The sequence below is a fragment of the Brevundimonas sp. BAL450 genome, from assembly GCF_015767455.1.
GTDB lineage: Bacteria > Pseudomonadota > Alphaproteobacteria > Caulobacterales > Caulobacteraceae > Brevundimonas > Brevundimonas abyssalis.
In genome coordinates this window covers 109,545-164,511 of the sequence record NZ_JADWOW010000055.1, presented here as the reverse complement: position 1 = coordinate 164,511, position 54,967 = coordinate 109,545, and the positions used below count along the sequence as shown (strand labels likewise).

Genomic DNA, 54,967 nt, shown 5'->3' with positions numbered 1-54,967 from the left:
TCCAGGCCTCGCTGGGTACGCCCTTGGCGGCGGCCAGGCAGGCGGCCTTGAGCGCGTCCCAGGTCTCCCAGGCGCGGGCCAAAACCAGCGAGGTCTGTTCCCCGATATCGCGAATGCCGAGGCCGAAGAGGAAACGGTCCAGGGCGATGATGCGGCGGGCGTCGATGCCGGAGACCAGATTGGCCACGCTGGTTTCACCGTAGCCGTCTTCCTCGCGCAGGGCGTCCAGCTTTTCGGCGTCGCGGGCGAGGCGGAAGATGTCGGCGGGTTCGTTGATCCAGCCGCGGCCGTGGAAGGCAGTAAGCTGTTTTTCACCAAGACCTTCAATGTCGAAGGCGCGACGGCTGACAAAATGCTTGAGGCGTTCGATAATCTGGGCCTCGCACACCAGACCACCGGTGCAGCGCCGCTTGACCTCGTCGCCCTCCCGCACGGCCTCAGAGCCGCAGACGGGGCAGTGGTCTGGAAAATCGAAGTTTTTCGACGCCTTGGGGCGTTTTTCTAAGACCACGCCGAGGATCTGCGGGATCACGTCGCCGGCGCGCTGAAGGATCACCGTGTCACCGATGCGGACGTCCAGCCGGGCGATCTCGTCTTCATTGTGCAGGGTGGCGTTGCGCACCACCACGCCGCCGACCGTGACCGGGTGGAGGCGGGCGACGGGGGTGAGGGAGCCGGTGCGGCCCACCTGGATGTCGATGGCCTCCAGCACTGTGGTGGCCTGCTGCGCCGGAAACTTGTGGGCCACGGCCCAGCGCGGGCTTCGGGCCACGAAGCCGAGGCGCTTCTGCCAGTCCAGCCGGTCGACCTTGTAGACCACGCCGTCGATGTCATAGCCCAGCGTGGCGCGGTCGGTCTCCAGCCCCCGATACAACGCCATCAGCGCCTCGGCGCCCTCGACGCGCGTCGAGCGGTCGTTGACGCGGAATCCCCAGGCCTTGAGCCGTTGCAGGGCGTCCCACTGGGTCTCGGCGAAATCGTCGGAAAACTCGCCCCATGCATAGGCGAAGAAGTGCAGCGGGCGCTGGGCGGTGATGGCCGGGTCTTTCTGGCGCAGCGAGCCTGCGGCGAAATTGCGCGGGTTGGCGTAGGTGCGCTTTCCGTCGGCCTCGGCGGCGGCGTTGAAGGCGTCGAAGGCCTCGGTGGGGGCATAGACCTCGCCCCGAATCTCGATGCGGTCGGGCCAGCCGGCGCCGGACAGACGGTGCGGAATCTCCGCGATGGTGCGCAGATTGGCGGTGACGTCCTCGCCGGTCCTGCCGTCGCCGCGGGTGGCGCCGGTGGTCAGCTCGCCGTCCACATAAAGCAGACTGGCGGAGAGACCGTCGATCTTGGGCTCGGCGGTGAAGGCGACGGCTTCATCGGCGGGCAGCTTCAGGAACCGGGCCACACGGGCGGCGAAGTCGCGCACCTCGCCCTCATCGAAGGCGTTGTCCAGGGACAGCATGGGCACGCCGTGGCGCACCGGCGCGAACTGGGTCGAGGCCGCGGCGCCCACGCGCAGGGACGGCGAATCAGGACTGACCAGATGGGGGAAACGCGCCTCAATGGCGGCGTTGCGAACCTTAAGCGCGTCATAGTCCGCGTCGCTGATCTCGGGCGCATCCTGGCCGTGATAGAGCAGGTCGTGGTGCGCAAGGGCCTCGGCCAGACGCTGCAGCTCGTCCGCCGCTTCGGCTTCGGTCAGGTTCTCGACGGGGGTGTCAGGCATCGGGGATTCGTCCGCTGATTGTGCCGCAATCTAGGACCCTTGCCAGGCGGCGTCATCGGCCGAGGCGCAATGACAGTTCGTTTAGCTGACGACGCGTCCAGGAAGCGCTAGAGCGGATTGAAACCTCACGGAGTTCCCTATGCGCCTTCCCGTCCTTTCGGCCGCTGTCGCCGCCCTGATTCTGGCCGCCTGCGAAACGGGGCCGGCGCCGGTCACATCCGCCCCGGTCGTCGAAACCGCCATCCCGGCGGAGTCACGGCAACTGCTGGAGGACCTGCGCATCCTGTCCCACGACGACATGGAGGGCCGCGACACGGGCTCGCCGGGCGGGCAGCGGGCGCGTGACTATATCGTGTCACGGCTGGAGGCGCTGGGCGTCGAGGCGCCGCTGACCGGACGGCTGCAGGCCTGGAGCGCGCCGAACCGCAGCCGCATCGGTGCGGCCAGCTACGATGGGGTCAATGTTGTGGGCCTGATTCGCGGGACCGCGCGGCCGGACCGCTACGTCGTGGTGACGGCCCACTACGACCACATGGGGACCTATCAAGGTCGGCTGTACAACGGGGCCGACGACAACGCCTCGGGCGTGGCGTCCATGCTGGAGCTGGCCGCACGGCTGAAGGCGGCGCCGCCCCGCCATTCGGTGCTGTTCGTGGCGCTGGACGGGGAGGAGCGTGGCCTGATCGGGGCCGACCAGTTCATCCAGCGCCCGCCCGTGCCGCTGGAGTCCATCGCCCTGAACGTCAATCTGGACATGACCGCGCGTGTGGACGACGGCTATCTGTGGGCCACGGGGACCTGGCAGTATCCGCAGCTGCGTCCGATGCTGGATCCGATCCAGCCGGTCGGCAGCGTGCGGCTTGTCATGGGCAAGGATACGCCCAGCGATACCGGCGCGGACAACTGGGTCAACAGCTCGGACCACGCCGTATTCCACCGGGAGCGCATCCCGTTCGTCTATTTCGGCGTGGACTATCACCCCGACTATCACGAACCGACCGACGACTATGAGCGGGTCGTGCCGGCGCGCTTCATCGCGGCGACAGAACTGATCGTTCAGGGCTTCCGCGCCCTGGATGAGGGCCTGGCGCGCTAGACGGCGGCGGCGGGGGATGCTTCCCTCGCGCGGTCATGATCGAGGGGGATGTGATGCGCAGATGGATCATCGTGGGCGCCGCGGCGCTGGCCGTCGCGGCCTGTGAGCGGCAGGCGGCCGAACCGCCGGTGGACGCCGAGCCGGTGGAGGCCGAGGCGACGGATCAGGCGGGCCGCCTGAGCGGTTTCAGCCACGAGGTCAGCCAGGATGTGTCGGGCTATTACATGCCTGCGACGCCTGTCGAGATCGGGACTTGGCGGCTGACCAACATCATCATCCTGCCGCAAAGCGACATGGAGGCCTGGGAGGGCGGCGAGCAGGGCGATGTCTATGGCCCGATCATGATCGAATTCGACGACACGGCCAGCCCGACCGGGATGAACGAGTTGGGCCAAGAGTATCACACGGTCTCGGCGCGCGTGCTGCCTGAGGCCTACGAGATCACCGACACGCGGGTGCGCTTCCGGGGCCGGTCGCCGGACGTGGGGATCGTCACCCTGGACGCCGAACTGGATGGGGACGCCCTGGGTCTGGCGCGCCGCAACCTGGGCTCCAGCGAGGGTCCGGTCCTGACCGGAACAATGACCGTCGGCGATCGCACCTTCGAGGGACAGTCGTTCCGTTGGTGGATGGGCGACTGAGCGGGGTCCGCCCCACTGGTCTGAATCTGACAATCCCGTTTCTGACCCCGATTTCACTTGGGTCCGCGCCGTCATTCGCGCGATAAGAGCGGCCTAGGATAAGGAGGGCTTCATGGTCACCTGGATTATCATCGGCGTCGTTGTCGTCGTACTGCTGTTTCTCGTCGTCGGCGCCTACAACAAGCTGGTGGCGCTGGATCAGGCCGCCGATCAGTCTTTCGCGGACATCGACGTGCAACTGCGTCAGCGTCAGGATCTGATCCCCAATCTGGTCGAGGCGGTGAAGGGATATGCGAGCCACGAACGCGGCACGCTTGAGGCCGTGACCCAGGCCCGCGCCGCCGCCCAGTCGGCCGGCAGCGTCAATGAGAAGGTCCAGGCCGAGAACATGCTGACCGCCGCCCTCGGGCGTCTGTTCGCGGTGGCCGAGGCCTATCCGGACCTGAAGGCCAGCACCAACTTCCTGCAGCTCCAGAACGAGCTGTCGGACATCGAGAACAAGCTGGCCGCCGCCCGCCGCTTCTTCAACAATGCGGTGGCCGAGTTCAACGCGGTGCGTCGTCAGTTCCCGACCATTCTCTTCGCCGCTGTGGTTGGCTTCGCCTCGGACAAGCCCTTCTTCGATCTGGGCGAGTCGGACCGCGCGGCCATGAACGCCGCGCCGCCCCAGGTGAAGTTCTAAGCCCTCATGGCGTTTTACGGTCAGGCCGTCGGGCTCAAGACCCACATCTGGGCCAACAACACCCGGTCGATCCTGCTGCTGGCGGGGTTCCCCGTGCTGCTGGTGGTGATCCTGTACGGGCTCCAGTTGGTACTGATGGGGTTCGGAGTCATCCCGAGCTCCGGCGGCGAGCTGGGTGACGACATGGCCCTGGCCGCCAGCATGCTGGGCTGGACCGTGCCCACGGCCCTGGGGATCGCCGCGATCTGGTTCGCCATCTCCTATTTCGGCAGCCAGGCCATGATCGACGCCATGACCGGGGCGAAGAAGGTCGAGCGGCGCGACGAGCCGGAGCTCTACAACCTGCTGGAAAATCTCTCCATCTCGCGCGGCATGCGTACGCCGACCCTGCGCATCATCGAGCGGCCTGAACTGAACGCCTACGCTTCGGGCCTGCATGAGGGCCGCTATTCCGTCACCGTCACGCGCGGCCTCATGGGCGCCCTGGACCGGGACGAGATGGAAGCCGTGCTGGCCCACGAACTGACCCACGTCATCAACAAGGACGTGCGCACCATGGTGATCGCCTCGATCTTCGCGGGCATCATCAGCGTCATGGCCGAGCTGGTGTTCCGGGGCCTGTTCTATTCGCGGGGCGGGCGCGGCGGAAACAACAAGAACGCGGGGCCCTTGATCCTGATCGGCCTGGCCATCGCCGTGATCGGCTTCGTGCTGGCGGCGGTGATCCGCATGATGCTGTCGCGCACCCGCGAATATGTGGCTGACGCGGGCGCCGCCGAACTGACCAAGAACCCGGACGCCATGATCTCCGCCCTGCGCAAGGTGTCAGGCCAGTCCAAGCTCGAGGCGCCCGACGAACTGCGCGGCATGTTCCTGGATAATCAGGAGAAGGGCGCCGGCTTCGCAGGCCTGTTCGCCACCCATCCGCCGATCGAGAAGCGCATCGACGCCCTGGTGCGGTTCGCGGGCGGGCGGGATCTGCCGCCGGTTGAGCCGCGAACGGCGCCGTCCACCTCGGTTCCGCCGACCTACTGAGCCGCGCCTGAGCCGCTGATCAGCGCCGAGCGCTCATCCGCCGTCAGCATGCGCCATTTCCCCTCTGGCAGGTCGCCCAGGGCCAGCGGGCCGATGCGGACGCGGTGCAGGTCGGTGACGCGCAACTCCACCAGATCGCACATGCGCCGAATCTGGCGGTTTCGGCCCTCGGTCAGGATGAAGCGCATCGTCTGGCCCTGCACCACCGTGACGCGGGCGGGCTTCAGCTGACGATCGTCCAGCTCCAGGCCGTGACGCAGCAGGCTCAGCTTGCGCTCGGTGATCGGGCCCCGGACGGTGACCAGATACTCCTTGTCCAGCTCGGACTGCGGCCCGATGACCGCCTTGGCCACGACGCCGTCGGTGGACAGCAGCAGCAGGCCTCGCGAATCCTCGTCCAGCCGCCCGATGGGGGGCAGGGACGCATCCTTGGCCGGGACTTGACCCGCGCCCATGCGGTTGGCGCCGGTCAGCAGGCGTACAGCCGGGATCTTGCCCGGCTCAGGCTGGCCCGAGACGTAGCCGACGGGCTTGTGCAGGACGATGGTGACGCCGGAGGCCAGTTCGGCCTCGGCGGCGTCGCTGAGGATCAGGGTCTGGCCCGGTTCGATCTTGCGGCCGGGGTCGGTGACCACCTCGCCGTCGATGCGCACCAGACCCTGGCCGATCAGGCCCTCGGCCTCGCGGCGCGAGCAGACGCCGGTCTGGCCCAGCCACTTGTTGATGCGGACGGGTTCGTCGCCGTCGTAGGTGCGGGTGAAGGCCATGGTCGGTCCGTGAAGCGGGAAGGCCCCTTTTGGCGGCGCGCAGTCTTCACGGCAAGGCTGTGCGGTTGACCCTAAGGGCCAAAGACCTATATCAGAAGCTATCCACATGACGGATCGCCTTGGCCCGCCCCGCGCTTGACGCGGCGGCGGCTCAACCCGTCGGCTCAACCCGTCATTTTCGTGTCTTTGACGCGAAAGCGTGAGGAAATGGACGGCGTCGTGCTGTCCGTCGACTTGAGATCAACCTTTCAGGAGAAGCATGAACGCTCAACGCAACGCCGGTAAATCTGGAAAACCCCGCGGCGGATTTCGCCGTGCACCCATTCGCGCCCGTGTGGGCCTGGCCATGCGCCGCTCGATGGACTTCGGCCCGCTGGGCGACGTCGAACAGCTGATGCAGTACGAAGGCATCTCCATGGCCCCCATCTCCACCGGCGACGCGAGCATGTCCGTCGGCGGCGTGACGGTGCTGCCGACCGCCAAGATGAGCGACATCGAGGACGGCTCCATGGCCGGCCTGATCATCCCGGGCGGCGCCCCGGATTCCGCCGCCGAGGAAAAGGTGGCCAACATGATCACCACGGCGCGCGCCAACGGCATGACGGTTCTGGCTTTCGGTGAAGGCGTCGCCCAGGCGGCCCGCGCCATGGACATCGACCCGGCCACCCTGGCCGATGCGCCGGGCGCGGTCATCGACAGCGAGGGCGCGACCCCGCTGATGACCCGCGAGCAACTGAGCCTGGTGGCCCAGACGCTGGGTTAAGTCTTTAGGCTAGACCTTGCGGAACAGCAGGCTGAGATTGTTGGCCGGCATCTCGACCCGCAGGGTCAGACGCAGGCCGTGATCCCGCGCCAGCTGCGAAACGTCTTCGAGAGCCCGCAATCCCCATTCGGGGTTGCGGGCTTTCAGATTCTGGTCGAAGTCCGCGTTTGACGGGGCCAGCGGAATGTCGGCCTCGCGGTAAGGGCCGTACAGATAAAGCAGGCCGCCAGGGACCAACACCTCGGCCGCCCCGCCCATCAGGCCCTCGGTTGCGCCCCACGGGCTGATATGGACCATATTGATGCAGACGACGGCGTGGAACGGACCGCTCGGCCACGTGGCCGGATCGGCGGCGTTCACGGGTTCCGCCGCCCGGAGATTGTCCAGTCCCGATGCCTTGCGCCACGTCTCGATCCCGTCGCGCCCCTCGGCGGACGGATCGCTGGGCGTCCAGTCCAGATCGGGCAGAGCGCGCGCGATGGCGGCGGCGTGCTGGCCCACGCCGGAGGCGATCTCGAGCACCCGTCCGCGTCCGGGCAGATGCGCCTTGAGAACCTGAAGGATGGGCCCGGTGTTTCGATCAGCGGCCGGGGAGGTCGGCGGGGCTATTGTCACCGCGACCCGTTCCACCGCTCAAGGAAGGCGACCTGTTCAGCCGTGGCGGCCGCCCGATCGGCCGCACGGGGCGCTGCGTCCGCAATGCCGTTCCGACAGACAGCATTTATGGTGAAGGCGGCCAGAGTGTGCGGGATGATGCCCGAGGAGGATTCTGGCCCGGTCGTCTCCACCAGCGTTTCACCCTGAAAGGTCCGGGTTTCCAGCACCGCGACGGTGCTGTCTCCGCAGACGTAACGCATCCGTCTCAGGGTCCAGCGTTCAGGGTCGGAGTCCATGGAAGCGGGCTGGTGCAGCATCATCTCCCAATGCTCGTTGATGTAATGTTCTTCGCTCTCGGGCGGCCCAGGGGCGTCGTTCTCGCTGATCCAGCCAATGACGGGCTGGCCCCCCGGATCATAAGGCACGCTCAGCATCATGGCCCATGGGCCAGTCGGATCTTCAGCCGGCTGTGCATTCGAGGCCCAGGCGACGAGCATGGCGGCTGTAGCGATGATGGCCGGCGTGATGCGCATGATGTCGTGCCTTCCTTGAACTCTGCGACTGTCGCTGGCGTGGCCGCTTAAGGCAAGATCATGCCCTTCGTTGTCAGCTCCCGGCGCCCGACGGGTCGAAATGTGCGCCGGTTGACGCCGCGTCAGAAGGGGTGTTTCTGCCATCGCGTAACACGGCGTGATCGTCGTGAGGCCACGGCGGCGACAGATCGCCGGGCCCGGAAGCTCAGGGAGACGTGCGTTGGACATCGAGATGATTCCGGGGCTTGAGGCCGTCCCGACGACACACCTAGGCCTGGTTCAATGGGTGGCCGAGATCGCCGCCCTGACCAGACCGGACCGGGTGCACTGGTGCGACGGGTCCCAGGCCGAGGCCGACGCCATCGCCGCCGATCTGGTCGCGCGCGGCACCCTGCGTCCTCTGAATTCCGAAACAAGGCCCGGCTGCTACTACGCCGCCTCGGACCCCAAGGATGTGGCGCGGGTCGAGAGCCGGACCTTCATCTGCTCGCAGGACGAGGCCGACGCCGGACCGACCAACAACTGGTCCGACCCGGTCGGTATGCGCGAGCGCCTGAACGGCCTGTTCGATGGCTGCATGGCGGGCCGCACCATGTATGTGGTCCCGTTCTGCATGGGGCCGCTTGGGTCGAAGATCAGCGCCCTGGGCGTGGAGATCACCGACAGCGGCTATGTGGCCCTGTCCATGCGGATCATGACACGCATGGGCCAGGCGGCGCTGGACCAGTTGGGCGAAGACGGGACCTTTGTGCCCGCCGTCCATACGCTGGGCGCGCCGCTGGCGCCTGGAGAGGAAGATGCGCCCTGGCCCTGCAACGACGAGAAGTGGATCGTGCATTTCCCCGAAACGCGGGAGATCTGGTCCTACGGCTCGGGCTATGGCGGCAACGCCCTGCTGGGCAAGAAGTGCTACGCCCTGCGCATCGCCTCGGTGATGGCCCGCGACGAGGGCTGGCTGGCCGAGCACATGCTGATCCTGAAGCTGACCGACCCCAAGGGGCGCGTGCACTATGTGGCCGCCGCCTTCCCCAGCGCATGCGGCAAGACCAATCTGGCCATGCTGCAGCCGACCCTGGACGGCTGGAAGGCCGAGACGGTGGGCGACGACATCGCCTGGATGCGCTTCGGCGACGACGGGCGGCTGTATGCGGTGAACCCGGAGGCCGGCTTCTTCGGCGTGGCGCCGGGCACCAGCCGCAACACCAACCAGAACGCGCTTGCGACCCTGACGAAGAACACCGTCTTCACCAATGTGGCCCTGACGGCCGACAACGATGTGTGGTGGGAAGGTCTGACCAAGGATGCGCCCGAGGGCCTGACCGACTGGAAGGGGCGGCCCTACGATCCGTCGTCCGGCGAACCGGCCGCGCACCCGAACTCGCGTTTCGCCGCCCCGGCTGAACAATGCCCGACCATTGCGCCCGAGTGGGAAGACCCGGCGGGCGTGCCGATCTCGGCCATCCTGTTCGGCGGCCGTCGGGCCAACGCGGTGCCGCTGGTGACCGAGGCCTTCGACTGGGAGCACGGCGTGTTCATGGGCTCCACCGTGGCGTCCGAAGGGACGGCGGCGGCGGAGAACCGGGTCGGCGAGCTGCGCCGCGATCCCTTCGCCATGCTGCCGTTCTGCGGTTACAACATGGGCGACTATTTCGCCCACTGGCTGGCGCTGGGCGAGAAGGCCGATGCGGCGAAGCTGCCGCGCATCTTCTTCGTCAACTGGTTCCGCAAGGATCAGGACGGCCGCTTCATCTGGCCGGGCTTCGGCGACAATGTGCGGGTGCTGAAGTGGATCACCCAGCGGCTGGAAGGCGAGGCCGAGGCGGTCGACACGCCTGTGGGCCATGTGCCCACAGCGGAGTCGCTGGATCTCACCGGCGTCGATCTGACGGAAGCGCAACTGGAGACCCTGCTGGACGTAGACCCCGAGGTCTGGAGCGAGGAGGCGGCCCTGATACCGGCCTTCTTCGAAAAGTTCGGCGACCGTCTGCCGAAGGCGCTGTGGCGACAGCACGAGGCCCTGATCAAACGGCTGGATCGCGCGCGGGCGGCGCGGATGGCGGCCGAATAGCTTGAAAAAGGACGCGCGTCGGTCGATGACGGCGCGTGTCATCATCCAGCGAAATTCTCATCATCGGCGCGGGCGTTCTGGGCCTGACCACCGCAGTTGAACTGACCCGGCGCGGACGGCGTGTGACCGTGGTCGATCCCGGCGGCGACAACGCCTCGTCGGTCGCGGCGGGCATGATCGCGCCCGCCATGGAAAGCGCCCTGGAGAACACGACGCGCGAGCGGGCCGAGATGTTGCGCGCCGCCCGTGACCTGTGGCCGGATTTCGCGGAGCGCCAGAGCCTCATGATCTCAGCCGAGGGCTCGGAGTGGCGCGGACCCGACGCCGCGGCGGTGGCCGAACGGCTGTTGGGAACGGGGTTTGCGGCCAGGGCGGAGAACGGCGTCGTCAGGACGCCGGAAGACTGGCGCATCGAGGCGGAACCCGCCCTGACGGCGCTCAGGGCTGCGCCGGGCGTCACCCTGGTTCAGGGTCGGGCGGCGCGTCTCGAGACGGAGCATGGATTCTGGCGTGTGGTGCTGGAGACCGGGCATGTGCTGTCGGCCGGCGCCGTCATTCTGGCGATGGGCGCCCATGCGGCCCCGGCCGGGCTGCCCCCCGAAGCCGCCCGTCTGCTCGGCCTGATTCGTCCTATCCGGGGCCAGCTGGAGCAACTCTTCGGACTCACCGTCGAATGCATGAGGCGGGGCCCGGGGGCCTATGTCGCGCCCATGGGCGGCGGCGTGATGGTGGGGGCCAGCATGGATTTCGATCGCCGCGACCTGACGCCCGACGCGGTCCAGGCCCGACAGATGCTGCAGGCCGCCGCGCGTTTCTTTGACCTGACGTCCATCGGCACGCGGCGGACCCGCGTGGGCGTCCGCGGCGCCTCGCCCGACGGCCTGCCCATGGCGGGGGCGCTGGGGGAGGGGTTGTTCGCCGCCCTGGCGCCGCGCCGCAACGGCTGGTTGCTGGCGCCGGCGGTGGCCCAGACGGTGACGGCGGCCGTCCAGGGCGAGCCGAAGACGGCCTTTGCGGCCGCCTTCGATCCCGTGCGGTTCTAGTTGAGCTGGAAGGTCAGGGGGATGGTGACCACGGCGCCTTCCACCGCCTGGCCGTTCACGGTGCGGGGGCTGAGGCGGAAGTGTCGCGACAGCTGCATGGCCGCCCGTCCGAAGCCGTGTCCGCCCGGCGTTTCAGACATCACCGAACAGCCGGTCAGACTGCCCCGCGCCGTGACCGAGCACTGCAGGGTGGCTGAGCCCTCGGTTCCGTCACGCATGGCGCGGTCCGGATAGGCCCGCGCCATCTGATCGGACGTTGGTCTGGCGATCCAGCGGGGGTTGGTGATCACGGGCGGTCCAACCGAGGGCGCGGCGGGCTGCGCTTGAGGTTCGACAACCGCACCAGGCGTCGGCGCGACGACGATAGGATCAAAATCGCCGACCGAGGGCGTGTCGAGGGGTGGGATCGCCAGGATTTCCCTCGGCTGAACAGGGTTCGGCGCCGGGCGGTGGATGGCCGTCGGGGGCGGCTGGGTCTGGGCGACCTCAGGTTCGGGCGGCCGCGGGCGCTGCATGATCTCGATGATCGTGGTCGGGGGCTCTGGCGTAGCTTCGGGCGCCCGCAGCTCGAATCTTTGCTGGTACAGCCACACGCCGGCGGCGCCGTGCACCAGAAGCGAGGCGCCCACCGCCAGCCAGACCCAGCGGGGAACCGGCCGCTTGCGGTTGTTGAAATCCAGCGGATGAACCGAACCGGCTCCGCCTGCGAGCTTCATCATCATGACGTCCACTCCCTTGTTCACAAAGGCCGGACCGCCGAGACCGACGTCCGACGAACGAAGTGTCGCGCCTGGGTTGTGGCGACTTTACGGCGGCGCTTGATCAGCAGACCGTGATGGCTGCGAGAGCCATCTGTGGATGGTAGGTGTTCGTTAACGAAGTTTAGGGTTTCGTTAACCAACGTAAACGACCGTCAACCTTATGAGCATCGCAGCGATTCCCTCATCCGGCGGCGTGGAGGCGGCCATTCGGCGCGCCTCCAGCGCGACCGGCGTGGATTTCGACTTCCTGATGCGTACGGCCCGGCGTGAAAGCGCGCTGAACCCCCAGGCCCAAGCACGCACATCCACGGCGGCGGGCCTGTTCCAGTTCATCGAACAGACCTGGCTGGCGACCCTGAAGCAGAACGGGCATCGGCATGGATACGGCCAGTACGCCGATCTGATCCATCGCGGTTCGGACGGGCGCTGGCGGGTGCAGGGCTCGGCCCGCAACGTGGTCATGGATCTTCGTTTCGACGCGCACGCCGCTTCTGTGATGGCGGCGGAGCTGACCGCGTCCAACGCGGCCTATCTGCGCGGACGCACGGGCCGTGAGCCGGGCGGCGGCGACCTCTATGCGGCGCATTTCCTGGGCCCGGCGGGCGCCGCGACCCTGATGGAGGCCATGGCCACGCGGCCCGGCGCTTCGGCGGCGGCGCTGTTCCCCCAGGCGGCGGCGGCGAACCGATCGATCTTCTACCGCAGCGGCCGCCCGGCGACGGTGGCCGAGGTTCACGCGAATCTGCAGCGCACGGCGGGCGATCATCCCGCTGTGGGCGTGCCGCAACCCTCAGCGCCGTCCCCGCCGCCGTTGAGCGACCAGGACCGCATGCTGGCTGCGCGCATGGACCGGCTCGCCCAGGACCAGAGCCTGCTGAACATGCTGCTGGGAACCCAGGGCGAAGGGGAGGCGACCACATTCCTGAAGGCGTTCGCGCCGCCGGAGGAATCGCGGCAGAGTTGATTGAGCGACGCTCGAAATGACGTTCCCAGCGTCAGGGTAAACGCGACCTTAAGGATAACGGCGACATTCTCGCGGCCTGATTTCCGGAAGCTCCCATGACCACCTCACGCGCCCGCCTGACCGACCTGGACCTTCACCGCCTGATCAAGAGCGGGGATGACGACGAACGGGCGACGGCGGCGCACAAGCTGTGCCGCACGATCGACCGCGCCGACCTCAGTTCTGCGGATCGGGAGGCGGCCGAGAAGATTCTGCGTGTGCTGGCCGGCGACGTGGCCGAAATGGTCCGTCGGGCCCTGGCGGTGACGCTGAAATCGTCAGACCTGTTGCCCCGTGATGTGGCGCGCCGCCTGGCGCGGGACGTGGACACCGTGGCCATGCCCATCATCGGTTTTTCTCCCGCCTTCACCGATGAGGACCTGATCGAGATCGTGCGCAGCGGCTCCTCCGCGCGGCAGGTGGCGGTGGCGTCACGGCCCAAGGTGTCCCGCGACGTGGCCGATGTCATCGCGTCTGATGCAGGGGAGCTGGCCGTTCGCGCCCTGGCGGCCAACGACAACGCCGACCTGTCGGAACGGAGCATGGGACGCGCTCTGGAAAGGTTCAGCCAGTCACCCGAGCTCGTGGCGGCCATGGCCTACCGGCCGGTGCTGCCCATGGCGATCACCGAGAAACTGATCGGCCTGGCCAGCGAGGCTGTGCGGGAACATCTGGTCACCCGTCATGCCTTGGCGCCCGAGACCGCCATTCAACTGGCCCAGTACACGCGTGAGCGGGCCACGGTTGACCTGATTGACCAGGCCGGAGCCAGCACCGACTTGCCGACCTTCGTGGCCACCCTGAACGCGCGCAAGGCGCTGAACGCCTCGTTGCTGCTGCGCGGTCTGGCGCGAGGGCAGATGGCCTTCTTCGAGCAGGGACTGTCGGAATTGGCAGGCGTGGCGCATGACCGGGCCTGGCTGATGATCCACGACGCCGGCCCTCTGGGCCTGAAGGCGATCTATGACCGGGCCGGGCTGCCCCCGCGTCTGTTCCAGGCGTTCCGGGCCGGGGTGGACACCTGGCGCGGCATGCAGGCGGAAGGCGTCGCGCTCAGCGGCGACCGGTTCCAGCAGCGCATGCTCGAACGCTTCCTCACCCAGCGGCCCAATACGCCGCGGGAGGATCTGACCTATCTGCTGGAGCGTCTGGACCGGGCGCCGGAGCCGGAGATGCTGGCCGCCAACGCGGCTTGAGGTCTACGCCTTGAAGGCGGCGACCTGGCCTTCCAGCTCTTCCGCGAGGGTGCGGCCGACCGGATGGTCGTCGGTCTGGATCTTGTCGCGCACGACCGCCTTGATGGCCTGGATATGGGCTTGCAGCAGAGGCAGCGGCGCCTCCATGCGCTGTTCGGCGTTGTCCAGCAGGCGGCACATGGAGCCGGCCAGGCGCGTCACCAGCGGATATTGATAGGTGCCGCCCAGACCCTTGAGGTCGTGAGCGCGGAAATAGAGCCCTTCGGCCGTGGCGGTCGTATAGCCCTCGGCCTGGATGGCGGCCCAGGCCGCGTCCATCTTGTCGAGTTCGTCCTGCAGCCAGGCGCCGAACTGGTCCGCCATGGCCGCCAGCGCTTCCTCCGCCTTGGCGATGGCGCCGGCGTCAATACCGCCGAACCCGCCGCCCACTTTCTGGCGGAGAGTGTTGGGGGGCTGGATGACCTGTGCGGACTTGTTCACGGCGAGACTCCAAGAGCAGTTCACCGCCAGTCTGGACCTCCAGGTTTAAGAAGGGGTGACTCAGGCGGTAAATTGTTCGGCCAGAACCCGTTCCTCGAACGAACGATCGGCGTCGAACAGCATGGTCAGGGCGATGTCCCGCCTTTCGCGCACCTCGACCTTGCGCACCCGTCGAACCTCGAAATTGTCCGCCACGGCGCTGACCGGACGCTTGTCCGCCTCGAGCACGTCAAAGCAGACTTCGGAACTGTGCGGCAGCAGGGCGCCCCGCCAGCGTCGGGGCCGGAAGGCGCTGATGGGAGTCAGGGCCAGGACCTTGGCGTCCAGCGGAATGATCGGGCCATGGGCGGAAAGATTGTAGGCCGTCGAACCGGCCGGGGTCGACACCAGCACGCCGTCGCAGATGAGTTCCTCAAGTCGGACCCGCTCATCGACCAGAATGCGCAGCTTGGCGCTCTGGCGTGTCTGGCGCAGCAGCGAGACCTCGTTGATGGCCAGACCGACCTGAACCTGGGCGTCGCTGGTCCAGGCCCGCATCTCCAGCGGATGAATGACGGTGGCGATGGCTCTGGTCAGGCGCTCGATCAGGGCGTCTTCGCCATAATCGTTCATGAGAAAGCCGACCGAACCCCGGTTCATGCCGAACACGGGAGTGCGTCGGTCGATGTGGGTGTGCAGCATCTCCAGCATGAAACCGTCGCCGCCCAGCGCCACGATCACGTCGGCGTCCTCCTCCGTGACGGAGGGATAGCGCCGGGCCAGGGCGTCGCGAGACGCCAGGGCCTCAGGCCGGTCACTGGCGACGAAGGCGATGCGCGGGGAGGGTGGAAGAATGCTCACAGCCCAGTGCAAGCGGACGCGGAGCCGGAAGTCAAACGCGCTCTGCCGATCAGGCGGCGCGATTGGCGCGGAAAGCCCGCGCAGCGCTTTCGCCCGAACGCTCCAGCAGCCTCGGCTTGCGCAACTCCCCGGCCGGCAAGCCGCCGCTGAGTTTGCGGATTTCGTCCAGCATCGCCGGGAAGACGGCCCGGTCGATCCCTACGGCGGCGCAGGCCAGCCTGAGCGGCTCCGGCGTGTCCGCCCGGACGGCGTCGCGAACCTGGGCCACGGCGAAACCGCCCATGATCGACAGGGCGTGCTCGAACAGGCTCAATCGCCCCTCCCGGATCGCGCGGATCAGATAGCCGGGCCGGAGCTGGCCCGAGGCGTCCATCTTGGCCACGAGCCGTCGTTCCATCTCGTCGCGGGCGGGATTGTCGTCCAGATCCGGGGGCGCGGCCTCACCCTTGCGGGCGTATGCGGCGCGCACCGCCTCGTCGATGGCGTCGCTGAGCGCCGGCGCGTCCACGCGGAAGCGGTCCTGGATGGCTTGCCGCAGGGCCTGGCCGACCCAGCCGTAAAGTTCCTGAGCCAGCTGGTCATTCATGGCCGGGTGCCGCACCAGGGGGGCGCGGAGAGCCGCGATGCGCTGTGACGCCTCCACCAGGCGGCGGACGGCGGCCTCGCTGACTTCCGCGGTCCGGTTCGCGGCCAGGGCGGTCATCACGGCGGGCTCGCCGCCTTCGATGATGGCGTCGGCGATGCGGCCGCTGATGCGCGGTCGGCGAGCAACCTCGATCTGGTGCTCGATGGTGCACTCCACCAGGATCTTCAGCAGCTCCTGATCCCTCAGAAGCGGGCTGGAGGCGATCACGGGGCGTGCGATTGCGATTTCGTCCAGGGCCAGGGTGTTGATCAGGGCCGGCGGCGCCCAGTCCGCCTTCGCAAGGCATTCCGAAAGGGTGCGGCGGATGTCCCGCTCGGCCCTGGCCGCCAGGGTCAGGAAGATCTCACTCAGCAGGGCGTGTGACGGGTCACCGGGGCGGGGCGGGTTGGCCTCGCACAGGGCGGCCACGCCGCGCAGCAGACGCTGCTGATCCGCGGTGTCGCGGCTTCGGGCCAGCGCCAGAAGGTCTGCGGGAGCGGGTTTGACGCTGGACAGTGCAGGGGCCACGGCACGCCTTTCGGGATTCGGCGGCGGACCGCCACGGGTCAGCTTTGCCGTCCGGGGAGTGAAAACGGGGTTAACGCACCGCTAACCTTGACGCTCGCGTCGTGTGGCGCGACGGTGCCTGGTCAGAGGGTTGCTTTGGGAGACGGTCATGGCCGACGGCGCATCGCCTTCGCTGAAATCCAAGGTTTCAGAGGCCGAGTGGCGAACGCGGGTTGAGCTGGCGGCGCTATACCGGCTGGTCGCCTTGCACGGGTGGGACGACATGATCTTCACCCATGTCTCGGCCCGTGTCCCCGGGCCCGAGCACCACTTCCTGATCAACCCCTATGGCTACTACTTCGACGAGATGACCGCCTCGCTGCTGGTCAAGGTCGATCTGGACGGCAACGTGGTTCAGGAGACCACGAACTTCATCAATCCGGCGGGATTCACCATTCACTCGGCGGTCCATGCGGCGCGCGAGGACGCAAAATTCGTCATCCACCTCCACACCGACGCCGGCGTGGCGGTGGCGGCGCAGAAGGAGGGCTTGCTGCCCCTCAGCCAGAACGCCTGCCTGCTTCAGCATCAGGTGGCCTATCACGGCTATGAGGGTCTTGCCCTGAACCATGACGAACGCGAACGTCTGGTGGCCGATCTTGGCGACAAATCTCTGATGTTGTTGCGCAATCACGGCACCCTGGCGGTGGGTGAGACGGCGGCTGCGGCCTGGGTGGGAATCTTCTTCCTGGAGCGGGCCTGCCGTCAGCAGATCGGCGCTCTCAGCGCGGGCCGGGACGGCGTTCTGCTCGCCCCGGACGCGGCTCAGGCCGAAACGAAGGAACAGGGCCAGGCGATCAGCTTCATCTCTTCGCTGGCGTGGCCCGGCGCCCTGCGCCAGCTGGACCGGCGCTCACCGGGATACGACGCCTGATCAGGGTCGTCAGCGGGGCGGCGGCCGCGCTGGCGGCCCTGGCGCCGCAGGTCGCCCACGCGGGCGCCTGGCCGACGCCCAAGGGCGAGACCCAGGTCATGGTCAAGGTCGAGAGCATGCGGGCTGAAGACGGCTTCGACCTGTCCGGCGCGCGCATGCCGTTGCCCGCCGAACAGGTCGATCGGGTGCTGGGCCTGTTCGTGGAATACGGCCTGACGGACCGGATCACCTTGCAGGCCAAAGGGGACTGGCAGGACGGGGAGGACGCCTTCGTCGATTATCAGGGGCGCGGGCCTGTCGAGCTGGGCGTTCGGGTCAATGTCTGGCGCGGCGACTGGACTGTGCTCAGCGTCTATGCGGGTCACGCCTGGGGCGGCGATGCGCGCAACGCCGTCTATGCGCCGCCGGGCGCCGGGAACAGCGATTGGGACCTGCGTGTGCTGGCGGGGCGATCCTTCGCCTGGCGCGGCGCCTTCGTCGAGCTGCAGGCGGCGCGGCGGCTGCGGGACGGGCTGCCGGACGAGACGCGCCTGGACCTGACCGCCGGAGCCGAGCTGGCTCCGGGCTGGAGTGTGCTCAATCAGGTGTTCGCAGGTCGCAGCGAACAGGGCAGCGAGTGGGCGAATCTTGAAACCTCCGTGGTGCGCACCTCCGGCGTCTGGAGCCTTCAGGCCGGGTGGCGCCAGACCGTGGCGGGCCGCAACGTCCCGGAGTCCCGCGGGCCCATACTGGCGGTCTGGCGTCGGTTCTGACAAAACGCATCCGAACGCGACGGATTCCGTAACTTCATCACGTTACTGCAATCGGGCTTGCCTCCACGGGTCAGGCCGATAAGGGCTTGCCTTCTCCCTAACGCGCCGGACCGGTTATTGTGCTGAAACGACATTTCTTTCTGTTCGCGGCTGTCGCGGCTGTCGCCCTCATGGTGGTGGCGGTCGTCCTGCGCATGGCCTTCGCGGGCGAGGACGGCGGCGGGCCGGGCGGCCCCGGGGGACGCGGAGCCCAGGAGGTCGCCGAGATTCGCGTGATCGACCGGGCCTTCAGCGACAGTTTCGAGGTTCTGGGCGTGGCGCGTGGCCGCCGTTCCGTGGACATCACCTCCAGCACCACTGAACTGATTACCCGGGTCTTCTTCTCCGACGGTCAAAGGGTGGCCGCCGGCGCGCCGCTGGTGGAGCTGCGCGCCGACGAGCAGGACGCCGGCATCATCGAGGCCGAGGCGCGGTTGCGTCAGGCGCGGCGGGACATGGAGCGCTGGGAAAGCCTGGCCGAGCGGGGCATCGCGCCGCGCGTGACCGCCGAACAGGCCCGTACCGACTTCGAAACCGCCGAGGCCGCCCTGGAGGGCGCCCAGGCCCGCCGCGGCGAGCGCATGATTCGCGCGCCCTTCGCGGGCGTTCTGGGCCTCACCACCGTGACCCCAGGAACGCTGGTCAACCCGGGGACGGTGATCGCCACCCTGGATGACATCTCGGTTGTGCGCGTGGATTTCCAGGTGCCCGAGCGATATCTGCCCATGCTGCGGCCCGGCGTGGCCATCACGGCGCGGGCCGAGGCCTATCCGGGGCGCGAGTTTTCGGGACGAATCGCCGATCTGGACACCCGCATCGACCCCCAGACCCGCGCCCTCACCGCGCGGGCGGAGTTCCCCAATCCCGACCTGTCCATCCGACCGGGCATGAGCATGCGTGTTTCGGTGGCCCAGGGCGAACGCTCGGCGCCGGCGGTCCCGGAGGCGGCCGTGCAGTATGAGGGTTCCGGCGCCTTCGTTTATCGCATCGCTTCGGACGGCGAGCGCAGCACCGCCCAGCGCATCGAGGTGCAGGCGGGGGTCGTCGAGGCCGGCATGGTCGAGATCATCCAGGGCCTGGACGTTGGCGACCGGGTGATCAGCTCGGGTCTCAACCGCATTCAGCCCGGCGCCGCGGTTCAGGTCGCCCAGACCGCGGGCGCTCCAGCTGCGTCCCAGGACGGCGCCGTCACCCGGACGTCCGCGCCATGATGCTGTCCGACGTCGCCGTCCGTCGCCCGGTTTTCGCCGCTGTTGCGGCCATCGTGCTGTGCGTCATCGGCGCGGCGGCGTTCTTCTTCCTGCCGGTGCGCGAACTGCCGGACGTGGATCCGCCCATCGTCTCGGTCAGCACCAACTATCCCGGCGCCTCGGCCGAAGTGATCGAGAGCCGGATCACCGAGCCGATCGAACAGCGCATCGCGGGCATCCAGGGCATCGAGCGCGTCACCTCGTCCAGCCGCGACGGCCGCTCGCGGGTCTCCATCGAGTTCTCGCTGGACCGCAACATCGACGACGCTGCCAATGACGTGCGCGACCGCATCTCGCGCGTTCTGGGCAATCTGCCGGACCAGGCCGATCCGCCGGAGGTGGCCAAGGCTGACACCGACGGCCAGCCCATCATGATCCTGTTCCTGCGCTCGGAGACCATGAACCGGCTGGAGCTGACCGATTACGCGGACCGCTATCTGGTGGACCGGTTCTCGGTGGTCCCTGGCGTCGCTGCGGTTCAGATCTACGGCGACCAGGAATACAGCATGCGCATCTGGCTGGACGCCGCCGCCCTGGGGGCGCGGGGTCTGACCGTGACGGACGTGGAATCCGCCCTGACGCGCCAGAACATCGAGCTTCCCGCCGGCACGCTGGAATCCGTGGACAAGGACTATACGGTCCGCGTGGCGCGCAACTATGCGACCCCCGCTGACTTCGCCAATTTGCCGGTCAGCGCCTCGGGGTCGGGCGACGGCGCCTATGTCACCCGCCTGGGCGACATCGCCCGGGTCGAAGAGGCGCCCGCCGAGGATCGCCGCCTGTTCCGGGGCAACGGTCTGGATCAGATCGGCCTGGCCATCACCCGTCAGTCCCAGGCCAACGACCTCGAGATTTCCGAGGGCGTGCAGGCCCTTCTTGAAGAAGTCCAGCCCGCCCTGCCCGAGGGCAGCGAACTGGTCGTTGGCTCCGACAACTCGGTCTTCACCAAGCACGCCATCGACGAGGTGTGGATCACCATCGGCATCGCCCTGGGTCTGGTGGCGCTGGTCAACTTCGTCTTCCTTGGGACGATGCGGGCCGCGCTCATCCCGTCGGTGGTCGCGCCCATCTGTCTGCTGTCCACCTTTATCATTCTGGCGCCGTTCGGGTTCTCCCTGAACCTTCTGACCCTGCTGGCCCTGGTGCTGGCCATCGGCCTGGTGGTGGATGACGCCATCGTCGTGACCGAGAACATCCAGCGCCGGATCGACCATGGCGAGCCGCCGCTGGTCGGCGCCGAGCGCGGTGCGCGACAGGTGTTCTTCGCCGTGGTCGCCACCACCGTGGTGCTGATTGCGGTGTTCGCGCCCCTGATGTTCCTGCCCGGCTACGTGGGCCGCCTGTTCGTGGAGCTGGCGGTGGCCATCACCGCCGCCATCTTCTTCTCCGCCTTCCTGGCGCTGAGTCTGTCGCCGATGATGGCGTCCAAGATCCTGCGCCCGGCGTCGGGGCAGGGCTGGCTGGCGCGCAGGGTCGATGCAGGCATGGATGCGCTGAAGCGGTCCTATCAGGCGTCGCTTGAAGGCCTTCTGGGCGCCCGTCACGCCGTCGCGGGCGTGGCCGTCCTGATCGTTCTGGTCATGGTCGGCGCCGCGGCCATGTTCATGAGCCTGCCCAACGAACTGGTGCCGAACGAGGATCGCGGCCGTGTCATGGTGCGGGTCCAGGGCCCCGAGGGCGCCGGTTTCAACTACACCCGCGACATCATGTTGGGCCTCGAACCACGACTGGCGGAGTATCACCAGTCCGGTGAGGCGGAATCCTACATGGTCTCGGCGCCTGGCTGGGGGTCGGGCTTCAACGGGGGCAACGCCATCCTCGCCCTTGCCGACTGGGGCGACCGCGACCGGTCGGCCGAGCAGATCGCCCAGGAGCTGAACCAGTCGCTGCGCAACGAGACCGGCGCCCAGGTCAATGCGTCCACGCCCGGCTCCTTCCGCGGCGGCGGCGGCAACTCCGTGGAGTTCATCATCGTCGGCGCCGAGTACGAGCGGCTGTTCGAGTGGATCCAGCCGATCATGAACGCCTCGCTGGACAATCCGGGTCTGTCGCGCCCGCGCCTGAACTATGAACCCAACGCCCCGCGCCTGCTGGTGGACGTGGACCCGCAGCAGGCCGCCGCGCTGGGCGTGTCGTCGCAGAACATCGGCCGGACGCTGGAGACCATGTTCGGGTCGCGGCGGGCAACCACCTATCTCCGGGGCGGTCAGGAGTACGATGTGATCCTGCAGACGGATCGGGAGAACCGCTCCAACGTGGATGATCTGCGTACACTCTATGTCTCGACCGGATCGGGCCAACTGGTGCCGCTGTCCTCGGTGGTGCGCACCGAGACGTCGGGCGACACGCCGGACCGCCGCCGTCTGGACCGCCAGCGTGAAATCACCCTCAGCGCCGACCTCAACCCCGGCTACACCATCACTGACGCGGTGGAATGGTTCGAGGAACAGGCCGCCCAGCAGCCGCAGGGCGTGGCCACCGTCCGCTGGGGCGGGGCGGCGCGGGATCAGGCCGAGGCGGGGGGCGCCGTGGCCCTGGCCTTCGGTCTGGCCCTGATTCTGGTGTTCCTGGTGCTGGCCGCCCAGTTCGAGAGCTGGATCACCCCGGCGGTGATCATGCTGACGGTGCCTCTGGCCGCAGCCGGCGGGCTGTTCGGTCTGGTCATGGCGGGCTCGAGCCTGAACATCTACTCCCAGATCGGCCTGATCATCCTGATCGGGGTGGCGGCCAAGAACGGCATCCTGATCGTGGAATTCGCCAACCAGCTGCGCGATCAGGGCCGTACGGTCAAGGAAGCCATCGTGGAAGCGTCGGCCCTGCGCCTGCGCCCGATCATCATGACCTCCATCGCCACGGCCTTCGGCGCCCTGCCGCTGGTGCTGTGGCAGGGGGCCGGCGCCGCCAGCCGCCAGACCATCGGCGTGGTGATCTTCTCCGGCGCCCTGTTCGCCACCCTGCTGACCCTGTTCGTGGTGCCGGTGATCTACGGCGCCCTGGCGCGCTTCACCCGCTCGCCGGAGTACACCGCCCGCAAGATCGAGGAGTGGGAAGCCCAGGAGATCGCCGCCAACGACGGGCTGAAGCACGCTGCGGAGTGATCCCCGCGCTGTCCCGGCACGCGCCGGGATGAGCGGATATCAGGCCTCGGGGGCGTAGCCGGTCTCGACCTTCAGCCAGCCGATCAGATCCCGGCGGTCCGTCTCGTCGCGGACCCCGGCGAAGGCCATCTTGTTGCCGGGCAGGAAGCCGCGCGGATCGTTCAGCCAGGCGTCCAGTTGCTCCGCCGTCCAGGTGAAGTCCGCCTCGCGCAGAGCGGGGGAGTAGTTGTAGCCCTCCACCGACCCCGCCTGCCGCCCGAACACGCCCCACAGGTTCGGTCCCGTCAGGTTCGGCCCGCCCTCGGGCAGGGTGTGGCACGACCGGCACCGGGCGAAGACTCGCCGGCCGTTCTCCGTGTCGGCTTCGCTATAGGGGCCGGGCAGGGACGCCAAGATCACTGCGCGCTCCTCGTCGCTCAGCACACGGGGTTCGGGGGGCGGCGCCGCGGCTGGTGTGGCCGCCGTGTCCGAGGCAGGGCTGTCCGATTGCCCGCAGGCCGTCATCACAAACGCGGCGGAGACCGCCAGCCAGCCACAGGGCTTCATCGCGAACCTCGAAGGTGATGGTGCCGGTTGCAGGAATCGAACCCGCGACCTTCGGTTTACAAAACCGCTGCTCTACCAGCTGAGCTAAACCGGCGCTTCGGCGTGGGGTTATGAGGGGTGCGGCCCGTGACCGCAAGCCGTCCGATCAATCCAGTTCCGCCGCGATCCTGTCGGCCAGTCCACGCAAGGCGTCCGCCTCCGCCATGGGGGCATGGCCGTGGCCCTTGAGGGCGCGGTCGGCCCAGCGGGGGACGATGTGGACATGCAGATGAAAGATGGTCTGGCCGCCCGCTTCGCCGTTGAACTGGCTGATGGTGATCCCGTCGGGTTTCAGCGCCTTGTCGACAGCCTTTGACAGCCGCCGCACCGCCTCGGTGATCCTCGCGAGCACGTCGGGTTCGATCTCCAGCACGTTACGGGCGGTGGAGGTCTTCGAGATCACCAGCACATGGCCCTCGGACTGCGGAAACACGTCCATGAAGGCCAGAACGTGCTCGTCCTCCCAGACCTTCACCGCCGGGATGTCGCCCCGCAGGATTTTCGCAAAGATGTTGTCCGGGTCATAGGCGCCGTGAAGGCTCATGGGCGTGCTCCTGTGGTTTGGCTGAGCATAGGTCAGGTGGACCGGAACGGCGAGTATTCCGCCGTCATGGCCTCGATCTCGGCGGCGACGGCCGGGCGTTCCTGATCCAGATAGTTGGCCACCGGCTCGCGCAGCAGAGGGTCGGCGATGTGGTGGGCCGAATAGACCGGCGTGGGCAGATAGCCGCGGGCCATCTTGTGCTCGCCCTGGGCCCCCGCCTCGACCCGGGACAGGCCCCGCGCGATGGCGAACTCGATGGCCTGATAGTAGCACAGCTCGAAATGCAGGAACGGCCGGTCCTCCAGCGTTCCCCACTGGCGGCCGTACAGGGCGTCGCGGCCGATGAAGTTCAGCGCCCCGGCGATGGGCCGTTCGCCGTCGAAGGCCATGACCAGGGCGATGCGGTCGCTCATGCGCTCGCCGATCAGGCTGAAGAAGGCCCGGTTCAGATAGGGCCGGCCCCATTTCCGGTCGCCGGTGTCCAGATAGAACGCATGGAAGGCGTCCCAGTGGGCCTCTGTGATGTCGCCGCCGGTCAGCACGCGGATGTCCAGACCCGTCTGCGCCTCCCGCCGCTCGCGCCGGATGGTCTTGCGCCGGGAGGAGGAGAGGGCGGCCAGGAAATCATCGAACCCGGCGTAGCCGTCGTTGCGCCAGACGTACTGCATGTCCTGCCGCAGCAGCAGGCCCTGTTCGCCCATCAGCCGCCATTGACCGACGTCCGGAAAATTCACGTGCAGGGAGGAAGCGCCGGTGCGGTCGCACAAAGTACGCGCCCCTTGCAGCAGGGCGGCGCCCACCGTGGCCGCGTCGGTCTCCGGCGCGTTCAGCAGGCGCGGCCCTGTCACCGGGGTGAAGGGAACCGCCGACAGCAGCTTGGGATAGTAGCGACCACCCGCACGCTCATAGGCGTCGGCCCAGGCGTGGTCGAAGACGTACTCGCCCTGGCTGTGGCCTTTCAGATAGAGCGGCATGACGCCCAGCACGGCGTCGTCGGGCCCATGCAGGGACAGATGGCGCGGGCCCCAGCCCTGCGCCTCCACCGCACAGCCCGCGTCCTCACAGGCGTCAAGGAAGTCATAGCCCACGAACGGGTCGCCAGTGGGCGCCGCGCAGACGTCCCAGGCGTCGCGTCCGATCTGATGGATGCGGCCGTGGACCTTGAGGATGAAGTCGGCGTCGGTGCTCACCGCACCTCGACGACGGCGTCCACCTCGACGGCGAAGCCCAGCGGCAGGCGATAGACGCCCACGGCCGAGCGGGCGTGACGGCCAGCATCGCCGAACATGTCCACCATCAGGTCGGAACAGCCGTTGATGACCTTGGGAATCTCGATGAAGTCGCCCGCCGCCTGGACGAAGCCGCCCAGCTTGACGATGCGGACCACCCGCTCCAGGTCGTCGTCGCAGGCGGCCTTGATCTGGGCCACCAGATTGATGCCGCACAGGCGTGCGCCGGCCACCGCGGTCTCCAGGTCCACGTCGTCGCCGACGGTGCCCTTTATCCCGCCGTCAGCGTCGTTCGACAGCTGGCCCGAGATGTGGACCAGATTGCCGGCGCGCACGAAGGGCACATAGTTGGCCACGGCGGCGGCGGGCTTGGGCAGGTCGATGCCGAGGTCTTTGAGGCGGGCTTCGATGGTCATGAGGGCTCCTGAGGCTTTGCACGGGATTTAGACGTCCCGCCGCCCGGCTTCAACGCCCGCCCGGCCACCACGGCTCCCGCGCCGTACTTTTCCCTCAGGGCGTCGATGGTGGTTTCGGTCTTCAGGGCGCGGGTCTGGTCGTCGGCGAACAGTCCGGCGGGGGCGTCCTCGGCGTCCACGATGTCGGCCATGCCGATGCCGATCAGCCGCCACGGACGGCCGATCTCGGGCTTCAGCAGTTCGCGGCCTACGGCGAACAGGCCCCGCGCGGTCTGGATCGGGTCGGGCACTGTGCGCCGCCGTGTGTAGAGGCGGAAGTCGGTGGCGCGCAGCTTCAGCACGATCACCCGGCTGGCCACCCCGTCGCGCCGCGCCTTGGCCGCCAGCTTCTCGCACAGGGGCCACAGCTCGGCCTCCAGGTCCTCCAGCGCGGCCAGGTCATCGTTGAAGGTGGTCTCGGCGCTCATGCCCTTGCGGTCATGGTCCGGGTTCACCGGGCGGGCGTCGCGGGCGTGGGCCAGATCGTGCAGGCGAAGGCCGGATTCCCCGTAGCGCCGCACCAGATCCTTGACCTCCGCGCGGGCCAGGTCGCCGACGGTGGCGTAGCCGTCGCTGCGCAGGCTTTTCGAGAACACCTTGCCCACACCGGGCAGGATGGTGACCGGCTTGTCGGCCAGCAGGCTTTTCGCTTCGGCCGCGCCGATGACAGAGAACCCGCGCGGCTTGTCCAGTTCCGACGCGATCTTGGCCAGGAACCGGTTGGGCGCCAGGCCGATGGAGACGGTCAGACCGGTCTCACTCTCGATCTGCTTCTGCAGCCGGATCAACTGGAACGCGGGCGGGCCGCCGTTCAGCCGTTCGGTGCCTGACAGATCGGCCCAGGCCTCATCCAGCGACAGGGTCTGGATCAGGGGCGTCAGTTTGGCGAGCGCGCCCAGAATGCGGCCGCTCTCGTGCTTGTACCTGGCGAAGTCGGGCTTGATCACCACCGCGTCAGGGCAGGCCTTCAGCGCCTTGAACATGGGCATGGCCGAGCCCACGCCGTACAGCCGCGCCACATAGCAGGCGGTGGACACCACGCCCCGCTTGCCGCCGCCCACGATCACCGGCTTGTCGCGCAGCTCGGGCCGGTCGCGCTTCTCCACCGAGGCGTAGAAGGCGTCGCAGTCCAGGTGGGCGATGGTCAGGCGGTCCAGTTCGTCGTGAACGACCACGCGCGGCGACCCGCACGCCGGACAGCGCGAGACGATTCGTTCGCCGGTCCATAGACAGTCGCGGCAGATGGCCTTCATCGCCGGTGTTCGCCCTTCACGCCAACTTAAGGATGACCGGTCATGATGATGCCTGAATAAGACGCGGCCGGTCCTTACGCATACAGGGGCTGGCGAAGCGTGTCGGCAGGGAACAGACCGGTCGGTGATGATGTCCAAGAAAGTCCTCATCGTCGAGGATAACGAGCTGAACATGAAGCTCTTTCATGACCTGCTCGATTCCCAGGGCTACGAGACCCTGCAGACCCGCGAAGGTCTGCAGGCTCTGGCTCTCGCACGCGAGCATCGCCCCGACCTGATCCTGATGGACATCCAGTTGCCGGAGATTTCCGGCCTTGAGGTCACCAAGTGGCTCAAGGAAGACGAGGATCTGGCCCATATCCCCGTGGTGGCGGTCACCGCCTTCGCAATGAAAGGCGATGAGGAGCGCATCCGCGAGGGGGGGTGTGAAGCGTATATCTCCAAGCCCATCTCGGTGATGGGGTTTCTGGATACCGTGAGACGGTATGTGGCGTAACGAGGCAGGCCTATGACCGCGCGCATTCTGGTGGTCGACGACGTCGAGGCGAACGTCCGCGTGCTCGAGGCCAAGCTGACGATCGAATACTATGACGTCCTGAAATGCTCCGATGGGCCGACCGCGCTCGAAATCGCGGCCCGAGACCAGCCCGACATCATCCTGCTGGACGTCATGATGCCCGGCATGGACGGATTCGAGACCTGCCGCAGGCTGAAGGCCGACCCCGTCACCCGCCACATCCCCGTGGTCATGGTCACGGCCCTCGACGGCCGGGAGGACCGCATCAAGGGATTGGAGGCCGGGGCCGACGACTTCGTCACCAAGCCCATCGACGACGTGGTGCTGTTCGCCCGCGTCCGCTCCCTGAGCCGGCTCAAGCTCGTCATGGACGAACTGCGCGAGCGCGAGGAATCCGGGCGCCGTCTGGGCCTCGAGGAGGGCTCGGCGCGGATGCGCGGCATCGGCGGGCGCGTCCTGATCGTCGACGACAACGAGCGTCAGGCGAAAAAGATCTTCGATCAGCTCAAGGAAGAACACCGCCCGGTGATCGAATCCGACGCCGGCAACGCCCTGATGGCGTCGCGCGGGCCCGTCGACCTGATGATCATCAATGCGGCGGCCGAGAGCTTCGACGGCCTGCGTCTGGCCGCCCACATCCGCTCGGCCGAGGCCAGTCGACACCTGCCCCTGCTGATCATCATCGAGCCGGAGGACCGGACGCGTCTGGTCAAGGCGCTGGAGCTGGGCGTCAACGACGTGCTGACCCGGCCCGTGGACGCCCAGGAGCTGGCCGCGCGCGCGCGCACCCAGATCCGGCGCAAGCGCTACACCGACTTCCTGCGCGACAAGCTGGATCACAGCCTGGAGATGGCGGTCACCGATCCGCTGACCGGGCTTCACAACCGGCGCTACATGACCACCCAGCTGCAGGCCTTGGCCACCCGCGCCTCGCGCGGCGGCGAGCCGGCGGCGGTGATGGTTCTGGACATCGATCACTTCAAGGCGGTCAACGACGGCTTCGGCCATGACGCGGGCGATGAGGTGTTGCGGGAGTTCGCCGTGCGCCTGGCCACCAATGTGCGGGCCATCGACCTGCCGTGCCGCTACGGGGGCGAGGAGTTCGTGGTGGTCATGCCCGGCGCCTCGCTGGCCGCCGCCGAGCGGGTGGCCGACCGCATCCGCCGCGACATCGGCGGCGCCCCGTTCCGCATCATGGGCGGGCGCGAGCTGCTGACGGTCACCATTTCAGCGGGCGTAGCGGCGACGGACGGTCCCTATGACACGCCCGAAGCCCTGCTGAAGCGCGCCGACGAAGCGCTCTACGAGGCCAAGGCTTCCGGCCGCGACCGCGTCATCGCCAAGGCCGCCTGAGGCTTCAGACCACCAGGGTCCAGCCGAGAGGGCGCAGGACCTCCATGGGGCGGAAGCGGCCCTTGTAATCCATCTTGGCGGAGCCCTGCACCCAGTAGCCCAGATAGACATAGGGCGCCGCGATCAGCTCCGCCTGACGCAGGTGGTCCAGCACGGCGAAGACGCCGAGACTGCGCCGCTCCAGCCTGGGATCGAAGAAGCTGTAGACCATGGACAGTCCGTCCGAGAGCAGATCGGTCAGGCACACGGCCACCAACTCGCCCGGGCCGCCGTCGTCGGAGGGCAGACGGTATTCGATCAGGTGGGTCCGCACGGCTGTGTCCTCGACCATGGCCACATAGTCCTGCCAGGTCATGTCGGTCATGCCGCCGCCGGGGTGGCGCGTGGTGAGGTAGCGGCGCAGCAGGTCGAACTGCTCCATGGTGGCCTCGGCCTCGACCAGGGCGCGGCTGAGGTCGGCGTTGCGGTTCAGCACCTTGCGCTGGGACCGGCTGAAGACGAAGTCGGCCACCGGCAGGCGCACCGAGACGCAGGCGTCGCAGGTCTCGCAGGCGGGGCGGTAGGCGATGTTCTGGCTGCGGCGGAAGCCGGCGCTGGTCAGTTGGTCGTTGACGTCGGCGCCCTCGGAGAAGGGCAGGTTGGCGAACACCTTCCGCTCCACCTGCCCGGGCAGGTAGGGACAAGGCGCGGTGGCGGTCATGAAGAACCGCAGCTGCCGTGTCGGAATGTGTCGGGTCACGCTCCCATAACCTGCATGAAATCAGGCCGATACTCAGACCTGGATGGATTTGGGGCCAAATCGCCGCCCGCCGCAAGCGCGTTCGCGCGAGAGGCGGGGCGGCGGGTCACAGACTGGTGTCCGCGGGCAACACCGGCGCCTCGCGCAGCAGCACGATGGCGATGCGGCGGTTGCCGGCCAGGGTGGGGTCGTCGGGATAGAGCGGGTCGGAGCCCGCCTTGCCCGAGACCTGATAGACCCGGTCCGGATCGACCCCTGCGCCCTGAAGGATCTGGCGCGAGGCGTCGGCGCGGGACGAGGACAGGGACCAGTCGCCCGGGGCGCTGGCCCGGCGCTGGCCGTCCGCTGCGCTGGTGTGGCCGGTGACGGTGACGCGGTTGGGCAGCTGGTTGATGACCCGGGACACGGCGCGCAGCAGCACCCGGGCCCGCTCGTTGGGCTGGGCCGAGTTGTTGTCGAACATGGACCGGCCTTCCTGATCCACCAGCTGGATGCGCAGCCCCTCGGGAGTCTGGTCGATGATCAGGTGGCGCGACAGCTCGGCCAGCTCGGGCATGTCCTGCATGGCCTGGCGCAGGGAGGCGGCGGCGCTGGCGAACTCCTGGGCCTCGCGGCGGGCGATCTCCTCGCGCAGTTCGTTTTCGGTGGCGGCGGCCAGGTTGCTGCTCTGGCCAGCGTCCTCGGTCTGGTCGGGGGCTTCGGGGGCCAGCTGTTCGATGACCGAGCGGGAGCCGGAGCCCTGGGCTCCGTCGTCGCCCAGGGCGGTGCCGCCCAGAATGCCGCCCGAACCACTGGTGGTGGACGAGACGCTGGCGGGGGCGAAGTACTCGGCGATGCCGCGCTTCTGCTCCGGGTCCGTGGTGTTGATGAGCCACATCAACAGGAAGAAGGCCATCATGGCGGTGACGAAGTCGGCGTAGGCCACCTTCCACGCGCCGCCATGGTGGCCGTGGCCGCCGCTCTTCTTGACCTTCTTGATGAGGATCGGACGATCGCTCATGGACATGGAACGCACCCCGCAATGGTGAGTCGATCCTGCCTGAATGAGGTTAAGGCGGGGTTTCCCGAAACGGGACGGTTGCCACCGCCGCCCGCGCCGCCTAGGTCCGGGTGAGCCGACCGTGGAGCCTGCGTGACCATCGATCCCCAGACCGACGCCGACACGCCCGAGCCCGTGGCCTATCGCCGGGCGCTGGGCGGCTTCGCCACCGGCGTGTGCGTGGTGACGGCGGACACCGCCGACGGCCCGCTGGGCATCACCATCAACAGTTTCACCTCGGTGTCGCTGGAGCCCCGTCTGGTGCTGTGGTGCCTGGACGAGGGGTCGCAGCGCGCCAGGGCGTTCGCCGGGGCCGAGCGGTTCAGCATCCATGTGCTGGGCGCCGAAGACCGGCGCATGGCGGCCCGGTTCGCGCGGGGCGACTGTATGCTGGCCGAGGAGGAATACGACCGGGTGGGCGAGGGCGCGCCGCGCCTGAAGCACGCGATCACCCGGCTGGACTGCCGCACCTGGCAGCGCCTGCCCATGGGAGACCACGTCACCATCGTGGGCGAGGTGGAGAGCTTCCAGGTGGACGGGGGCGACGCCCTGGTCTTCTTCCGGGGTCATTACGGACGCATGGGGGAGAACAGCCTGTGAAGATCGCATTCGCCGGACTGGGGGTCATGGGCGGGCCCATGGCCGGGCATCTGGTCAAGGCCGGGCACGCGGTGACCGGCTTCAACCGCTCGCCGGACAAGGCGCGGGCCTGGGCCGACAGGACGGGCGGGGCCCTTGCGGCCACCGTGGCCGAGGCGGCGGCGGGGGCCGAACTGTTGATGCTGTGCGTGGGCAATGACGACGACGTGCGTCAGGTCACAGCCGAGGCCCTGCCGCATCTGGCGGAGGGCGCGGTGATCGTGGACCACACCACCACCTCGGCCACGGTGGCCCGCGAGATGGCGGCGCTGGCGGGCGAGGGCGGACGGGCCTTCATCGACGCCCCGGTGTCGGGCGGACAGGCGGGCGCCGAGAGCGGCCAGCTGACGATCATGGCCGGCGGCGACGCGGCGGCCTTCGCCCGGGTCGAGCCGGTGCTGGCGGCCTATGCGAAAGCCATGCGCCTGATGGGGCCGTCGGGGGCCGGGCAGTTGACCAAGATGGTCAATCAGATCTGCATCGCCGGGGTGGTCCAGGGCCTGGCCGAGGCGGTCCACTTCGCGCAGAACGCCGGGCTGGAGCCCGAGGCTGTGCAGGCCGCCATCTCCAAGGGAGCGGCCCAGTCGTGGCAGATGGACAACCGCTGGGCCACCATGAGCCGGGGGGAGTTCGACTTCGGCTTCGCCGTGGACTGGATGCGCAAGGACCTGGGGCTGGTGCTGGACGAGGCGCGCGCCAACGGCAGCCACCTGGCCGTGACGGCGCTGGTGGACCAGTTCTATTCCGAGGTCCAGGCCATGGGGGGAAACAGGTGGGACACGTCCAGTCTGGCGGCGCGGCTGCAGGACCGGAAGCCGGGCGAGTAGGCGCCCCTCTGTCATCCCGGCCGTAGCGAAGCGGAGAGCCCAGCTTTTGTCATCCCGGATAACGCCTGACGGCGTTTCCGGGATGACAAGGGGCTCGTCCTGCTGCGGCCGGTGAGACTCCAGGCGCGAAAAACAGTGCAACGGGAGTCTCACGGGGCGCCCGGGAGGGCCTCCGAGCGGGGCTCGGCGCCCCTGAGGCCAAGGATTTCGGACTGGAGTTGGCGCATCGCCTGATCGAGGGGATCGGGCGGGCCGTCGTGAGACTCCGAGGGCGAAAAACAGTGCAATGAGAGTCTCACGGCCTCGTCGTGGGCGGCCTGTTCGACCTGCTCGGCCACGGCCGCGAGCCGGGTGGCGAGGCGCACGAGATCGCTTGTGGAGATGGGCGCGGCGGCTTCAGCGGCGGCGGCGGGGTCGTCGTCGGCGGGGGGCGGTTCGTGAGACTCCGGAGCGGAAAAACAGTGCAACGGGGGTGCAATGTCCCGGATAGCGCCGGACGGCGCTTCCGGGATGACAAGGGGCTCCTCATCGGCGGGGGCTTCGGCCGCGCGGCGGTCGGCGCTCGCCTGCTCCATGCGGGCCTCGCGGGCGGCGATTTCCTCGTAGCGGGCGAAGGGCTTGAGGTCCTTGTAGAGGCGCAGCCAGCCGCGGGCCTCGATCAGCCGCCCGGCGGCCACGGCGGCCTGGACGTGGGACCAGGCCTTTTCGACCATCTGGACGGCGGTGAGGGGCGTGGCCTGCTGATCGCGTTGCGGCGCGTCCCGGCTCGCGCCTGACGGCCCGTCCGGGATCACAAGGGGGTCGTCCTGCGGCGACGGCGCGTCGGGTTCCTGGTCCATGCGGCGCCAGCCCTGCTCGCGGGCGTGGCGGCGGAAGGTGGACAGGCGCAGGTCGTGGCGGCGGCAGACCGCCTCGGCGGGCGAACCGGCCAGATATTCATCGCGGGCGGCGGCCCAGCGGCGGGCGTCTCCGGTCAGGGCGCCGCGCGAGACGGGGGGAACGGTGGTCATGCTCATCCCGCCATTGTCAGGCGCCCCGGAGCAGCGGGACGAAAAACAGGCGTTTGAGACGCCGATCCCTTGTTTTCAGCGGCATTGGCCGACGGAAAAGCGGGATTTAGGGGCCCGAACCTTCTCCTGCGTCAACCGCGATGTCGGCTAGGCTGGGCGGACGGAATGCTCGAGGAGGCCGCCATGTCCGATCTGAACCGCCGACTGATGACCCGGAAGTCCGATTTCGGCGACACCCTGCTGGATGCGGTGGCCGCGCCGGAGCCGGGGGAAGGCGAGGTGGTGCTGGCGCTGGACCGGTTTTCGCTGACCACGAACAACATCACCTATGCGGCCTATGGGGACGCCATCGGCTACTGGCGGGTGTTTCCGACCGGGCGGGACGATTTTGGGCTGATGCCGGTGTGGGGGTTTGCCGACGTTGTGGCGTCCCGGGCCGAGGGGATCGCGGTGGGGGCGCGGGTGTTCGGCTATTTCCCCATGGCCGACACGCTGGTGGTCCAGGCCGAAAAGATCAGCAAGGGCGGGTTCGCCGACGCCGCGCCGTGGCGCAAGGCGGTGCCCGACATCTACAACCGTTATGTGCTGTGTGCGGCCGACGCCAACTATGACGTGGCGCTGGAGAACCCGGAGGCCCTGTTCCGGCCGCTGTTCATCACCTCCTATACGGCGGTGGATTTCCTGCGTGAGCACGACTTCTTCGGTGCGAAACAGGTGGTGGTGTCCAGCGCCTCGTCCAAGACCGCCTATGGCGCCGCCTGGTGCATGGCCGGGGACGACGTGCGGCTGCTCGCCCTGACGGGCGCGCGCAACCGGGCCTTCGTCGAGGGGCTGGGGGCCTATCAGGCGGTGTACGGCTATGACGAGATCGAGCGCCTGCCGACCGGCGTGCCGACCCTGTATCTGGATCTGGCCGGCGATCCCGAGCTGCGGCGGCGGGTGCACGCCCGGTTCGGCGCGGACCTGACCTGGGACTGTCTGGTGGGCTCGACCCAGGGCGACGCCTTTCCGATGGACGATCCCGAACTGGTCGGGCCGAAGCCGGTGTTCTTCTTCGCCGCCAGCTGTCTGGACGCCCACCGGGAGCGGGGGACCCTGCGCGCCTTCTACGAGCGGTTCTTCGCCGACCAGCGGGCGTTCTTTGAACGGGTGGTGGACCCGGCCGCGCCGTGGATCCGCATCGTCGAGCATCAGGGGCTGGACGAGGCGGCGAAGGTGGTGCGGGCCCTGGCCGACGGCGTGTCGGACGCGGCGGAAGGGGCTGTGGTGCGGCTGGTGCGCTGAGGCCGCCCGTCAGCCCGCCTCGGGCTCGTCGCCGGTGTTGACCATCCACGGAATGCCGAAGCGGTCGATGCAGGAGCCGAAGCCGGGGGACCAGAAGGTCTTTTCGAAGGGCATGACCACCTTGCCGCCGACGGACAGGGCCTCGAACCATTTGCGGGCCTGGTCGAGGTCGTCGGTGTGCAGGGAGACGTCGAAGCCGTTCTTCGGCTTGTCGATGTCGGGGGCCCAGTCGATGTCCATGTCGGCGCCCATCAGGGCCTGGTCGCCGATCTGAAGCCAGCAGTGCAGCAGCCAGTCCTTCATCTCCGGCTTGACCGGCATGCCGGGCGGGGCCTCGCCGTAGGTCATGGCGAAGGTGATCTCTCCGCCCAGGACATCGGCATAGAATTCAAAGGCCTCGCGGCACTGCCCGCGGAAACTCAGGCTGGTCACGATCTTCATGGCTGTGTCTCCTCCTCCGCCGGGAGGAAGGGTGGCGCCGATCCACGACGATTTCGAGACCGATCATCAACCCGGCAGGCGGGTGGCGGCGGAGGGCGCGAACCGTTTGCGCGCCTGTTCGTTGCCGTGGCGCGGGCGTCAATGTGACTGTCACGTGATCGCCGACTCCATATACGAGGGTCGGGCGTCAAACTCTTCGAGGCGGGATTTCGGGCATGGGCAGCGGCATCGGTCTGACCAGCGAGCGTCTCGGGCGCATCGTCGAGGAAGCGGCCAGTGAAGTCTACATCTTCTCCGGTGAGGATTTCCGCTTTCGGCTGGTCAACAAGGGCGCGCGTGAGAACCTCGGCTACACGATGGATGAGCTTCAGGGCCTGACGCCGTGGGATCTGAAGCCTCACATATCGCGCGACGCGTTTCTGACCGTGGTCCATCCGCTGCTCTCGGGCGCGGTTGAGCGGCTGGACTTTGAAACGGTCCACCAGCGCAAGGACGGGACGGACTACAACGTTTCGGTCAAGCTGCAGATGTTCGATGAGGGCGGCGACCGGATATTCTACGCGGCCATCCAGGACATCACGAGCTACCGGAAGATCGAGTCCGAGCTGCGGGAGATCTCCGCCCGACTTGACGCCATTCTCGACAATACGACGATGTCGGTGTTCCTGATGGATGAGCAGCAGCACTGCGTGTTCATGAACAAGGCGGCGGAGGCGCTGACGGGGTTCTCGTTCGCCGAGGTCACCGGCCGCCCCCTTCACGACGTGATCCATCACACCCATCCGGACGGCGCGCCTTTCCCGATCGAAACCTGCCCTATCGACCGCAGCTTTCCGGAGAAGGTGGGGACGCAGGGGGAGGAGGTTTTCGTCCACAAGGACGGGTCCTTCTATCCGGTCGCCTTCACCGCCAGCCCGGTCCAGGACAACGAGGCCAATGTGGTGGGTACGGTCATCGAGGCGCGGGACATCAGCGAGGAGAAGCGCAACGAGACGGCGCGCAACCTGCTGATGCGGGAGGTGGATCACCGGGCGCGCAATGTTCTGGCGGTGGTGCACTCGCTGGCGCAACTGACGCGGGCGGACGATCTGGAGAGCTACAAGACCATCCTGGCCGGCCGGATCAACGCCCTGGCGCGGGCCCAGACGTCGCTGGCCAGCCGGCGCTGGGAGGGCGGGCGGCTGGAGGATGTGGTCCGCGAGGAGCTGGAGGCTCTGTGCCCCAGGGACAGCATCGAGGTGCAGGGGCCGGAGGTTGGACTGTCACCCGAGCAGGTTCAGCCCATCAGCATGCTGATGCACGAGATGGCCACCAATGCGAACAAGTACGGCGCCTGCAGCCACGTCCACGGCAAGATTTCGGTGACCTGGACGCTGGAAGACAGTCAGGTGACGCTGGTCTGGCGCGAGGCGGGAGGGCCGCCCGTGGTGGCCCCGATGCGCGAAGGGTTCGGCTCGGTGCTGAAGGCCGGGGTGGTCGGTCAGATCAAGGGCACGATCAGCCGGACGTGGGACCCGGCGGGGCTGGTGGTTGAGGTGACGTTCCCGCTCTAGCGGCCTGACCGGTCAGACGCCCAGCAGGCGGGCGGCGCGGGGGGCGAAATAGGTCAGGACGCCCGCGCAGCCGGCGCGCTTGAAGGCGGTGAGGGTTTCGATGACGGCCCGGTCCTCGTCCAGCCAGCCGTTGGCGGCGGCGGCGCGCATCATCGCGTACTCGCCGGACACCTGATAGGCGAAGGTGGGCACGTGGAACGCCTCGTGGATGCGGCGCACGATGTCCAGATAGGGCAGGCCCGGCTTGACCATCACCGCGTCGGCGCCCTCGGCCAGATCGGCGGCCACCTCGCGCAGGGCCTCCTCGGAATTGGCGAAGTCCATCTGATAGGTCTTCTTGTCGCCGGTCAGGGCTTTCGCGGAGCCCACCGCGTCCCGGTAGGGGCCGTAGAAGGCCGAGGCGTATTTGGCGGCGTAGGACAGGATCAGCACGTCCTGGAAGCCGTTGGCCTCCAGCGCGTCGCGGATGGCGGCCACGCGGCCGTCCATCATGTCCGAAGGCCCGACCATGTCGGCGCCCGCGTGGGCATGGATGAAGGCCATCTCGGCCAGACGATCCAGGGTGGCGTCGTTGACGATGACCCCGTTCTCGATGAGGCCGTCGTGGCCGTGGTCGGCGAAGCAGTCCAGCGCCACGTCGGTCATGACGCCGATCTCGGGCGCGGCGTCCTTGATGGCCTTGATGCAGTCGGGAATCAGGCCGTCGGGGTCCACGGCGCCGGAGGCCTCGGCGTCCTTTTTCGACGGGTCGATGTTGGGGAACAGGGCCACGGCGGGGATGCCCAGCGATGCGGCTTCCTTCGCGGCCTCGGCGGCGGCCTTCGGGCTGAGGCGGTCGACGCCGGGCATGGAGGGGACCGGGACGCGGTCCTCGTCGCCGTCATGGACGATCAGCGGCCAGATCAGGTCGGACGGGGTCAGCACATGCTCGGCCACCAGCGAACGGACCCACGGGGTGCGGCGCAGACGGCGCGGGCGCGCGGCGGGGAAGGGGGCGGGGGTGAAGACGCTCATGACCGGGACTTTCAGACCGAAACGCGGCCCACGGGCTGCTGGGCGCCGAGGCGGACCATGCCGATGACCGAGGAGATGATGACCCACAGGCTGGCCAGGGCGTAGGCGATCAGGAACACGAAGACGCCGACGAAGAAGACCACGGGCATGTCGGGGCTGACCTGCATGGCCACGGCCTCCCAGGCGTCGCCCGGTGCGTTGGCGATCACCAGCCGGACCAGATCCACGAACAGGAACACCACCCCGACCGCCAGGGCGATGAAGGCCACCATGGCCAGGGCGAAGCCGATCCAGAAGTGTCGGATCTGATAGCGGTAGTGGCTGCAGGCCAGGGGCTCGGCCTCGGGCTTGCGCACATAGGCGATGACCACGGCCATCAGGGCGGTGAGGCCGAACACGAAGGGCGCGGCGAACATCAGGGCGTGGCCGACCATGGCCAGGTTGCGATCATCGCTCGACGGATCGCGTCCCTGTCCGGTATTAGCGGTGTCGCTCATGCGGGTCTCCTCATGGATTCCGCCGTCAGCCCCCCGACGACGCGCCGTTGAGGCCGCCGCATAGACCAATCGCAACAGCGGCGCAAAGCCGCGACGACTTCAGGGATGCTCATGGACTTCGCCCTCACCGAGGATCAACGCGCCATTCAGGAGGCCGCACGCGCCTTCGCCGAAGCCGAACTGGCGCCCCATTCCGCCCGCTGGGACGAGGAGAAGCACTTCCCCGTCGACGTGATGAAGGCGGCGGCCGAGATGGGTTTCTGCGCCATCTATGCGGGCGAGGAGCACGGCGGCATGGCGCTGGGCCGCGTCGAGGCGGCGGTGATCTTTGAAGAGCTGTCGCGGGGCGACGTGTCGGTGGCGGCCTTCATCTCGATCCACAACATGGCCACCTGGATGATCGACGGGTTCGGCTCGGACGACCTGCGGGCGCGCTATGTGCCGTCGCTGGTGAGCATGGACAGGATCGCCAGCTATTGCCTGACCGAGCCGGGCTCGGGGTCGGACGCGGCGGCGCTGCGGACCACGGCGGTGAAGGACGGGGATCACTACGTCCTGAACGGCTCCAAGGCCTTCATCTCGGGCGCGGGCACGTCGGACATCTATGTGGTCATGGCCCGCACGGGCGGGGAGGGGGCCAAGGGCATCTCGGCCTTTGTCGTGGACAAGGACACGCCGGGCCTGAGCTTCGGCGCCCAGGAGAAGAAGATGGGCTGGAACGCCCAGCCCACGGCCATCGTCTCGTTCGACGACTGCCGGGTGCCGGCGGCCAACCTGCTGGGCCAGGAAGGCGACGGATTCCGCTATGCGATGATGGGGCTGGACGGCGGAAGGCTGAACATCGCGGCCTGTTCGCTGGGCGGGGCGCGGCTGGCGCTGGAGACGGCGCAGGACTACGTCGGCAGCCGCAAGCAGTTCGGCAAGGCGCTGGCCGAGTTCCAGAACACCCAGTTCAAGCTGGCCGACATGGCGACCCAGCTGGACGCCGCCCGGCTGATGGTGCTGCGCGGCGCCTGGGCCATCGACACGGCCCATGCGGAGAAGACCAAATGGTGCGCCATGGCCAAGCGGCTGGCCACCGACTCCTGTTTCCAGATCGCCGACGAAGCGCTGCAGCTGCATGGGGGCTACGGCTACCTGAAGGACTATCCGCTGGAGCGCATCGTGCGCGACCTGCGGGTGCACCGTATCCTGGAAGGCACCAACGAGATCATGCGCGTGATCACCGCGCGGGAGATGCTGCGGCAGTGACCGAGCGGTCGGTTCCATGGTCTTGGCGGGGGATGCTTCTGGCCGGGGCCGTCGGCGGCAGCGCTTTATTGTCGCTGATGTCGGGAATGGACCGATTTCGGTCCGGCCTCGACGTCGATGGTTTCCTTGCTAGGCGGATTGACTTCACCCTGCTGGAGATGGCCGCGGGCTCCCTGCAAGTCGGGCTGGCGATGGTGGCCGTGCTTCTCGTGCCAGCTTACTGGACCGCGCGCTTTGCGAAACCCAGCCTGGTCTGGTTTCTGGTCATATCGATCGGCCTTCCGACAGGGCTTGTGTTGCTTTGGACGCTTTTCCTGATCGTCCCGGAAATCGCGGACTTCATGCGTAACGCTGACTCGTTTCAGCCCGTCAATCTGACCTATTTGCCGAACTATCTCGGGCCCGCTGTCTTCTTGATCGCCACGAGCCTGGCAGCGCTGGCCTATCTGATCGTCGCCAAATCTGTGAGAAGCTCTTCATGACCTCAGAACCTGAAATCCTCACCCGCGTCGAAAACGGCCTCGCGGTCATCACCCTGAACCGGCCCAAGGCCATCCATGCGCTGAACAAGGGCATGTGCGAGGCGATGATCGCGGCGCTGCTGGACTGGCGGGACGATCCGGCGGTCAAGTCGGTGCTGATCGACCACGCGGGTGAGCGAGGATTCTGCGCCGGGGGCGACATCCGCATGATCGCCGAGAGCGGGGCGGGGGATGCGTCGGAGGCCAAGGCGTTCTTCCATGCGGAATACCGGCTGAACCATCTGCTGTTCGACTACCCCAGGCCGGTGACGGCGCTGGTGGACGGCATTGTCATGGGCGGCGGCGTGGGCATCAGCGAGCCGGCCGATGTGCGCATCGCCACCGAGCGGACCACCTACGCCATGCCGGAGACGGGCATCGGCCTGTTCCCTGACGTGGGCGGCGGCTGGTTCCTGCCGCGCCTGCCGGGCCAGACCGGCGTCTGGCTGGCCCTGACCGGGGCGCGGCTGAAGGCGGCGGACACGGTGGCGCTGGGGATCCACACCCATTTCGCCCCGTCGGAACAGGTGGAGGCGCTGAAGGCGGCCCTGATCGCCGGTCCGGCCGATCCGAAGGCGGTCGCCGACCGCTTCGCGGCCGACCCCGGCCCGTCGCCGTTGAGCGAGCACCGCAACGCCATCGACCGGCTGTTCGGCCATGACACGGTGGAGGCCATCTTCGCGGCGCTGGAGGCGGACGGGTCGGAGTGGGCGCTGAAGCAGCTCTCGATCCTCAAGACCAAGTCGCCCCAGTCCATGAAGGTCTCGCTGCGCCAGATCCGCACGGGCGCGGGGCTGGACTCGTTCGCGGACAACATGGCCATGGAGTACCGGCTGGGCGGACGGATCGTGCGCACCCACGATTTCCAGGAAGGCGTGCGCGCCGTGATCGTGGACAAGGATAATGCGCCGAAATGGTCGCCGGCCGATCTGGCGGGCGTCACCGACGCGCAGCTGGACGCCCTGTTCGCACCCTTGCCGGCCGGCGAGGAATGGACCCCGCTTTGATGCGAGAGCCTGATTCACGGCATCGGCGGAATCGCGAAGCGATTCCACCTCAACCGATCAGGCTCTAGGAGCCCAGATCGTCCATCACCCGCGCCGCCAGACGCCGGGTGACCGGGCGGTGCAGGGCGTCGAGGCGCGCAACCGCCGCTTCGGCCGCCTGGGCCGAGCGCTCGATGCGGCGCACCAGATAGGGGATCACGTCCGGCTGCGGCCGGATGCTGCGCCGCTCGAAGGCCCGCTCGAGGATGGCGGCCAGCACCGCCTCGTCGGGCTCCTCGATCACCACGGTGCGGATGGCGTTGAGGCGTGAGTGCAGGTCAGGCAGCGTCACCGGCCACAGGGACGGCGCCTTGCGCGACACCAGAAGCAGGGCGCCGCCGCCCGTCTGGGCCAGGTTCAGCAGGTGGAACAGGGCCTCGTCGTCCGTATCAGGCGCCCGGTCCAGCAGCACCGGCCGCCCCTCCAGCTCCATGGGATCGACCAGAGCCGCCTCGGCGCCGTGCAAGGGCATGGCGCCCACCCGCTCGGCCCAGATGGCGGCCAGATGGCTCTTGCCCGACCCGGCCGGCCCGCACAGGGACAGCACCCCGCCGCCCAGCCCGGCCGCCGCATCGGGCCACCCGGCCAGGGTCAGGGCGGCGGCGCGGTTGCAGTCGGACACGATGAAATCATCCGCCCGGAACGGCGTCTCGCGCTCCAGCTCCAGTTTCAGCTGATCGGTCCGGTCGGCGGTCATGCGCGCCCTATATCAGAACGGCCCCGCCGCCGCGCCAGAATGCAACCGGACGGGGTGGTGGAGGATCGTCAGCCGCCTGTGGATGATTTCACAGGGCCAGCCCCTTGAAATGCCGTAGCGGAACATGGCTCCACCTTGACTTTCCGGGGCGATGATGCGCCCTTCCGCGCCTTCCTTTTCCGCTGATTTCCGGCCCCGGACACCACCATGCACGCCTATCGCTCCCACACCTGCGGCGCCCTTCGCGCGACTGACGCGGGTTCCACCGTCCGCCTGTCCGGCTGGGTGCACAGAAAGCGCGACCACGGCGGCCTGCTGTTCATCGATCTGCGCGACCACTACGGCCTGACGCAGCTGGTGCTGCACCCGGCCACGCCGGGCTTCGAGGCGGTCGAACGCCTGCGCGCCGAGAGCGTGATCTGCGTCGACGGGGATGTGGTGAACCGCACGGGCGAGACGGTGAACGCCAACCTGCCCACCGGGGAGATCGAGGTGCAGGTCAAGGCGGTGCAGGTGCTGTCCGAGGCCGCGGAACTGCCGCTGCCGGTGTTTGGAGAGCCGGAGTACCCCGAGGAAATCCGGCTGAAGCACCGCTATCTGGACCTGCGCCGCGAGACCCTTCACCGCAACATCGTGCTGCGCTCGAACGTGATCCACTCGATCCGTCACCGCATGGTGGCGCAGGGCTTCCTGGAGTTCCAGACGCCGATCCTGACGGCCTCGTCGCCCGAGGGCGCGCGGGACTTCCTGGTGCCCAGCCGGCTGCATCCGTCGAAATTCTATGCGCTTCCGCAGGCGCCCCAGCAGTTCAAGCAGCTGCTGATGGTGTCGGGCTTCGATCGCTATTTCCAGATCGCGCCCTGTTTCCGGGACGAGGACCTGCGGGCCGACCGGTCGCTGGAATTCTACCAGCTCGACGTGGAGATGAGCTTCGTCACGCAAGAGGATGTTTTTGCAGCGATCGAGCCCGTCATGCATGGCGTGTTCGAGGAGTTTTCCAACGGCAAGGCGGTGGACCCCTATCCGTTCGTGCGCATCCCGTACCGCGAGTCCATCGCCAAATACGGCACGGACAAGCCGGACCTGCGCAATCCCATCGAGATGCAGGACGTGTCCGACCACTTCCGCGACGGCGGGTTCGGCCTGTTCAACAAGATCCTGGCGGCGGACGCGAAGAACGCGGTCTGGGCCATCCCGGCGCCGGGCGGCGGCTCGCGCGCCTTCTGCGACCGCATGAACTCGTGGGCCCAGGGCGAGGGCCAGCCGGGTCTGGGCTATGTGTTCTGGTCCGAGGACCAGGGCGCCTGGGGCGGTCCCATCGCCAAGAACCTGGGCGCCGAGGCGACCGACGCCCTGATGAAGGCGCTGAACCTGGGGCAGGGGGACGCGGTGTTCTTCGCCGCCGGCGACCCGGCCGCGTTCCACAAGTTCGCGGGCAATGCGCGGATCAAGCTGGGTCTGGACCTGAATCTGGTGAAGGACGACGCCTTCCGCTTCTGCTGGATCGTGGACTTCCCCATGTTCGAGTGGTCCGAGGAGGAGAAGAAGGTCGACTTCAGCCACAACCCCTTCTCCATGCCGCAAGGCGAGCTGGAGGCGCTGGAGAGCAAGGATCCGCTGGATATCCTGGCCTATCAGTACGACATCGTCTGCAACGGCTATGAGCTGTGCTCGGGCGCCATCCGGAACCACAAGCCGGAGATCATGCTCAAGGCCTTCGAGATCGCGGGCTATGGGCCCGAGGTGGTCGAGGCGGAGTTCGGCGGCATGCTGAACGCCTTCCGCTACGGCGCGCCGCCGCACGGGGGTCTGGCGCCGGGCATCGACCGCATCGTCATGCTGCTGGCGGGCGAACAGGCTATCCGCGAGGTCATCGCCTTCCCGCTGAACCAGCAGGGACAGGATCTGCTGATGAATGCGCCGTCCGAGGTGGAGGAGCGTCAGCTCAAGGAGCTGCACATCCGCCTGGCGCCGCCGATCAAGGTCTGAGGCTTATTCGCCGCCGAAGCCGATGATGTGGCGCGGCGCCGGGGCCACCGGCGGGCGTGGCGGCACGGGCACGCGGACATAACGCCGGGCGCCCGAGCAGCCGCCGGCGTTGCTCAATCGCGCGGGCAGGCGGGTCGAGGAGTCGGCACAGGCGTTGTTCACCTGCTCCTGGGTCAGGTTGCGGACGCGGGACAGGTCGGAGCCCCGGATATCGGCGCGGGACAGGTCGGCGCCGGAAAAGTCCGCTCCGGCAAAATCGCCGTCGCCCAGTTGGGCGGCGCTGAGGTCGGCGTCCCGGAAGCCGGCGTTGCGGAAATCGCCGCCGCGGAAATTGGCGGCGGTCAGCTGGGTGTTGCTGAAATCGGCGCGCGCAGCCTCGGCGTGGCTGAAGTCGGCGCCGAACAGCTCGCTGCCGCGCAGCCGCGCCCCGGCCAGTTCCGCGCCGCGGAAGTTCACGCCCACAAGCTCGCCGTCCGTCAGGGTGGCGTTGTTCAGGCTGGCGCCTGTGAACAGGGCGCCCTGGGCGGTGGCGCCGCTGAGATTGGCGTTGTCGAAGGCCGCGCCGGTGAAGTTGGCGCCGACGATGGTGACGCCGCGCAGGTCGGCGCGGGTGAAGTCCGCGCCGCTGAAATTGGAGCCCACCAGCTGGGCGCCGCGCAGATTGGCCCCCACCAGGGCCGAGCCCGAGAAATTCGCGCCGGTGAAGCTGGCGCCGCCCAGGTCGCGGCCGGACAACTCGCAGCCCCGGCAGGCTCCGCCCAGCGAGACCAGGCGAGCCACGTCGCGATCCTGCAAGCTCATCTCGGCCGCCGCGCCGGTGGCGGCGAGGCCGACGACCGCGCCGGAAACGGCGGCGGCGAAACGACGGAATGTGTGGGCGGCGGGTTTCATCACGCCTAATCCATGCCGCTTAAGTGCATGAGGAACCACTTAAATCGCCGTAACCTCGGCGCCCTGCACGCGTCCTCAGCAAGGCGGAATATGAAGACCGGCAGGCAGGGTGGTCGTGGCGTCGCCGCAGGCGCGGTCCAGCTGGCGCTGGCTCAGGCCGCGCGCGCCGGTCAGGTCGGCGCCCGACAGGTTCGCTCCGGTCAGGGTCGCGCCCGCGAAGTTCGCGCCGCGCAGCCAGGTCCCGACAAGGCTGGCGTTGGTCAGATCCGCGCCCGCGAAGCTGGCCGAGGAGAACACCCCGCCGTAGGCCTCCACGTCGCGAAGGTCCGCATTGGAGAATCGGGCGCGGTTCAGAACGGTCAGGCTGAGGTCGGCCTGGCGCAGGCGGGCGCGGCTGAAATCCAGTCCGGATCGCTCCAGCCCGTTGAAGTCCGCCTGGAACAGATTGCATCCCGGGCAGCTGGAGCCGGACACCGCGCGGGCGACCTGGCCGGCGTTCTGGGCCATGGCCGGGGCGGCGAGGGAGAGGACGGCCAGGGCGGCCAGGGCGATTCTCATGACGGGACTCCGCGCGGAAAGCGATGCCGATCATGCAGGATAAGGGCCTAACGCGGAGTTTCAGCCGTTCATCTGGGGCGCGGCGCCGCAGGAATCGCATTCGAAGCCCGCGCCCTTCCTTTGCAGGGCGAAATCGCCGCAGGCCGGGCAGGCGGCGGCCATGGGCTGGGCCGGTGCGGTGGGCGGGGCCTCGGCGTCCCGCTTCTGGCCGAACGGCAGGACCACCAGATTGTCCGGCGCGGCGCCGCGGGCGAAGCCCTTGGAGATGAAGCGGGCGGCGGGCACGGCCTCGGCGTCGCCGCCGTCACCCCCGCCCAGCCCGTCCGCGTTCAGGGCGTCGGGATCGGCGTTGGCCAGCTCGGAACGGTCCAGATAGCTGACCGCCAGCTCGCGGAAGATGTAGTCCAGGATCGAGGTGGCCGACTTGATGGAGTCGTTGCCGGTCACGCGGCCCGCGGGCTCGAAGCGGGTGAAGACGAAGGCGTCCACGAACTCGTCCAGCGGCACGCCGTATTGCAGGCCGATGGAGATGGCGATGGCGAAATTGTTCATCAGGCTGCGGAAGGCGGCGCCTTCCTTGTGCATGTCGATGAAGATCTCGCCCAGTTCGCCGTCGTCGTATTCGCCGGTGTGGATGTAGACCTTGTGGCCGCCCACGGCCGCCTTCTGGATATAGCCCTTGCGGCGGTCGGGCAGCTTGCGGCGGGTGCGGTCCCGCTCCACCACCTTCTCCACCACGCGTTCGGACACGAGGCGCTCTGCGGTGTCAGACGAGGACTGCGCGCGACCGGACGCTTCGATCGGCGGCAGATCCAGCAGGTTTCCAAGCGGGGCCGGGTCCGCCACGAGCCGGATGGCGCGCGCGCCGGCCAGGGCCCGGCGGGACACGGCGCGCATGGCCTGTTCGCCGGCCGCGTCCCAGTCCAGACGCTCGGGCGTGAGGTCCGGCAGGTCGCTGAACGGCGCCACGGCGGCGGCCACGCTCGTCGGATCGACGCCGAGAACCGCGCGCAGCCCGGGCGACGCCGCGTCCCAATCGGTCAGATCCGTATGGCCGAAGGCGTGGGCGGCGGCCCGGGCCCGGTCCTCGTCGCTGACGCCCAGGTGGGCGAGCAGATCGAAACCGGGGTTCGCCCGGTCGTCGGCGGTGACGCCCAGGACGTCGTGCAGGAAGCCGGCGTCCAGCACCGGGAGGAAGGCGTGCTCCAGCCGCTGCACCGTCGCCAGGGCCGTTTCGATGGCCTGAAGCTCAACGTCGGTGAAGCCGAGCGCCCTCAGGGCCCCGTGGTCCAGCCCCGGCGCCTCGACCAGGGTGCGACGGCCCAGCAGGTGACGCTCCGCGGCCTCCACGTCGCCGCCCAGCGCCGCAATGGCCGTAACCGCATGGGGCGACAGCGCGGGGGCGGTCTCGCCCTCCGCGGTCTCGATCAGGATGCGGTGGGGGGCCGCGCCGTCCAGGGACGCGCCCAGACGCAGCGCCAGTTCGGCGTCGTCGGAGAACAGGCCGATGAGCGCGTGGCGCAGACCATGCTTGCGGGCGGTCTTGAGGGCGTGACCGTACAGCGTGGCGGCCTGTTCGCCTTCGACGCCCAGCGCGGCGGCGGCTTCTGCGCGGGCCGTGGTGACGGCGAGCGTCTCCTCGGCGTGATCGGGCCAGTCGGGGCAGGCCCGGATGCGGGCCGCCATGTCCGCCGAGGCGGCCGTGGCCGTGGCGTGGATCAGGGCCGCGCGCCCGGCGATCCAGGTCTGGCCGGTTTCGCTGCTCGTCCCGAGGCCCTGCGCCATGACGGCCTCGCCGACACCCGCCAGGGCCAGGGTGATCTGACGGACGCCGAAGCGCCAGGCCGCATCGCCGGCCGTACGGGAGAAACCGCAGGCGGCCTCGATCTCAAGGGCCGTGGTCATGAGGCGCGTCAGGGCCTCCAGACTCTCGGGATCGTCGGCGGCCGCAAGATTGATCGCGGCCGTGGGGGCGGCCACGGCGCCGTCGAGCGCGGCGGCGTCGCGGGGGGCGAAGGCCAGGGTGACGCGGCCCGTGGCCAGGGCGGCGTCCACCGCCGGGCGTGTCTCGGGCGCGCCGGACGCGGCGAGGGCGCGGTCGGACAGGGCGACCACCGGACGCGGCGCGGGCGTCTCGATGAGGCCGATCTCCGGCAGGCGTCCGCGGGCCGCCAGAAGGATGTCGGAGTCCCGTGCGCCGGCCGCGCGGGCGGCGTGGGCGGCCCGGGCGAGGGCGGGATTGCGCCGGGGGTCGGCGCAGTCCGCGTCGGGGCCTTCGCAGCGGTCCACCGCGTCGGCCACCGCGTCCAGCTTTTGTCGCAGGGCGTCCATCGCATCCTGGCTGAGCCGCCGGGCCTGGGCCTCGCGGGCATGGCGGGCCAGTCGTGCGGCGGCGGCGGGATCGGCCAGATCGATGACGTCGCGGTCCGGGGTCTCAAGACCCTCATCGTCGGCGACCGGATGGATGCGGTGACCCCCGGCGGCGGCGGCGGCCGGGGCGGCGAGCCCCAGCAGCACGGCGCCGATCAGCTCCTCGGCGAAGGCGCGCGCGACGCCGACGCTCTCGAACAGACCCAGGGCATGCCCCCAGGCGGCCAGGCGGACGGCCCAGCGCCCGGGCCCGCCGTCCAGCAGTTCGGGGTGCAGAGGCGCGGTGAGGGCTTCGGGGGCGAGGTTGGGCAGATCGCCCGGCAGATCCCCGGCCCAGTCCAGCCAGGCTTCGATGCGGGCGGAGGGCCAGCCGGCGGGGGCGAGGACGGTCTGGATGCGGTCCGGCCGCTCCACGGCGCGCGGCTCCAGGGCCACGGCGGCGGCGGAATCGGTGAACCGGGATGAAAAGCGCATCGATGTCTCCGCGGTCATGGCGCGAGACTAGGGCCATGGCGGCGGGCGAGACAATAAATGTGGTTACTCGCGGCCGCTTACCCACAAGATATTGCGAATAATGGCGACAATCGGAATGCTGGACGCGGGGCGGCGCGGTTTCTATATTCGCGGCCGTTCAAGGGGCGCGTCGCCGCCCTGATTCCCATCACGAAAGCGTCCCAAGTGCTGAACCTGCTGGCCAAGATCTTCACCTGGTGGAACGGGGCCACCATCGGCACCCTGTTCACCATCGCCAAGCGCGGCGAACTGGTCGGCACGGACGAGTTCGGCAACCGCTATTACCAGTCGCGGGACACCACCAGCTATGACGGCCGCAAGCGCCGCTGGGTGATCTACGACGGCTACGCCGAGGCGACCAAGGTGGCGCCCGACTGGCACGGCTGGCTGCGCTACACCTTCGACGAGCCGCCGTCAGAGGACGGCATGGCGCGCCGCTCCTGGGAGCGGCCGCACCTTCCCAACCTGACCGGCACGCCCATGGCCTGGCGTCCCAAGGGCTCGCTGGCCGCCGAGGGCCGCCGTCCAGCCGCCACCGGCGACTATCAGGCCTGGACGCCCGAGGGATGACCCGCCGCGGCAGACTGCTGGCGGGCGTGGTGGCCATCGGACTGGCCGCCGCCGGGATCGGCGTGGCCCAGACCGAGCAGCAGCCGCAGGACGCCCAGCCTGTGCCTCAGGGCGAGCCCCAGCCCCAGCAGCCGGTGTCCGCGGATCCCGTCGCCGACATCCTGATCCGGCAACAGCAGGAGCAGGACGCCGCCCGTCGCGCCACCGAGGCCCTGAACCGCGCCCCGCCCGGCGCGCTGATGCAGGCCCAGCCCCGTCCCGCCGAACCGGTCGAACGGGCCGAAGCGGAAGAGGTCGAGGAAGACGAAACGGAAGACACGGAGCTGGCCGAGGCCGACACGGACGATGTTCCGGAGACGCTGGAGGAGCCCGAGGAGGCGCCCGCCCGCGAGCGTCGACCGGTGGCCATCATCCAGGCCCTGGACAAGACCACGGCAGAGACCATGCGCTTTGAAGTGCAGGTGGGCGGTCCGCCGGTTCGCTTCCGCAACAGCCTGATCTTCACGGCGCGGGCCTGCGAGGTGAACGCCGCCGACGATCCGCAGGAAGAGGCCGCGGCCTATCTGGAGATCCGCTCCCAGCCCAGCGGCACCAACCAGCCGACGCAGGCGCGTCAGGTGTTCCGGGGCTGGATGTTCGCCTCGGCCCCGGCGGTCAATCCGCTGGAGCACCCGAACTATGACGCCTGGGTCGTGGGCTGCCGGGCGTAGTCGACGGCCTGGGCGCCCGTCATCGGAGCCATGAAGGCGGGGAGATCGGGCGTGACGTCCAGAATCTCCTTGAGGGTGCGCAGATAGGCCGCCTGGGGCGTCTCCACAAAACCGAACTGCGACAGGTGCCCGGTCATGAACTGTGCGTCCAGCAGCCGCCAGCCGCCCTTGTTCATCCGCGCCACCAGATGGACCAGGGCGACCTTTGAGGCGTCGGTCGCCCGGCTGAACATGCTTTCGCCGAAGAAGGCCCCGCCCAGGGTCACGCCGTAGAGGCCGCCCACGAGCGCGCCATTGAGGCGACATTCGACGCTGTGGGCCGCGCCGCGGGCGTGCAGGGCCAGGTAGAGCTCGCGGATGGCGGCGTTGATCCAAGTGTCCTCACGGCCCGGCGCCGGCTCGGCGCAGGCGTCCAGAACCGCCTCGAAATCGGTGCTGACGCTGACGGCGAAGCGGTCCTGCCGCACCGTGCGGGCCAGCCGGGACGACAGACGGAAACGGTCCAACGGCAGGACGGCCCGCATGGCCGGCTCGACCAGATAGATTTCGGGGTCGTCGCGGCTGTCCGCCATGGGGAAGACGCCGGCGGCGTAGGCGGCCAGAAGCTCATCCGGCCCGAAGCGGGTGATGAAGTCCTTCATAGTGACTCCGCCCTCGCGAATGTGCCGACCGAGCTTCGCATGACGGCGATTGACGAAACCTGGGGGTCGACCTCTATTGCCGGGGGACTGTCGCAGGGGGGAGCGGTCTTGAAGCAATCGACTTTGGGCGAGCGGATAGCCCATGAACTCAGCACACTGGGCCTTGACACCAGCAAGTCATTTGAAGCGGCCCAACTGGTTGTCCAGACCGGATTCTCACTGCTGGGCGGTCTTGTGGTGGCCATTCTGGCGTATTGGCTCATACACTCAAACCAGATCAGGGCTGCGCGAGACGGGCGAAAGATCGAGCGCGCCCGTCTGCTGTACGATCTTGATCGGGAATATTTCAACCTGATGGCGACGCGCTGTCTGGTGAGAGCGCCCGGACGACCGCGCGCCGTTTACAGGGCTGATGAACTCTGGAACCTGGAATACGCCCTGACCAAGGATGTCATCTGGTTTGAAAAGATGCAGGTGCGCAAGAACATCCGAATCTACCATTCCATCAATCACTCCCGATATGTCCGCATCCATCGTGACTGGCTGATCGACACGCTGATCCTGCATCATGTCGCGGCCTGGGGGCGACGTATCGGCAACGGGGTGGAGGCGGGCATCCTGGATCGCCGCGACGTGGCCGGCATGTGGCGCAACATTCTGCCCTGGGCGCGGGACAACCGTTTTTCCTTCATGAAGGACATGTTCGGATCCAGCGCGCTCGACAGGCTTATTCGGGACGATCAGGAGCATGGACGGGAGGCCCGGGAGACACCGATGGCTTATGTCCGTGCAAAATGGCCGCTGAGAGGACTCCGTCTGGTCTTCCATCGTCTGGGCTTCGGATTCAGGTGGTGCCGCGACAGGATGGTGAGTTTTGTGGATTCTCGCCGCACGCTTCGTCGGACGCCCCCGGATCACTGGCCTGCCGATATCCTGCCGCTGTACGCGATCATTTACACCGTGGTCGCGCAGAGCATCATTCATGGGCAGTTGGACGCCCTGGATTACGCCTGTCTGATCGACCCTGACCCGACGGTTCAGGCGCGACTGGATGCCGAGATCAGGAACACGCTTTTGATGGCGTGACGCTCAGCCCTCGCCCTTCTGGCGTTTGGCCCAGTTCTCCAGCCAGTGGATGTCGTAGTCGCCGGACAGGATGTCAGGCTCGTTCAACAGCTTCTGGAACAGGGGAATCGTGGTGTCGATGCCGCCCACGACCATCTCGTTCAGGCTGCGCTTCAGGCGGGCGACGCACTCGGCGCGGTCCCGGCCGTGAACGATCAGCTTGCCGATCAGGCTGTCGTAATAGGGCGGGATCGTATAGCCGGCGTAGAGGGCGCTATCCAGCCGCACGCCCAGACCGCCCGGGGCGTGGAAATCATTCACCAGACCCGGCGAGGGGGTGAAGGTCTCGGAATTCTCGGCGTTGATCCGGACCTCGATGGCATGGCCGTCGAAGGTGACCTGATCCTGGGTGAAGCTGAGCGGCAAGCCGGCGGCGATGCGGATCTGCTCGCGCACCAGATCGACGCCGGTGATCATTTCCGTAACCGGATGCTCGACTTGCAGGCGGGTGTTCATCTCGATGAAGAAGAACTCGCCGTCCTCCCACAGGAACTCGATGGTGCCGACGCCCAGATAGCCGATCTTGCCGATGGCCTTGTTGACCGTCTCGCCGATGGCGGCGCGCTCCTTCGCCGTCAGGGCCGGGGAGGGGGCTTCCTCCAGCACCTTCTGGTGGCGGCGTTGCAGCGAACAGTCGCGCTCGCCCAGGTGCACGACGTTGCCGTGGCTGTCGGCGATGACCTGGATCTCGATGTGCCGGGGCTTCTGGAGGTAGCGCTCCATGTAGACCGCGCCGTTGCCGAAGGCGGCCAGGGCCTCGGACTGGGCGGTCTGGACGGCCTCGACCAGATCGTCGGCGGTCAGGGCCACCTTCATGCCGCGTCCGCCGCCGCCCGCCGCCGCCTTGACGATCAGGGGGAAGCCGATGGCCTTTGACGCCTCGATGGCGGCCTCGATGGTCTCCACCTCGCCGTCGGAGCCGGGCACGCAGGGGATGCCGGCCTCCAGCACCGTCTGCTTGGCCGTGATCTTGTCGCCCATGACCCGGATATGCTCGGGCTTCGGCCCGATGAAGGTCATGCCGTGGGCCTCGACGATCTCGGCGAAGCGGGCGTTCTCCGACAGGAAGCCGTAGCCGGGGTGAATGGCCTGGGCCCCGGTGATCTCGGCCGCGGCGATGATCGAGGGGATGTTCAGATAGGACCTGGCCGCGGGGGCCGGGCCGATGCAGACGCTTTCGTCGGCCAGGCGCACCCACATGGCGCCCCGGTCAGCCTCGGAGTGCACCGCCACGGTGGAGATTCCCATCTCCTTGCAGGCGCGATGGATGCGCAGGGCGATCTCGCCCCGGTTCGCGATCAGGACCTTGGTGAACATGGCCTAGTCCTCGAGCAGGACGAGGGCTTCGCCGTATTCCACCGGCTGGGCGTCGCCCACCATGATGTCGACCACCACGCCGTCGCGGGGCGCGGCGATGGGGTTCATGGTCTTCATGGCTTCGACGATCAGCAGGGTCTGGCCCTTCTTGACCTTGTCGCCCGCCTGCACGAACGGCGGGGCCTCCGGCGACGGCTTCAGATAGGCGGTGCCGACCATGGGCGACTTCACCTCTTCGCCCTTGCGCGAGACGATGGTGGCCGGGTCCGACGGCATGGAGACGGGCGCGGGGGCCGGAGCCGGCGCGGCCTGGGCCGGGGCGGCGGCGTACTGCACCGGCGCGGCGGCGACGGTCAGCTCGCGGGCCACGCGGATCTTCAGATCGCCGCGCTCCACCTCGATCTCGGTCAGCTCGGTGTCGTTGAGGATGTCGGCCAGCTGGCGCACCAGCGCGGTGTCGATTTCGCCCGCCGGGTCGTTCGGCAATTTCTTGTCGGTCTTGCTGTCAGCCATGAGGTCGATGAGCCTTCGTGTGAGTCTTTATGAACGAGCCGAACCGCCGGCGCGTTCCTGCGCCAGCCGCAGGGCGGCCCTGACCGCCAGCTCGTAGCCGTGCGGGCCGAGGCCCGAAATGACGCCGGTCGCGGCCAGCGAAACATAGGAATGACGTCGGAACTCCTCCCGCGCCGCCGGATTGCTCAGATGGCACTCAATGACCGGAATGTCCAAGGTCTTGAGCGCATCCAGCAGGGCCACGGAGGTGTGGGTGAAGGCGGCCGGGTTGATGACCAGGGCCGAGGCCTTGCCGCGCGCCTCGTGAATCCAGTCCACCAGTTCGCCCTCGTGATTGGACTGGCGGAAGACGATCTCGGCGTCCGGCGCTGCGGCGCGGCACAGGGCCTCGATGTCGGAAAGGGTCTGGCGACCATAGATTTCCGGCTCGCGCTGCCCCAGCAGGTTGAGGTTGGGCCCGTTCAGCACATAGATGATGTCAGATCGGGCCATGGGCTCCGCCGCTCGCGATTCCGGGCGGCCTTTTAACTGAACGCGCGCGCGGGTCAAAGGCTCGCCGCAGAAGAGGTTGACCTAGCGTCATGCGTATCGAAGTCAACGGCGAACCCCGCGAGGTTGAGGCGGGCACGATTCTGGATCTGGTCGAGACCCTGGGCCTGGACCCGAAGAAGGTGGCGGTGGAGCGCAATCTGGAGATCGTGCCCCGGTCGCTGCACGCAGAGACGGCGCTGGCGAACGGCGACCGGATCGAGATCGTCCAGCTGGTCGGCGGCGGCTAGAGCCTGATCGGTTGAGGTGGAATCGCTTCGCGATTTCACCGATGCCGTGAATCAGGCTCTCGCTTTAAACTGGACCGAAATCTGAGCCCAGTTGGACTGCGTCCAACTGAACCGATTTCGGTCTGGGCGCTTCACGAAGACGCGGCGATGTCCGCCGCGATGGCCGCGCGCACGTCGCCCGCCACCGGGGCGGACTGGCCGAACTGCTGCAGCATGATGGTTCCGGCGGTGCGGCGCACGGGGTCCAGCCAGCCCTGGGTGCCCGCAGCCCCGCCCCAGCCGAACTCGCCGGGGGTGTCGCCGTCGGGCAGGCCGACTCCGCCGCCGAAGCCGAAACGGAAGGCGCCGTTCTCGGGGTTCACGCCTTCGGGCAGGATGTCGGAGCGGATGAGGCGTGCGGTCTCGGGCGTCATGACGCGGACCCGGCCCGCGCGTCCGTCATCAAGGATGGTGGTCAGGAAGGCCAGATAATCGCGGGTGGAGGACACCAGTCCTGCGCCGCCCGCGAACAGGGTGACCGGCTCGGCGTAGGCGGTTTCCGCCACCGGATCGACCACCTGGCGGCCGCCGTCGGCGTAGTTGTAGAGGGCCGCGAACCGGCGACGGTCGCCGGCGCCGCGCAGGCGCCAGACGGTGTCGTCCATGCCGATCGGGTTGAACAGACGGCGCTGCACGAAGTCGGGGAAGCTCATGCCGGAGGCCCGCTGGATCACCAGTCCCAGCACGTCCAGCGAGATGGAATAGAGGTATTCCGTGCCCGGCTCGTACATCAGGGGGATGTCAGCCAGGGCCCGGGCCATGGCGTCCAGATCGCGCACCTTCGGCCCGTCGATCTCGCGCGGCGACAGGTTGTAGCCGGTGACCGGGAAGATCCCCGCCCGGCTGTAGGCGTTGGCCACCGGCTGGTCGCCGAAGAAGTGATAGGTGAAACCCGCCGTGTGGGTCAGCAGGTGGCGGACCGTCATGGTGCGGGTGGCGGGCCGCGCGTCCAGTCCGCTGGTCCGGTCGGTCACGACGGTCAGATTGGCGAACTCGGGAATGAACTGCGCCACCGGTGTGTCCAGGGTCAGCACGCCGTCCTCGATCAGCAGGGCGGCGGCCGCCCCGGTGACGGGCTTGGTCATGGAATAGATGCGCCACAGGGTGTCTTCATCGGCCGCCGCCGCGCCGTCGAAGTCCAGCGATCCGGCCTCCAGGAACACGTCCTGTCCGTCGGGCATGCGCACACCGACGCTGATTCCCGGGACGTGGCCCGCCGCCACATGCCGGTCCATGGCCGCCTGGGTCGAGGGGAGCCGCTGCGCCGCCTCCGCTGGCGTGATGCCATTCGCGCAGCCCGCCAGCGCCAGACCCGCACCGGACAGCAACAGATGACGCCGGTTCAGATGGATGGTCATGGCGAGCCTCCCGTTATCGCTACCCTTGGACCTTCCCCCGGAAAACTGGCGATGTCGAGCGCATCGGGCTAGGACGACGGCCACAGGATTCCCAGGAGACACTCCATGTTCAATCTTTCGGGCAAGACGGCGCTGGTGACGGGCGCGACGGGCGGCATCGGCGGGGCGGTGGCCCGGGCGCTGCATGCCCAGGGCGCCAGCGTGGTGCTGTCCGGCACGCGCGAGTCGGTGCTGGCCGATCTGGCGGGCGAACTGGGCGAGCGGGCCTTCGCCGCCGCCGCCAACCTGTCGGACCCCGATTCGGTGGACGGCCTGGTGGCGCGGGCGGAAGAGGCCGCGGGCGCGCCGCTGGACATCCTCGTGGCCAACGCGGGCATCACCAAGGACGGCCTGCTGATGCGCATGAAGGACGAGGAGTGGGACGCCGTCATCAAGATCAATCTGGAAAGCTATTTCCGTCTGGCCCGCGCGGCCGTGAAGGGCATGATGAAGCGCCGCTCGGGCCGCATCATCGGCATGGCCTCCGTGGTCGGCGTCACCGGCAACCCCGGCCAGACCAACTATGCGGCGTCCAAGGCCGGCATGATCGGCTTTTCCAAGGCCCTGGCCCAGGAAGTGGGCTCGCGCGGGATCACGGTGAACTGCATCGCGCCGGGCTTCATCGCCAGCCCCATGACCG

The 54,967-nt window shown here is 68.3% G+C and carries 56 protein-coding genes and 1 tRNA gene (2 of these 57 only partly in view); 28 read left to right on the top strand and 29 right to left on the bottom strand.

Going from position 1 to position 54,967, the window contains the following annotated elements:
* Nucleotides 1-1,711, bottom strand: the 5' portion of a protein-coding gene (gene ligA, locus IWC96_RS11195; protein ID WP_021696038.1) for an NAD-dependent DNA ligase LigA. It extends 608 nt beyond the left edge of the window; the window shows 1,711 of its 2,319 coding nt (coding positions 1-1,711); its start codon is at nt 1,709-1,711; its stop codon lies off the left edge, out of view.
* A 139-nt stretch (nt 1,712-1,850) separates the two neighbouring features.
* Between ligA and IWC96_RS11190 the strand changes: the two genes are divergently transcribed.
* The 4 genes from IWC96_RS11190 (at nt 1,851) to IWC96_RS11175 (ending at nt 5,165) form a co-directional block, all read left to right on the top strand.
* Nucleotides 1,851-2,807: a M28 family peptidase gene (locus IWC96_RS11190; protein ID WP_045318613.1), complete on the top strand. Its 957-nt coding sequence runs from the start codon at nt 1,851-1,853 to the stop codon at nt 2,805-2,807.
* A 53-nt stretch (nt 2,808-2,860) separates the two neighbouring features.
* The gene (locus tag IWC96_RS11185; protein ID WP_148291388.1) at nt 2,861-3,448 is read left to right on the top strand and encodes a hypothetical protein; all 588 of its coding nucleotides are present in this window, start codon (nt 2,861-2,863) and stop codon (nt 3,446-3,448) included.
* 112 nt (nt 3,449-3,560) lie between these two features.
* Nucleotides 3,561-4,130 carry a LemA family protein gene (locus IWC96_RS11180; RefSeq protein ID WP_021696041.1) on the top strand — a complete coding sequence of 190 codons (570 nt, stop codon included), beginning with the start codon at nt 3,561-3,563 and terminating at the stop codon, nt 4,128-4,130.
* A gap of 6 nt (nt 4,131-4,136) precedes the next feature.
* Nucleotides 4,137-5,165 (top strand): M48 family metallopeptidase, encoded by a 1,029-nt coding sequence (locus IWC96_RS11175; protein ID WP_021696042.1) that lies wholly within the window; start codon nt 4,137-4,139, stop codon nt 5,163-5,165.
* On the opposite strand, the gene IWC96_RS11170 is transcribed toward IWC96_RS11175, so the two are convergent.
* The gene (locus IWC96_RS11170; protein ID WP_021696043.1) at nt 5,159-5,932 is read right to left on the bottom strand and encodes a pseudouridine synthase; all 774 of its coding nucleotides are present in this window, start codon (nt 5,930-5,932) and stop codon (nt 5,159-5,161) included. The two genes, IWC96_RS11175 and IWC96_RS11170, sit on opposite strands and share 7 nt — an antisense overlap.
* A 346-nt stretch (nt 5,933-6,278) precedes the next feature.
* Here IWC96_RS11170 and IWC96_RS11165 point away from each other — a divergent pair, with 346 nt between their 5' ends.
* Nucleotides 6,279-6,695 (top strand): hypothetical protein, encoded by a 417-nt coding sequence (locus IWC96_RS11165; protein ID WP_045318627.1) that lies wholly within the window; start codon nt 6,279-6,281, stop codon nt 6,693-6,695.
* A 9-nt stretch (nt 6,696-6,704) separates the two neighbouring features.
* Here IWC96_RS11165 and IWC96_RS11160 read toward each other — a convergent pair whose 3' ends face one another.
* Both IWC96_RS11160 and IWC96_RS11155 read right to left on the bottom strand, forming a co-directional pair.
* Entirely contained in the window at nt 6,705-7,310 is a 606-nt protein-coding gene (locus IWC96_RS11160; protein ID WP_242397008.1) for a DUF938 domain-containing protein, read from the bottom strand.
* Nucleotides 7,307-7,825 (bottom strand): hypothetical protein, encoded by a 519-nt coding sequence (locus IWC96_RS11155; RefSeq protein WP_021696047.1) that lies wholly within the window; start codon nt 7,823-7,825, stop codon nt 7,307-7,309. Before IWC96_RS11155 ends, IWC96_RS11160 begins: the two co-directional genes overlap by 4 nt.
* Before the next feature lie 232 nt (nt 7,826-8,057).
* On the opposite strand from IWC96_RS11155, the gene IWC96_RS11150 reads away from it, so the two are divergent.
* Both IWC96_RS11150 and IWC96_RS11145 read left to right on the top strand, forming a co-directional pair.
* Nucleotides 8,058-9,893 carry a phosphoenolpyruvate carboxykinase (GTP) gene (locus IWC96_RS11150; protein WP_045318628.1) on the top strand — a complete coding sequence of 612 codons (1,836 nt, stop codon included), beginning with the start codon at nt 8,058-8,060 and terminating at the stop codon, nt 9,891-9,893.
* A gap of 35 nt (nt 9,894-9,928) precedes the next feature.
* Nucleotides 9,929-10,936: an FAD-binding oxidoreductase gene (locus IWC96_RS11145; RefSeq protein WP_021696049.1), complete on the top strand. Its 1,008-nt coding sequence runs from the start codon at nt 9,929-9,931 to the stop codon at nt 10,934-10,936.
* Here the strand turns inward: IWC96_RS11145 and IWC96_RS11140 are convergent.
* Nucleotides 10,933-11,658 carry an energy transducer TonB gene (locus tag IWC96_RS11140; protein ID WP_231379014.1) on the bottom strand — a complete coding sequence of 242 codons (726 nt, stop codon included), beginning with the start codon at nt 11,656-11,658 and terminating at the stop codon, nt 10,933-10,935. The two genes, IWC96_RS11145 and IWC96_RS11140, sit on opposite strands and share 4 nt — an antisense overlap.
* 199 nt (nt 11,659-11,857) lie before the next feature.
* On the opposite strand from IWC96_RS11140, the gene IWC96_RS11135 reads away from it, so the two are divergent.
* Together IWC96_RS11135 and IWC96_RS11130 are read left to right on the top strand one after the other, a co-directional pair.
* Complete coding sequence (locus tag IWC96_RS11135; RefSeq protein WP_021696051.1) at nt 11,858-12,661, top strand: transglycosylase SLT domain-containing protein; 804 nt, start codon at nt 11,858-11,860, stop codon at nt 12,659-12,661.
* A gap of 95 nt (nt 12,662-12,756) precedes the next feature.
* On the top strand, nt 12,757-13,896 hold the full coding sequence (locus tag IWC96_RS11130) for a DUF2336 domain-containing protein (protein ID WP_021696052.1): 1,140 nt from the start codon (nt 12,757-12,759) through the stop codon (nt 13,894-13,896).
* Nucleotides 13,897-13,899: 3 nt separating this feature from the next.
* Here the strand turns inward: IWC96_RS11130 and IWC96_RS11125 are convergent, their stop codons facing one another.
* The 3 genes from IWC96_RS11125 to IWC96_RS11115 are packed head-to-tail and all read right to left on the bottom strand — an operon-like array spanning nt 13,900 to nt 16,369.
* Complete coding sequence (locus IWC96_RS11125; RefSeq protein WP_021696053.1) at nt 13,900-14,376, bottom strand: Hpt domain-containing protein; 477 nt, start codon at nt 14,374-14,376, stop codon at nt 13,900-13,902.
* A gap of 60 nt (nt 14,377-14,436) precedes the next feature.
* Nucleotides 14,437-15,210, bottom strand: a complete 774-nt coding sequence (locus IWC96_RS11120; protein WP_370541138.1) for an NAD kinase — start codon at nt 15,208-15,210, stop codon at nt 14,437-14,439.
* A 55-nt stretch (nt 15,211-15,265) separates the two neighbouring features.
* The gene (locus IWC96_RS11115) at nt 15,266-16,369 is read right to left on the bottom strand and encodes a DUF2336 domain-containing protein (protein ID WP_021696055.1); all 1,104 of its coding nucleotides are present in this window, start codon (nt 16,367-16,369) and stop codon (nt 15,266-15,268) included.
* A gap of 148 nt (nt 16,370-16,517) precedes the next feature.
* Between IWC96_RS11115 and IWC96_RS11110 the strand changes: the two genes are divergently transcribed.
* From IWC96_RS11110 to IWC96_RS11095, 4 genes are all read left to right on the top strand, one after another.
* On the top strand, nt 16,518-17,282 hold the full coding sequence (locus IWC96_RS11110; RefSeq protein ID WP_021696056.1) for a class II aldolase/adducin family protein: 765 nt from the start codon (nt 16,518-16,520) through the stop codon (nt 17,280-17,282).
* On the top strand, nt 17,228-18,034 hold the full coding sequence (locus IWC96_RS11105) for a hypothetical protein (RefSeq protein WP_242397010.1): 807 nt from the start codon (nt 17,228-17,230) through the stop codon (nt 18,032-18,034). The genes IWC96_RS11110 and IWC96_RS11105 overlap by 55 nt, the downstream gene beginning before the upstream one ends.
* Before the next feature lie 119 nt (nt 18,035-18,153).
* On the top strand, nt 18,154-19,284 hold the full coding sequence (locus IWC96_RS11100) for an efflux RND transporter periplasmic adaptor subunit (protein ID WP_021696058.1): 1,131 nt from the start codon (nt 18,154-18,156) through the stop codon (nt 19,282-19,284).
* On the top strand, nt 19,284-22,421 hold the full coding sequence (locus IWC96_RS11095; protein WP_045318631.1) for an efflux RND transporter permease subunit: 3,138 nt from the start codon (nt 19,284-19,286) through the stop codon (nt 22,419-22,421). The genes IWC96_RS11100 and IWC96_RS11095 overlap by 1 nt, the downstream gene beginning before the upstream one ends.
* Nucleotides 22,422-22,460: 39 nt before the next feature.
* Here the strand turns inward: IWC96_RS11095 and IWC96_RS11090 are convergent, their stop codons facing one another.
* The 6 genes from IWC96_RS11090 to IWC96_RS11065 form a co-directional block, all read right to left on the bottom strand.
* A complete protein-coding gene (locus IWC96_RS11090) occupies nt 22,461-22,820 on the bottom strand; it encodes a cytochrome c family protein (protein ID WP_370541134.1) in 360 nt (119 codons plus the stop codon).
* Between the two features lie 165 nt (nt 22,821-22,985).
* Nucleotides 22,986-23,061 (bottom strand) — tRNA-Thr (locus IWC96_RS11085).
* Between the two features lie 51 nt (nt 23,062-23,112).
* Nucleotides 23,113-23,550 (bottom strand): HIT family protein, encoded by a 438-nt coding sequence (locus tag IWC96_RS11080; protein WP_021696061.1) that lies wholly within the window; start codon nt 23,548-23,550, stop codon nt 23,113-23,115.
* Between the two features lie 32 nt (nt 23,551-23,582).
* Nucleotides 23,583-24,740 (bottom strand): GNAT family N-acetyltransferase, encoded by a 1,158-nt coding sequence (locus IWC96_RS11075; RefSeq protein WP_196838934.1) that lies wholly within the window; start codon nt 24,738-24,740, stop codon nt 23,583-23,585.
* Nucleotides 24,737-25,195 carry a RidA family protein gene (locus tag IWC96_RS11070; protein ID WP_196838933.1) on the bottom strand — a complete coding sequence of 153 codons (459 nt, stop codon included), beginning with the start codon at nt 25,193-25,195 and terminating at the stop codon, nt 24,737-24,739. Before IWC96_RS11070 ends, IWC96_RS11075 begins: the two co-directional genes overlap by 4 nt.
* Nucleotides 25,192-26,487: a DNA polymerase IV gene (locus tag IWC96_RS11065; protein WP_021696063.1), complete on the bottom strand. Its 1,296-nt coding sequence runs from the start codon at nt 26,485-26,487 to the stop codon at nt 25,192-25,194. The genes IWC96_RS11070 and IWC96_RS11065 overlap by 4 nt, the downstream gene beginning before the upstream one ends.
* A 130-nt stretch (nt 26,488-26,617) precedes the next feature.
* Here IWC96_RS11065 and IWC96_RS11060 point away from each other — a divergent pair, with 130 nt between their 5' ends.
* Nucleotides 26,618-26,983 (top strand): response regulator, encoded by a 366-nt coding sequence (locus IWC96_RS11060; protein ID WP_045318632.1) that lies wholly within the window; start codon nt 26,618-26,620, stop codon nt 26,981-26,983.
* 12 nt (nt 26,984-26,995) lie between these two features.
* A complete protein-coding gene (locus IWC96_RS11055; protein ID WP_021696065.1) occupies nt 26,996-28,357 on the top strand; it encodes a PleD family two-component system response regulator in 1,362 nt (453 codons plus the stop codon).
* 4 nt (nt 28,358-28,361) lie between these two features.
* On the opposite strand, the gene IWC96_RS11050 is transcribed toward IWC96_RS11055, so the two are convergent.
* Both IWC96_RS11050 and IWC96_RS11045 read right to left on the bottom strand, forming a co-directional pair.
* A complete protein-coding gene (locus tag IWC96_RS11050; protein WP_045318615.1) occupies nt 28,362-29,096 on the bottom strand; it encodes an arginyltransferase in 735 nt (244 codons plus the stop codon).
* Nucleotides 29,097-29,202: 106 nt separating this feature from the next.
* A complete protein-coding gene (locus IWC96_RS11045) occupies nt 29,203-30,102 on the bottom strand; it encodes a flagellar motor protein MotB (protein ID WP_021696067.1) in 900 nt (299 codons plus the stop codon).
* 126 nt (nt 30,103-30,228) lie between these two features.
* Here IWC96_RS11045 and IWC96_RS11040 point away from each other — a divergent pair, with 126 nt between their 5' ends.
* Both IWC96_RS11040 and IWC96_RS11035 read left to right on the top strand, forming a co-directional pair.
* On the top strand, nt 30,229-30,735 hold the full coding sequence (locus IWC96_RS11040) for a flavin reductase family protein (RefSeq protein WP_196838932.1): 507 nt from the start codon (nt 30,229-30,231) through the stop codon (nt 30,733-30,735).
* Nucleotides 30,732-31,601 (top strand): NAD(P)-dependent oxidoreductase, encoded by an 870-nt coding sequence (locus IWC96_RS11035; RefSeq protein WP_021696069.1) that lies wholly within the window; start codon nt 30,732-30,734, stop codon nt 31,599-31,601. The genes IWC96_RS11040 and IWC96_RS11035 overlap by 4 nt, the downstream gene beginning before the upstream one ends.
* A gap of 149 nt (nt 31,602-31,750) precedes the next feature.
* On the opposite strand, the gene IWC96_RS11030 is transcribed toward IWC96_RS11035, so the two are convergent.
* Nucleotides 31,751-32,611, bottom strand: a complete 861-nt coding sequence (locus IWC96_RS11030; RefSeq protein WP_196838931.1) for a hypothetical protein — start codon at nt 32,609-32,611, stop codon at nt 31,751-31,753.
* Between the two features lie 183 nt (nt 32,612-32,794).
* Here IWC96_RS11030 and IWC96_RS11025 point away from each other — a divergent pair, with 183 nt between their 5' ends.
* Nucleotides 32,795-33,895: a DUF2855 family protein gene (locus IWC96_RS11025; protein WP_196838930.1), complete on the top strand. Its 1,101-nt coding sequence runs from the start codon at nt 32,795-32,797 to the stop codon at nt 33,893-33,895.
* A gap of 9 nt (nt 33,896-33,904) precedes the next feature.
* On the opposite strand, the gene IWC96_RS11020 is transcribed toward IWC96_RS11025, so the two are convergent.
* Nucleotides 33,905-34,336: a VOC family protein gene (locus IWC96_RS11020; protein ID WP_196838929.1), complete on the bottom strand. Its 432-nt coding sequence runs from the start codon at nt 34,334-34,336 to the stop codon at nt 33,905-33,907.
* A gap of 215 nt (nt 34,337-34,551) precedes the next feature.
* Between IWC96_RS11020 and IWC96_RS11015 the strand changes: the two genes are divergently transcribed.
* On the top strand, nt 34,552-35,889 hold the full coding sequence (locus tag IWC96_RS11015) for a PAS domain S-box protein (RefSeq protein WP_196838928.1): 1,338 nt from the start codon (nt 34,552-34,554) through the stop codon (nt 35,887-35,889).
* A 12-nt stretch (nt 35,890-35,901) separates the two neighbouring features.
* Here IWC96_RS11015 and hemB read toward each other — a convergent pair whose 3' ends face one another.
* Together hemB and IWC96_RS11005 are read right to left on the bottom strand one after the other, a co-directional pair.
* Nucleotides 35,902-36,903 (bottom strand): porphobilinogen synthase, encoded by a 1,002-nt coding sequence (gene hemB / locus IWC96_RS11010; protein WP_196838927.1) that lies wholly within the window; start codon nt 36,901-36,903, stop codon nt 35,902-35,904.
* A gap of 11 nt (nt 36,904-36,914) precedes the next feature.
* Nucleotides 36,915-37,400 carry a hypothetical protein gene (locus IWC96_RS11005; protein ID WP_196838926.1) on the bottom strand — a complete coding sequence of 162 codons (486 nt, stop codon included), beginning with the start codon at nt 37,398-37,400 and terminating at the stop codon, nt 36,915-36,917.
* Nucleotides 37,401-37,511: 111 nt separating this feature from the next.
* Here IWC96_RS11005 and IWC96_RS11000 point away from each other — a divergent pair, with 111 nt between their 5' ends.
* Genes IWC96_RS11000 through IWC96_RS10990 form a run of 3 tightly spaced genes read left to right on the top strand, consistent with a single transcriptional unit; the run spans nt 37,512 to nt 40,179 of the window.
* The gene (locus IWC96_RS11000) at nt 37,512-38,651 is read left to right on the top strand and encodes an acyl-CoA dehydrogenase family protein (protein WP_196838925.1); all 1,140 of its coding nucleotides are present in this window, start codon (nt 37,512-37,514) and stop codon (nt 38,649-38,651) included.
* Nucleotides 38,652-38,683: 32 nt separating this feature from the next.
* Nucleotides 38,684-39,133, top strand: coding sequence for a hypothetical protein (locus IWC96_RS10995; protein ID WP_196838924.1), 450 nt, complete (start codon nt 38,684-38,686; stop codon nt 39,131-39,133).
* On the top strand, nt 39,130-40,179 hold the full coding sequence (locus IWC96_RS10990; protein WP_196838923.1) for an enoyl-CoA hydratase/isomerase family protein: 1,050 nt from the start codon (nt 39,130-39,132) through the stop codon (nt 40,177-40,179). The genes IWC96_RS10995 and IWC96_RS10990 overlap by 4 nt, the downstream gene beginning before the upstream one ends.
* A gap of 64 nt (nt 40,180-40,243) precedes the next feature.
* On the opposite strand, the gene IWC96_RS10985 is transcribed toward IWC96_RS10990, so the two are convergent.
* A complete protein-coding gene (locus tag IWC96_RS10985; RefSeq protein WP_196838922.1) occupies nt 40,244-40,915 on the bottom strand; it encodes a DnaA ATPase domain-containing protein in 672 nt (223 codons plus the stop codon).
* Between the two features lie 207 nt (nt 40,916-41,122).
* Between IWC96_RS10985 and aspS the strand changes: the two genes are divergently transcribed.
* Nucleotides 41,123-42,904 carry an aspartate--tRNA ligase gene (aspS, locus tag IWC96_RS10980; RefSeq protein WP_196838921.1) on the top strand — a complete coding sequence of 594 codons (1,782 nt, stop codon included), beginning with the start codon at nt 41,123-41,125 and terminating at the stop codon, nt 42,902-42,904.
* 3 nt (nt 42,905-42,907) lie between these two features.
* Here aspS and IWC96_RS10975 read toward each other — a convergent pair whose 3' ends face one another.
* The 3 genes from IWC96_RS10975 to IWC96_RS10965 all read right to left on the bottom strand — a co-directional run bounded on the left by IWC96_RS10975 (nt 42,908) and on the right by IWC96_RS10965 (nt 47,197).
* A complete protein-coding gene (locus tag IWC96_RS10975; protein WP_196838920.1) occupies nt 42,908-43,795 on the bottom strand; it encodes a pentapeptide repeat-containing protein in 888 nt (295 codons plus the stop codon).
* Nucleotides 43,796-43,870: 75 nt separating this feature from the next.
* Nucleotides 43,871-44,353: a pentapeptide repeat-containing protein gene (locus IWC96_RS10970; RefSeq protein WP_196838919.1), complete on the bottom strand. Its 483-nt coding sequence runs from the start codon at nt 44,351-44,353 to the stop codon at nt 43,871-43,873.
* A gap of 60 nt (nt 44,354-44,413) precedes the next feature.
* On the bottom strand, nt 44,414-47,197 hold the full coding sequence (locus IWC96_RS10965) for a TSCPD domain-containing protein (RefSeq protein WP_196838918.1): 2,784 nt from the start codon (nt 47,195-47,197) through the stop codon (nt 44,414-44,416).
* A gap of 213 nt (nt 47,198-47,410) precedes the next feature.
* Between IWC96_RS10965 and IWC96_RS10960 the strand changes: the two genes are divergently transcribed.
* Together IWC96_RS10960 and IWC96_RS10955 are read left to right on the top strand one after the other, a co-directional pair.
* The gene (locus tag IWC96_RS10960) at nt 47,411-47,806 is read left to right on the top strand and encodes an NADH:ubiquinone oxidoreductase subunit NDUFA12 (protein WP_045319168.1); all 396 of its coding nucleotides are present in this window, start codon (nt 47,411-47,413) and stop codon (nt 47,804-47,806) included.
* The gene (locus IWC96_RS10955; RefSeq protein WP_021697848.1) at nt 47,803-48,516 is read left to right on the top strand and encodes a DUF2155 domain-containing protein; all 714 of its coding nucleotides are present in this window, start codon (nt 47,803-47,805) and stop codon (nt 48,514-48,516) included. Before IWC96_RS10960 ends, IWC96_RS10955 begins: the two co-directional genes overlap by 4 nt.
* On the opposite strand, the gene aat is transcribed toward IWC96_RS10955, so the two are convergent.
* Nucleotides 48,483-49,157 (bottom strand): leucyl/phenylalanyl-tRNA--protein transferase, encoded by a 675-nt coding sequence (gene aat / locus IWC96_RS10950; RefSeq protein WP_021697847.1) that lies wholly within the window; start codon nt 49,155-49,157, stop codon nt 48,483-48,485. The genes IWC96_RS10955 and aat overlap by 34 nt on opposite strands.
* A gap of 39 nt (nt 49,158-49,196) precedes the next feature.
* Here aat and IWC96_RS10945 point away from each other — a divergent pair, with 39 nt between their 5' ends.
* Entirely contained in the window at nt 49,197-50,243 is a 1,047-nt protein-coding gene (locus tag IWC96_RS10945) for a hypothetical protein (protein WP_148291502.1), read from the top strand.
* A gap of 3 nt (nt 50,244-50,246) precedes the next feature.
* Here IWC96_RS10945 and accC read toward each other — a convergent pair whose 3' ends face one another.
* From accC to aroQ, 3 genes are read right to left on the bottom strand one after another with little or no spacing between them, the layout of a single operon-like run.
* The gene (gene accC, locus IWC96_RS10940; protein WP_196838917.1) at nt 50,247-51,599 is read right to left on the bottom strand and encodes an acetyl-CoA carboxylase biotin carboxylase subunit; all 1,353 of its coding nucleotides are present in this window, start codon (nt 51,597-51,599) and stop codon (nt 50,247-50,249) included.
* A gap of 3 nt (nt 51,600-51,602) precedes the next feature.
* Nucleotides 51,603-52,112 (bottom strand): acetyl-CoA carboxylase biotin carboxyl carrier protein, encoded by a 510-nt coding sequence (gene accB, locus IWC96_RS10935; RefSeq protein WP_021697844.1) that lies wholly within the window; start codon nt 52,110-52,112, stop codon nt 51,603-51,605.
* 27 nt (nt 52,113-52,139) lie between these two features.
* Nucleotides 52,140-52,604 (bottom strand): type II 3-dehydroquinate dehydratase, encoded by a 465-nt coding sequence (gene aroQ, locus IWC96_RS10930; protein WP_021697843.1) that lies wholly within the window; start codon nt 52,602-52,604, stop codon nt 52,140-52,142.
* An 89-nt stretch (nt 52,605-52,693) separates the two neighbouring features.
* Between aroQ and thiS the strand changes: the two genes are divergently transcribed.
* The gene (gene thiS / locus IWC96_RS10925; RefSeq protein ID WP_021697842.1) at nt 52,694-52,891 is read left to right on the top strand and encodes a sulfur carrier protein ThiS; all 198 of its coding nucleotides are present in this window, start codon (nt 52,694-52,696) and stop codon (nt 52,889-52,891) included.
* Between the two features lie 131 nt (nt 52,892-53,022).
* Here the strand turns inward: thiS and IWC96_RS10920 are convergent, their stop codons facing one another.
* Entirely contained in the window at nt 53,023-54,288 is a 1,266-nt protein-coding gene (locus IWC96_RS10920; protein WP_196838916.1) for a serine hydrolase, read from the bottom strand.
* Nucleotides 54,289-54,393: 105 nt separating this feature from the next.
* Here IWC96_RS10920 and fabG point away from each other — a divergent pair, with 105 nt between their 5' ends.
* Nucleotides 54,394-54,967 carry the 5' portion of a 3-oxoacyl-[acyl-carrier-protein] reductase gene (gene fabG / locus IWC96_RS10915; protein WP_021697839.1) on the top strand. 167 nt of this gene lie beyond the right edge of the window, so 574 of the gene's 741 nt are visible here — the first part of the coding sequence; the start codon lies at nt 54,394-54,396; its stop codon lies beyond the right edge, outside the window.

Coding starts and splice junctions, on each gene's coding strand:
- aat (WP_021697847.1), bottom strand. CDS start 49,157: ATGAAGGACTTCATCACCCGCTTCGGGCCGGATGAGCTTCTGGCCGCC.
- IWC96_RS11170 (WP_021696043.1), bottom strand. CDS start 5,932: ATGGCCTTCACCCGCACCTACGACGGCGACGAACCCGTCCGCATCAAC.
- IWC96_RS10995 (WP_196838924.1), top strand. CDS start 38,684: ATGCTTCTGGCCGGGGCCGTCGGCGGCAGCGCTTTATTGTCGCTGATG.
- IWC96_RS11135 (WP_021696051.1), top strand. CDS start 11,858: ATGAGCATCGCAGCGATTCCCTCATCCGGCGGCGTGGAGGCGGCCATT.
- IWC96_RS11000 (WP_196838925.1), top strand. CDS start 37,512: ATGGACTTCGCCCTCACCGAGGATCAACGCGCCATTCAGGAGGCCGCA.
- accB (WP_021697844.1), bottom strand. CDS start 52,112: ATGGCTGACAGCAAGACCGACAAGAAATTGCCGAACGACCCGGCGGGC.
- hemB (WP_196838927.1), bottom strand. CDS start 36,903: ATGAGCGTCTTCACCCCCGCCCCCTTCCCCGCCGCGCGCCCGCGCCGT.
- IWC96_RS11020 (WP_196838929.1), bottom strand. CDS start 34,336: ATGAAGATCGTGACCAGCCTGAGTTTCCGCGGGCAGTGCCGCGAGGCC.
- IWC96_RS11025 (WP_196838930.1), top strand. CDS start 32,795: ATGTCCGATCTGAACCGCCGACTGATGACCCGGAAGTCCGATTTCGGC.
- IWC96_RS10985 (WP_196838922.1), bottom strand. CDS start 40,915: ATGACCGCCGACCGGACCGATCAGCTGAAACTGGAGCTGGAGCGCGAG.
- IWC96_RS10965 (WP_196838918.1), bottom strand. CDS start 47,197: ATGCGCTTTTCATCCCGGTTCACCGATTCCGCCGCCGCCGTGGCCCTG.
- IWC96_RS10990 (WP_196838923.1), top strand. CDS start 39,130: ATGACCTCAGAACCTGAAATCCTCACCCGCGTCGAAAACGGCCTCGCG.
- IWC96_RS10945 (WP_148291502.1), top strand. CDS start 49,197: ATGACGGCGATTGACGAAACCTGGGGGTCGACCTCTATTGCCGGGGGA.
- IWC96_RS11140 (WP_231379014.1), bottom strand. CDS start 11,658: ATGATGATGAAGCTCGCAGGCGGAGCCGGTTCGGTTCATCCGCTGGAT.
- thiS (WP_021697842.1), top strand. CDS start 52,694: ATGCGTATCGAAGTCAACGGCGAACCCCGCGAGGTTGAGGCGGGCACG.
- IWC96_RS11185 (WP_148291388.1), top strand. CDS start 2,861: ATGCGCAGATGGATCATCGTGGGCGCCGCGGCGCTGGCCGTCGCGGCC.
- IWC96_RS11110 (WP_021696056.1), top strand. CDS start 16,518: ATGGCCGACGGCGCATCGCCTTCGCTGAAATCCAAGGTTTCAGAGGCC.
- IWC96_RS11190 (WP_045318613.1), top strand. CDS start 1,851: ATGCGCCTTCCCGTCCTTTCGGCCGCTGTCGCCGCCCTGATTCTGGCC.
- IWC96_RS11095 (WP_045318631.1), top strand. CDS start 19,284: ATGCTGTCCGACGTCGCCGTCCGTCGCCCGGTTTTCGCCGCTGTTGCG.
- IWC96_RS11150 (WP_045318628.1), top strand. CDS start 8,058: ATGATTCCGGGGCTTGAGGCCGTCCCGACGACACACCTAGGCCTGGTT.
- aroQ (WP_021697843.1), bottom strand. CDS start 52,604: ATGGCCCGATCTGACATCATCTATGTGCTGAACGGGCCCAACCTCAAC.
- IWC96_RS11030 (WP_196838931.1), bottom strand. CDS start 32,611: ATGACCACCGTTCCCCCCGTCTCGCGCGGCGCCCTGACCGGAGACGCC.
- IWC96_RS11055 (WP_021696065.1), top strand. CDS start 26,996: ATGACCGCGCGCATTCTGGTGGTCGACGACGTCGAGGCGAACGTCCGC.
- IWC96_RS11165 (WP_045318627.1), top strand. CDS start 6,279: ATGCGCCGCTCGATGGACTTCGGCCCGCTGGGCGACGTCGAACAGCTG.
- aspS (WP_196838921.1), top strand. CDS start 41,123: ATGCACGCCTATCGCTCCCACACCTGCGGCGCCCTTCGCGCGACTGAC.
- IWC96_RS10955 (WP_021697848.1), top strand. CDS start 47,803: ATGACCCGCCGCGGCAGACTGCTGGCGGGCGTGGTGGCCATCGGACTG.
- IWC96_RS11180 (WP_021696041.1), top strand. CDS start 3,561: ATGGTCACCTGGATTATCATCGGCGTCGTTGTCGTCGTACTGCTGTTT.
- IWC96_RS11060 (WP_045318632.1), top strand. CDS start 26,618: ATGTCCAAGAAAGTCCTCATCGTCGAGGATAACGAGCTGAACATGAAG.
- IWC96_RS11175 (WP_021696042.1), top strand. CDS start 4,137: ATGGCGTTTTACGGTCAGGCCGTCGGGCTCAAGACCCACATCTGGGCC.
- IWC96_RS11130 (WP_021696052.1), top strand. CDS start 12,757: ATGACCACCTCACGCGCCCGCCTGACCGACCTGGACCTTCACCGCCTG.
- IWC96_RS11005 (WP_196838926.1), bottom strand. CDS start 37,400: ATGAGCGACACCGCTAATACCGGACAGGGACGCGATCCGTCGAGCGAT.
- IWC96_RS11070 (WP_196838933.1), bottom strand. CDS start 25,195: ATGACCATCGAAGCCCGCCTCAAAGACCTCGGCATCGACCTGCCCAAG.
- accC (WP_196838917.1), bottom strand. CDS start 51,599: ATGTTCACCAAGGTCCTGATCGCGAACCGGGGCGAGATCGCCCTGCGC.
- IWC96_RS11045 (WP_021696067.1), bottom strand. CDS start 30,102: ATGTCCATGAGCGATCGTCCGATCCTCATCAAGAAGGTCAAGAAGAGC.
- IWC96_RS11015 (WP_196838928.1), top strand. CDS start 34,552: ATGGGCAGCGGCATCGGTCTGACCAGCGAGCGTCTCGGGCGCATCGTC.
- IWC96_RS10975 (WP_196838920.1), bottom strand. CDS start 43,795: ATGAAACCCGCCGCCCACACATTCCGTCGTTTCGCCGCCGCCGTTTCC.
- IWC96_RS11080 (WP_021696061.1), bottom strand. CDS start 23,550: ATGAGCCTTCACGGCGCCTATGACCCGGACAACATCTTTGCGAAAATC.
- IWC96_RS11065 (WP_021696063.1), bottom strand. CDS start 26,487: ATGAAGGCCATCTGCCGCGACTGTCTATGGACCGGCGAACGAATCGTC.
- IWC96_RS10920 (WP_196838916.1), bottom strand. CDS start 54,288: ATGACCATCCATCTGAACCGGCGTCATCTGTTGCTGTCCGGTGCGGGT.
- IWC96_RS10970 (WP_196838919.1), bottom strand. CDS start 44,353: ATGAGAATCGCCCTGGCCGCCCTGGCCGTCCTCTCCCTCGCCGCCCCG.
- IWC96_RS11155 (WP_021696047.1), bottom strand. CDS start 7,825: ATGCGCATCACGCCGGCCATCATCGCTACAGCCGCCATGCTCGTCGCC.